Below are 45,966 nucleotides of genomic sequence, written 5' to 3'. Positions count from 1 at the left end.
GTGCGCTGGCGGCGTCCGCCGTGCCCGACGCGGCTGCGGCGCCGCTGGCGGGTTGCGCCGCGTTGGCGGCCGGCGCGGCCGGTTCGGGGAAGTTCGCGCCGTCGTTGTTCGCCATGTAGACGATCGCACGGGCGATTTCATAGTCGCTGACGTCGTCGGGGCTCGTGCCGCCGCGCGGCGGCATCGCGCCCTTGCCGGCCAGCGCCGTCTTCAGCAGCGTGTCGAAGCCTTGCGAGATGCGCGGCGCCCAGTCGTCCTTGTTGCCGAACTTCGGCGCGCCGGCGGCGCCCGTGCCGTGGCAGGTCACGCAGACGGCCTTGTAGACTTCCTCGCCGGTCTTGAACGTGCGGGGCGCGTTGGCGTCCTTCACGTCGACCTTGGCGAGCGGGGCGACACGTGCGGCGACCTGTTCGTCGGATAGCGCGTCCGTGCCGGCGCCGGCACGGAACGCATGGTTCGCATAGTTGGCGAACAGGACGATCAGGATGATCGGAATCGCGAACGACGCGATGATGACGGCAATCAGTTGCCCGGGGGTTTTGACGGGAGATTCGTGGGGTGCTTCGCTCATGCTTGCCTCGTCTCCGTGATTAGGAATTGTGAGCGCGGTGCAACGGCAAATGGCAGTCCAATGAAGCCCGGTCGATTATAGACGGAACGTTTACATCACGGCGAGCGGTGCGATGGCGCGTGTTTACCCGCACGCGGCCCGGCCCGGCGGGGATTCGTCGGGCAAGGTGGACGCGTCATGGGAAACCGGGTATCCTTGCCGTCTTGCCAATCGTGGGCGGCCTGTATATTGGGGTCGCTTCACTGTCACAGGCGCCCGTAGCTCAATGGATAGAGTACTGCCCTCCGAAGGCAGGGGTTGCTGGTTCGATCCCAGCCGGGCGCGCCAAGCCTATCAAGGCTCTCAGCGGTTTTCTCCCTTCGTCGCATTGTCTCGTTGCAGCTGAATTGCAGCGGGCACCGTCACGGGCTCGGGCTCGGCCGTCAGCGGTGTGACCCACTGCGCGAGGTGGTCGGCCGACAGGTGCGCGTACCGCTGCACCATTTCCATCGTCTCCCATCCGCCCAGCTCCTTGAGTACCTGCAGCGGCGTGCCGCGCTGCACGTGCCAACTCGCCCACGTGTGGCGCAGGTCGTGCCAGCGGAAATCGCTCAGGCCGGCACGCTGCAGCGCCTTGGCCCAGGCAGCCGTGGCCGTCTGGTAGACCGGCTTGCCGCGATAGGTAAACACGCTGTCCGCGCATGCCGGCGCCCGCGGGTTCGCGCGCTGGCGGCGCAGCACGGCGATCGCGGTTTCCGAAAGCGGCACCGTGATGGCCTTGCGCGCCTTCGCCTGGTCCGGGTGGATCCACGCGACGCGCCGCGCGAGGTCGACTTGCGACCACCGCAGCCCCGTGACGTTGGCGCGGCGCAGGCCGGTCTCGAGACTGAAGCGCGCCATGTCGGCGAGATGCGCGGGCAGTTCGGCGAGCAGCCGCTCCGCTTCGGCCGGGGTCAGCCAGCGGATGCGTTTCGAGACGATCTTCGCGCGTTTCGTGACCGGCGCGCGCTCCAGCCATTCCCATTCGACCGCCGCATTCAACACCGACTTCAGCACGCCGATCACGCGTCGCACGGTGCCGTCGCTGACGGCCCGGTCGGTCTCGACGATGCCGTGCCGGGTGCGCACCGTGCGCGGTTCCTGGCGCTTCGCGAGCGCGATCGCGTCAATGCGGTTCCGGTCGATGTCGGCGAGCGCGACGCCGGACAGGTGCCGGTCGAGCCAGCGTAGGTGAATCTTCGACGTTTCCAGGCTGGCGAGGCCCGCGCGTTCGCCGATGTAGCGCACGACCGCGTCGTTCCACGAATGGCGCGGCTTCGTGCCGAGCCGCGCCTGGTTCCACAGGTCGACCTTCAGCCGGTCGTGGAATTCCTGGGCCTGCGCTTTGTCGCGGGTGCCAGTGCTTCCCTGTATCGGCGTTCCGCCGCCAGGGGGGTACAGCTTGTATTGCCAGTTGGGGCTGGTCTTGCGCTTGTAGAGCGACATGGGCGGGTTTCCTCTTGCTGATCGAGATGGGCGACTGGCGGGAGCCATTCGCCGGCGAGGTAGCGCTGCAGGGCGGCGACGGAGAAGATCCAGCGCTTGCCGACCTTGCGGCCGGGCAGCGCGCCGGCCCGGGCCTTCAGGCGCACCGTTTCGGGATGGGCGCCGAGCAGCGTCGAGGCGCCGGCCAGGTCGACGGTGGCCGGATGCGCGCTGTCGGCAGGCCGCGCGCCGGGCGGGCACGCAGCGCAACTCGTGGAATGGTGGTTTGCGTGTGAAGAGTGCATAACACTTTGATGTTCAAGCGTTTTGTTGGCCATCGGTTGCCATCACTCAGGCGTGGCGGCCGCGCGGAACCCGTGGCGCGAAATCGCTGCATCGCCGGCGACCGATGGCAATGCGGCCCCGACTCGTGGTGCGCGATGGCGGCGCGTCGCAGCGGCTTCCCGGGTCTCTTTCTTCTTTTTCTTCAATGAGTTGAAGAGAGAGATAAAAGAAGGGGCTGCCGCCGGCGTGCCGGCCGGACTCATGGCAAAAGCGGCATGACACGTGGCGAACCCGGCGCGACGCAAGGCGGCAGTTTCTTCAGGAATCAAGGGCTTGCGTGCCGGCACCCGCGATAACCACGATTCGCGTGCGCTGCCCGCCGGCTCCCGACGGGCGCCGCCGCACGATGACGGGCCGGACAGGGCGCGGCTCATGCGCGGCCTCCTTGCAGCGCATCGGTCGCCAGGTCCTCGCGCACCGACACGTGCAGGCCGAATGCGGCCAGGCGCTCGAGCGAGACCGGCGTCAGGTACGGCACGCGGCGCATGTAGATGCGGCGCTCGACCTCCTTCTCGCCGACCACGACGCCGGCGTGCTTGAGCTGCGCCTTGAACACGCGATCGGACTTCACCGGCAGTCCGTTCCACTTGTCGCGCAGCGCGCTCGTGTGCGCGAGGTGATCCATCACGTGCCCGGTGCGCAGCAGCAGGCAGAATTCGCCGTCGACGGTGTCGAACGTGTACGGATGCTTGTAGTTGCCGCCGTCGATTTCCGACAGCACCGTTTCCATGATCCAGACCCACGGCTCGCGGTCGGCGCTGGTTTCGGCGACGTGGCCGTTCATCTCGGCGATCAGGTCGCGCGGGAACTCGCCTTCGCTCGGGTCCATGCCGGCGAATTCGCACAGGTAGCGCCACGCGAGCCCGATCGCCGCGTAGTTGCCGGCCATGCGCCGCGCGCCGTCGTCCTCGCCGCTCGCGCGGCAGCCGGCGAGCGCCTTGTCGCGCAGCGTCGCGTACTGGTCGAGCGCGGTGCGCCGGTCGAGGCCGGTCAGGAACTCGAGCCATTGCCGGACCGGGAAGCGCGGCAGGTCGTCGGGCAGCAGCGGCCCGCGCTTGCCGGTCAGCGTCGTGCGCACGAGCTTGCCGAGCAGGCTGCGCACCGGCACGTCCTCGCCGGCGAGCATCACCGGCGCGCACAGCAGGTATTCGGTCATGTCGGTGCCGCGCCGCGTCACCGTGTACTGGTAGTTCTCCTGCAGCAGCCCGACCGCCTTGTCGATCACGTCCTGCCGCCGTGCCGACAGTTCTTCCCAGCCGACCGGGTGGCTCGTGTGACTGATGCTGGTCAGCAAGCGGAATTCGGTCTGCAGCGATTGCCCCGAGAACATCGTGAACGCGAGCGAGCGTTCGAGCCGCTTGATGAGCGTCGACTTGCCCGCGCCCTTGTTCGCCTGGATCGTCAGATGCGGCCAGAAGCCGAGCAGCGCCTTCAGGTGGCCGCCGAGCGCCCACACGAGCGGGATCGTCGCGGCGTTCTGGCGGAACGTCGTCTGGTAGGCGGCGATCACGCGGCACGCGTCGCTCACCGGGCCGCCCGGGAACGTGAGGTTGTGATACGGGCACTGCTTGTCCGCTTCGGTGAAGTAGCAGTCGGGGCCTTCGTTGACGATCAGCCGCCCGTCGCGCCACGCGAGCCCGACGAAGTTCGCGGCGCGGCGCGCGCCGAGGTCGGCGCCGCGCTCGAGGATGTTCACCATCCGCTTGAACGGCGCCGGCGCCCAGATCGGGCCGAACTTGCTCCACTGGTCGACGTTGTGCAGCTGATCGTCGAGCATCACGCGGCGGATCAGTTGCGCACCGTGCCGCGGCGCCTGCACCGACACGGCGAAGTAGACGGTGGGCGCCTGGTCGGCGTCACCCGTCATCGTCGACGTCGCGCTCGCGACGGCCACGCGGCTGATGCCGGCGATGCGGAAGCCGCACAGGTCGGTCATCACGGGCGTGTCGACGCCGGATTCCTCGTTGCGATCCATCTTGGTGATGTAGCTCGTGAAGTCGGGCCGCACGCGAAACCGCCAGTACTGCGCGAAATCGTGCGCCGGCAGGAAGATGCGCGGCCGGCCGCGGCGCGATGCGTCGCCGGGCAGGCCGGCGACGAGCCACGGCTCGAGCTGGTCGAGCGCGCGCGCCAGGTCGGCCGGGCCGCGCAGCTGCAGGTAGTCGTTCACGTCGTTGATCGGCGTGCGCGCGGCGTCGCCGTCCGCCAGATCCGCCAGCCAGTCCGACTGGTCGACCAGCACGGCGCTGATGTCGAGCGCGGTCAGCCGTTCATGGAGTGCCCACGCGGCCTCGGGGCCGGGGCGTTGCCCGGCGCGCGGGTGGCCTTCCGCGAACGGCTCGTCGTTGTCCAGGCAGATCGTGACCTGCTTGCCGCGCAGGAACGTGAAGTCGATGCGCTCGACGTTCGCGAGGCCGCGCAGCGCGAGCGCGGCCGTGCCGGGCAGCGCGCACGTGTCGATCGACAGCGCGTTGATCGCGCTTTCGACGATGATCACGCGTTTCGCGCGGTCGAGCCGGCGTGCGTCGGCGGTCCAGCCGTAGCCGGCCTTGTCGCCCTGGGTCTGCGTCTTGACGCCGCCGTTGAGCGCGGGGTCGACGTAGCGCATGTCGACCGCGACGACGCGCGCATCGCCCGGCGCGCGCACCACGAACGCGGCGGCGGGGCCGCCGTGGCCGACGTCGCCGGCAGCGATCTTCGGGCTCGTCCACGTATTGAAGCCGAGCGTGCGCGCCGCGAACGCCGCGTCGAGCGCCGCGGCGGAAATGCCGCGGCCGCCGAGATAGTCGCGCACGCGATCGCGCTCGGCCGTGCAGCGGTCGGCGATGTACTCGATGGTGGATTTCTCGCGGCGCTCGGCGGGGGCCGGGCGCTCGGACGGGAGACCGTAAGCGTCGTGGAGATAGCGGACGGCGTCGGCCACCGTGCCGCCGCGCGCGTGGATCACGAGGTCGATGCACGAGCCGCCGGCGTCGGCGCTGTGATCGCGCCAGCCGGTGCCGTACTTCGGGTGATTCGCATAGATCGACAGCGACGGGCTGCGGTCCGCGTGCTGCGGCGAGTGATAGAGCGCGCGGTCGCCGCCGCGGCCCCGTTTCAGGCCGAGGCGGCCGGCGAGGTCATGCAGGTCGATGTGTCGTTTCAGTTCGTCGATCGAGGCCATGTCTGGGTCATTGCTGCCGTTCGGGTTGCGGTGGTGCGGGCGGTGCGGGATGGCCCATCGCGGCTGGGGAACCGGCGAGCGCGCGCAGCGCGGCGGCGGATTGCGGGAAACCGAGCGCGAGGCGATCGGCGAGCGCCGACACGAAGCGGCCGAGCGTGCGTTGCCGCTCGGGGCTGTCCGGCGGGGCGTCGAAGCTCAGCGTGTCGGCGGCTGCAGCGATCGCGGCGCGCAGTGCGACGTCATGCGGCGCGGGTTCGGTGGCGTAGCGGTTCATGGGCGCGCCTCCTGGTAATAGACCCGTACGCATTGCGCAGGGTGGCGGACAATCGCCGGGCTGGCGGAGCATCGGACGGCGCGGCCCGCTTGGATCGGGATCATGAGGTGTCCTTTTCAATGGCAAAGACGATCCCTCGCGCCGTTCAGGCACGATGCGAGGGAAACGCGGGAACGAGGGGTTAGGGCGTCAGACCGGCAGCTCGAGCTGCGCGGCCAGGCGTTCGCGGACGTGCGGCGAGAGCGGCAGCTGCAACGCGAGGTTCGGGACGGCGGACGGCGACAGCGTGCGGGCGAATTCCATGTTGACGACGTACGTGTGGCCGCACTCCGGATTCGCGCACTGGAACGTGATTTCGCGGAACGTCAGCGACATTTCGCGGCTGCTGCGCGCGGTGGCGCGGGTGCGGCAGTGCGGGCAACGGTTCAGGATTCGCATGGGGGCGTGCTCCGGGCGAGAGTCTGCGCAGGGCCGGACGGGCAGCGGGCTGCGCGGGCGATCCGGCTGCATCGCTGGCCGATCGGCGGATTGGTGCGGGCGTGCGCGCGGCTCACAATCGACGCTGCGGGCACGGACGGTCGGGCGCGTTCGACGGTGCGGAACATGAGGGCGCCCGGTTCAACGGCCGGCGGTGCGCGAGCGCGGTGTCGCGATCGCGCGCAGGTGGCTCGCGCCGATGCGGATCAGTTCGCGCGCCATGCTCGAGATCGAGCGGTTGCGCTGCGCCGCGAGTTGCTCGAGCTCACCGCGCTCGACCGGCGTCAGCCCCACATAGACGGGTTTGTCCGACATCGTGCCGCGCGGCGAACGGCGCGGGCCTTTGGGAGTAGTCATGGTCGGTATACTTTGTCGAGATAGTCTTGCGTTACGGTAAGGCCAGTGTAATGAGCAAAAAACAGCGCGTCAATTGTTAATGGGTAATTTATGACACAAATCGGGAGTCGCTTGCGGGACGAGCGCTTGCGGATCGGGCTCAGCCAGGACGAGTTTGCGACCGTGGGCGGAGTCGCGAGGCGCTCGCAGTCGGCGTACGAGTCGGATGAGCGCTCTCCCGACGCGTCCTATCTGCTGGCCGTTCGAGAGATCGGTGTCGATATCGGCTACGTGCTGACCGGCGAACGGTCCGCCGCAGGCGAACCGGCGTCGGAGGCCGGCGGCCGCGACGCGGACGAAGCCGACGTGCTGGCGATGTACCGGCAGCTCAACGACGCCGGCAAGGCATCGCTGCACGCGTTTCTCGCCAGCTGCATCAGCACGGGCGCGATGGTGCAGGCGGCGCCGGCGCGGCGCGCGAAGCGCCTGCCGGAGAATCGCCGTGCGGCACTCGATCAGCGCACGGCGGAAAACGTCGAACGCGCGATGGCCGAGGTCGAACGGCTGAAGTCCGAACGCGCGGCGAAGCAACCGAAGAAATAAGCGGCCGCGCGACCCGACGCACGCGCCGCTGCGCATGCCGGCAGCGCGCTACATGCGGTCGCAGGCTGCACGATTCGAGCGGCGGCGCGTCCGGTGGCGCGGGCGGCCTGCCCCCTTTCCGTTTTCCGATTCCACAGCGGTGCGCCGAGCGCGCCGCGCCGTGCCATCGGATAAAATCGGACGAATCACTGTATATCCATACAGTATTGGTTTAGCATTCTGAAAGCCGGTGAGCTGGCGGCGGGGCGTTCCGAGGCGACCCGTCGTGTCAGGCGGCCCCCGGTGGATGACTGAGTTTGCGGAGACCGGAAAATGGACACCAACAGGAAGCACGACATCGGGACGATCGGCGCGTCGGCGCACGCCGACCACCGCGCGGACACGCGCGGATTGACGATGGGCCCGCCGCGATATCGTCAGGACCTGACCGACGACGAACGGGCCGACGCACACGCCGCGATCGACAGCGCGATGCAGTCGGTCGGGCAGGTGCTCGAGGCCGCGCTGCAGGCGATGGCCAATTTGCGCAATGCGCGTGCCACGTTGCAGCAATGCGGCGACGCGCGGGACACGCGCATGACGCTCGGCGGGCGTCAGCAATCGAGCTGAAGCACCACCTCTCATCCCCGCCGGCCGGCATTCGCTCCGGCCGCTGCGTCGAACCCGAGCCGCGCATCCCGCGCACTGCCTCGCCCCGCCCACCGAGATCCTGAATTCGCCACCGCGATCGCGTGCCTGCGATCGCGGCCCTGGCCGTTACTTCACCCGTCAGCGCTTGCCGGTTCGCCCCGACTTCTTTGGCGCGTCGCGTACCTCGAGCTCGAGCGCGGTCGTGAACCCGCCGTCGCCGATCGTATGCGTCGCCTTCTTCACGAGCCACGGCGTCTCGTCGATTTCCGGCTTGAACCCCGTCACGGTGACGGGCATTTCGGGAAACAGCTCGGGCCGGCCGAGCGCGAGCGTGTAGCTCAGCGTCGACTGGCCGCGCTGCGTGCGCGCATAGTCGGCCTGCGCGGCCGCCCGGGCCTCGGCTTCCGTCGCGTAATCCTCGGGCAGCACCTTGACGTTCTTGCCTTTCGCGTCGCCGACGACCACCGACAGCCGCCGCGCGCTGCCGTTCGAGTGATAGTGCGCGCGCACCGACGTGTAATCGTCGCGCTGCGCGATGTGGTAGCGATGCTGGTCGCCGCTCGCGCGGGTGATGGCCAGCACGTCGAGCGGCTTGCCGCTGACGGTCTTGCCGCTGCCGATCGGCGTGAACAGCAGGCGCTTGTCCTTCACGGTCATCACCGCGTCGTAGCGCCTGGCGAGGCGCGTCAGGAACGACATGTCGGATTCCTGCGTCTGGTCGACATGGTCGATCCGCGTCGCGGCGAGCGTGGCGTCGACGGCGGCCGTGAGCCCGTGGCGCGTCGCGATGGTGCGCACGATCGCGCCGATCGTCTGCCGGTGCCAGCTTTTCTCGCGGCGCTCGTGCATGCCCTTCGTCATCGATGCCGAGCGCGCGCGGATCGTGATGACGTCCGGTGCGCCGCCGTGCTCGACTTCGTCGACCGTGAACGCGCCCTTGTCGACGAGCGGCTCGCCGACCCAGCCGATCGACAGCTTGATGCTCGCGCCGCGCTTCGGAATCGCGAACGTGCCGCGCGCGTCGTCGAGCACCAGGTCGAGCATGTCGGCCTCGTCCGCACGCGATTCCGACAGCGACAGGCTGATGAGGTTGGGCGCGATCAGGCGCGACAGGTCGCGGCCGTCGAGCGTGATCCGATAGTCGGCCTGCGGCTGCACGCGACCCGCGCGGGCCTGCGCATCGCCCGGCTTGCGTTCCAGCGTGCTCATTGCTCGTCCGCTCCGCTTTCGTCGTCCTGCTGCGGCTCGGCCAGCACGCCGTCGTCCACGCGCTTGAGCGTCAGCGTGAACGCGATCTTGCGGGCGATGCCTTCCTTCGTGTGATACGTGGCCGTCTCGTTGAGGCTGTCGATCACGTACGCGCCGTACACGTTGCCGTTCCCGTCGACGAGCACGTAGGCGTCGCCGGCGTCGCCCATCCGGGCGAGCGCCTCGATCGACGCGATCTCGCCGATGCCGTTGTCGGGGGCGACGATGCCGGACAGGGTGATCGTGTCGTCGCCGGCGCCGGTGAACTGGCTCGCATCGCGCACGCCGATGCGCGAGCTGGTGCGGTGCTTCCAGTTGCGCTGGCGCTGGAGCTCCTGGTACGGCGTGGTCGCCAGGCTGAAAACGAACTGGTCGAGCGACATCATCATGGGCGGGTTTCCTTCAACGAACGATCAATCGGACAGGCGCGAGCCGGCGCGCGACGCCTTCGCGCGTTCGGCGCGTTCGAGCTCGGCGCGCACCATGCGCGCGATCTCGGCCGCATCGGCGCCGGGCGGCGGCGCGATGTTGATGGTGACGGGGCCGCTCGCGGGTGCGGCGCTGGCGGCAGCGGCGGCCGGCGCCGTGAGCGGTGCACGGTAGTCGAGCGACAGGTTGTAGCGCTCGAGCGGGGCGGCAGCGGCGATCGCGGGGCTCGCGGCGAATGCGGGCGGGCCGACCAGCGCGGCGGTGGTCGTGAGCGCGGCGGCGGTGCGGGCCATGAGTGACGGGGCGCCGGCCGTGGCGTCGTCGGGCGTGGTCGAAGCCTTTATGCCGAGTTTTTCCTTGGCCCAGTCGCGCATCGAACTGCCCAGGCCGCCGACCGTCTCCTTCACCGCGACGAAGCGGCTCTTGATGCCGTCGACGAGCCCCGACACCAGGCTGGCGCCGATTTCCTGGAAGCGCGTGCCGATGTCGCCGAACCAGTCGCCGATGCCGCCGATCGCGGTCTTCACCCACTCGACGGTGGCGTCCCATTTCGCGGTGATCCAGTCGCCGGCCGCGCCGAACGCGCCCTTGATGGTTTCCCACAGCGCGAGGAACTTCGGGCCGAGCGTGTCCCAGTTCTGCCAGACGTAGATGGCGGCCCCCGCGATCACGGTGATCACGGCCATCAGCGGATTCGCCAGCGCCAGCCGGCCGAGCACCATGAATGCCTGCCCGACGAGCCTGAACGCGCTGACCATCGACGTCGCGAAGCGGAGCACGTTCACTGTCCCGAGCACGTTGCCGAAGACGCTTGCCAGCGTGCCCACGACGGTGAGTACGCCGCCCAGCCCGGCGAACGCCGTGGCGAGGATGCGGGTGGCCGTGCCGTGTTCGCGCACGAACTTCACGATCTTCTCGAGCACGGTGGCCGTGACGTCCAGTGCCGCGTTGTACATCGGCGTGATCTTCTCGCCGATCTCGAGCTTCAGGTCGCGCAACTGCGCGAGGACGATGAGCTCGCGGCCCGCGGTTGAATCCGCGGCTTTCGCCCGCATGCCGGTGATGCCGTCGGCGGCGGCGCTCTGCCGCTCGGTGTCGTGGATCTGCTCGCGCTGGTCGTACATCGTGGTGAGCAGGTTCCCCGCGGCCTTGTCGGGAAACAGTTTCGCCAGCTCGGCCTTGATCTTGTCGGGACTCGTGATGCCCTTGGCGGCGAGCTTCGGCAGCAGCACCTTTTCAAGCCATTCGAACGGCGACGCCTGCAGCATGTCGCTGCCCGCCAGCGCGCCCGGCTTGAGCCCGGCGATCGCACCGTTCTTCCGGTGCGTGAGCCCTTTCGGATCGACGAGGCCCAGCGCCGCCAGCCGTTGCACGGCGAGTGCGGACGCCTTGCCCTCGAGCGCGCTGCCGGACAGGGCGGCCAGGCCTGCGCCGGCCGACTTGCCGCCCAGCTTTTCGATGAGCGGCTGCATCTGGTAATAAAACGCGTCCGTGCGCAACTTCTTGGCCGCGTTGCCACCCGATTCGGCGAAGTTGTTCCACTCGTCGCCGCTGACCTTGCCGCCGGTCGCCGTCTGCATCTTCTGCACGATGTTTGCTTCGGCGGGGAACGCCGCGTCATCCTTCGTGCCGCCGCGCAGGTCGATCACCTTCACCATGCTCATGAACTGGTCGACGTTCTTCTTCGCGTCTTCCTTGCCGAACAGCGCCTCGTTCGCGAATTTCATGGTCTCGAGCAGAGGCATGACGACCCGTGCGCGTTGCTCGTCGCCGCCCACCGCCGACAGCGACTCGCGCATCAGGCTCAGGTTGTCGATGGTCGACAGCCCCGGGGCCTGCTGCGCGCGCGCGAACTTCACCGCGTCGGCCGACGCACCCGCCGCACGCATGCGCAGCGTTTCGCTTTCGGCCTGCTTCGCGGCGTCGAGTGGATCGGACAGCATGCCGAGCATGTTCTTGCCGACACCCTTGACCGTCTCGCCGCGCTTCGCCCACTTCTCGCCGACGCCGCGCAGTGCGTCGATCCTGGCGCGCCGGGCATCGGCCTGCTGCTGGCGCCGGGTGTCGTACCCGCGCACCCCCGCGTCGATCATCGACGCACGCGACGCCATCGTCGCGCGGAGGTTGCGCTCGTCCCGCGACAGGTTGCGCGTGTCGATGCCCGCGCCGGCGAGCTGGGTGCGCATGGCTTGCACACGGCCGGCCTGGTAGTGGTGCGCGGACGCCAGGTTCTCGGCCGCGCGTTGCGCCTTGTTGAAGTCACTGATCATCTGTTGCGACGGCGAGCGGGTCGCGCGCAGCGACTGGGCGAGCGTGTCGACGCGTGCGCGTGCCGCCGAGAGGTCCGATGCCGTCGTGGCGAGGCCCTTGCGCATCTCGCGAAACTCGCCGATGCGCTTCTGCGTCTTCGCCATGTCATCCAGCTCGCGGCGGGTGGCCCGCAGCGAATCGGCCAGCCCCTTGTTGCCGGTCAGCATCATTTGCAGGGGCTTCGTCATGTTGTCGACCATGTCGACCATGACGCGCAGTTTCGTGGTGTTGTCCATCGTCGATCGTTTCGCTCATTGGGCGCCGGCGCGTACTCGGGCGCGCTCGCGCCAGTCCATCAGCTCGGCCAGGCTGAAGGCATCCATCACGGACGGTGTCCAGCCGAACACCGTCGCGATGTCTGCCATCGGGTCTTCTACGCGGTCTGGGAGGCCAGTCGGGATTTCACGGCCTTCGGCATCAAAAAACCGGCGAAGATGCCTCCCAGCTGCACGAGGTCGGCGGGGTCGATGCCGGCGACGTCGGCTTCGGTCAGCATCGGCGAGCTGATGCGCGGCAGCACTTTCGACAGCGCGACGACGTCGAGGCTGACGAGGTCGGACAGCGATACGCCGCGCAGTTCGCCCGATTTCGGCTTGCGCAGCGTGATCGACGTGATGGTCTGGTTGCCGCGCACGAGCGGCGTGTCGAGCGTGTGGGTGGCCGGATCGTCCTGGTCGGGCGCGGCGACGGCGGTGACGGCGGACGCGTCGGCCTGCGAGTCGTTCGCGGCCGGGTCGGGTTGCATCGGATTCATGGTGGTCCTGTCGGTGATCAAGCGGAGGAAAGGGCGAGAAAGGGCCCGGCCGGCGTGACCGGCCGGGCGGCGGATTACAGGCCGATCGCGTTGCGCAGCGCCGCGAACAGGTCGTTGCCGTTGACCTTCTCGATCATGTTGACGAAGTCGATCTCGATCACGTCCTGGCCGTTCACGGACAGCTTGTAGTAGCTGGCGACGGTCGTGACCTTGAACGCGGTGTCTTCCTTCGACTTCGCGGTGCCCGGGTCGATTTCGCTGTGGCGGCCGCGGATCACGATCTCGATCGCGTCGACGTTGGTCGAATCCTCGGACTGGTAGCCGCCGGCGAAGCGCAGCAGCACGCCGTCGTGCTTCGTGATCGCGTATTGCCCGAGCACGGAGCGCATGAAGCCGCCGCAGGTCCATTCGAGCTGGATCCCTTCCTGCCCGAAGTCGACCTTGATCGGGCCGCTCATGCCGCCGCCCTGGTAGTCCTCCATCTTGCGCGTGAGCTTCGGCAGCGTGACTTCGACAACCTGGCCGACGAAGTTCTCGCCGTTCTGGAACAGGTTGAATCCCTTGAGTTTGCGAGGCATACCCATCGTGTTTGACTCCTGGTGAGGCCGGTCGTTACGCGCTGACGCGCGCGGCGAAATCGGCGAGGTAACGGTCGGTGATGCGCTGGCGCAGCATCAGGTTTTCGAGCGGCGGAACCGGCGTGTATTCGTAGTCGAGATACGCCTTGCCGGACTTCAGCACGTCGGTCGTGTTCGGCTCCGGGTCGTACCAGGCCGAGCCGCCGATCAGGTAGCCCTGCGAGATCCATTCGCGGAACTTGGCGTTGATCGTTTCGATGATGTCGCGCGGCAGCGACGGGTTGAGCGGGCCGTCGATGATGGCCATCTGCGCTTCGGCGATCGAATCGGCGATGACCTGCGCGGTGCGCGTGTAGTTCTCGAACGCGAACAGCGGATCGTCCGAGCACGTGCGCGAACCCCAGAAGCGGAAGCCGTTGCGGTTCACGAGCGTCGTCACGTCCTGCTCGTTGAGGAAGCCCGCGTCCGTCGCCGGATCCTGCAGGTCCCACGACACGTCGGCGCTGATGCCGGTGACGCCGTTCACTCCGACGTTCGACAGCGTCTTGTGCCAGCCCGTGTCGTTGTCGATCTTCGCGCGCAGGCCGGCCGCATACGCGGTGGCCGGCACGACGACGGTCTTGTTGGTCGTGTCGTCCCACGCGAGGAAGTCCGGCCAGACGACCATCAGTTCGCGCTGGCTGAACTGCTTGCGATAGGTGACGGCTTCTTCCTTCGTCTTGCAGCCGTTGGCCGAGACATACGCGAACGCGCGCAGCGACTGCGCGATCGACGCGAGCGCCGCGGCGACGGGTTGCGTGTCGAGGCCCGGCGTCGCGAGGATGCGCGGCTTCACGCCGAAGCGCGCCTGCGCGCCGAGCAGCGCCTTCATGCCGGTGTACTTGCCGTCGGCGGTGACCGTGCCGATCACGTTGGTCGCCGTCTCGGCGGCGTCCTTGCCTTCGGCGACGCGCACGACGATCGTGACGGGCTTGGTCTGCCGGCCGATCGCGTCGAGCGTGCGGCGCAGCGTGCCTTTGGTGCCGGCCTTGCCGAGTGCGGCAACGACGTTGGTCAGCAGGACGGGCGTGTCGAGCGGGAAGGCGGTGGCATCGGCGTCGGACGCGGTGCAGACGATGCCGACGACGGCCGTCGACACGGTGCGGATCGGGCGCGAGCCCTCGTTGATTTCGATGACGCGTACGCCGTGGTGGTAATCCTGCGGCATGGTGTGTGGCTCCTGTGTGTGCAGATCAGATGAAAGAGAACGGGAGAAATCCCGTGCGGATCAGGCCGCGGGGTCCGCGACCGGAGCTGCAGGTGCGCTTGGCTCGTCGGGCTGGGGTTGGGGGGCCGGCTGTGGCTCGGGCTGCGGCTGCGGTTCCGGCTGCGAAGGCGGAGGCGGTACGTACGGCGCCGGCGTAGTCGGCCACGTCACCGCATCGGGGAACGTGTCTGCCTGGACGACCGAAACGAGTGCCATCTGATAGGCCGACCAGGCCTTGAAGTAATAGACGCCTTCGTCGTCGAGCAGGCCCGCGGCGTAGGCATCGGCCTTGCCGGCGTTCGCCTTGCGCGCGGCTTCGAGTCGTCGCTCGAACTCGGCCATCGCGGCGTCGCGTTTTTCGCGCTCGAGCAGCGCAGCTGGAACGGCCCACGCGCCGTTGATCCATGCGTGGCGCGGCGACGGTTGCGGTTCGGTCGTGAGGCCGAGTTCGTCGGGCGTCTTGCCGGCAGTCGCGATCTCGACCGGTTCGCCCGTGTCGGTGCGATAGCAGAGGCGGCCGCGGAAGTCCGGCAACAGTGTCCACGCGTTGTCGCGATAGAACGGCCAGGTCGTCGGCGTGCGCGCCGGCGGCTCGTCGAACGTCGCCCATGACGGCACGAGCCAGCGTTCGGGGTTTCGCGGATCGGCGTCGGGCTGGCCGCTGCTCAGGTATTCGCCGGTCTGCGAGCTGTAGTGGTGAATCAACATAGATTGGAGTCCGAGAGTTAGTAAGCGCGGATCATCGCGAGCAGCGCAATATTGCGCGGCCGTGCTTCGTTCCCGCCGTCCGCGTTGACGGTGATGGCGTGGCTGTGATTGCCGGCGCCGCCGATGCCGACGTTGTGGCCGTGAGTGCCGGCGCCTTCGGTGTTGAATTCGTGGTTGTGCCCCCCGGCCGGACTCGTCATCCCCCACACGTTGTCGCCGTCGCTGCTGCCGGAGCCCGTGTTGCCGGACCCCCAGGTTCCCCATGGCGGGCGGTAGACGGACGGGTTCTCGCCCCACGGCGACACGTGCTGGTGATCGCCTACGCCGGCGGTCCAGCCATGGTGGCCGTGCCAGCCCTGTGAGTCGGTCCACGCGGAGTGCACGTGGTCGCCGACTGCGGCCACGCTTGCGCCGTGTGTGTGCGATCGGTTCTGGGCGCCTTGATACGAGCCGATGCCGCGTTGCGCATCGATGTCGTCGCGACCGTCTGCCCAGCAGCGAATGAACTCGCCGCGCAGCTCCGGGAGGCGGAACGTCGTCGTGCCGTCGCCGGTGGAGAAGCAGCCCCAGCGTTCGTTGCGCCATTCATCGTCCGAGACGAGCGTGCCACTGGCCTGCGCATAGGCCCAAAGAGCGGGGTAGTCGGCACGATTGACGAGCACGCCGTTCGCTTTCAGGAACCCGGCGCGCGGCAGCGTGCGCGGCTCGAATACGATCTGGCCGACCGTCGCCGTCGAGAGTGCTGCCAGTACCCATTCGGTCGTGGCGAGCGCCTTCGAGCGATCGCCCGTTGCGGGTGTCGGGCCCTGCACGGGTGTCTGGAAGACGGTGCCGCCCGGCGTGAACGAAACCTGCGGGATCGAGTTGCAGGTCACGCCGAACGAGCCGTCGTTGATGTGGTACAGGCCCGTATCTGGTTTGCCGTCGTTGATGAACGTAATGCCGGGCGCGGATGGCGTGCCTTCGGCTGCGAGAATCTGTGCGCCGGCCGACATCGCGAAGCCGGTCGACTGGATCGGATTCGGGAGGTTGCCGGTGTGCCATACCGGTTTGCCGTCTACCCGGAAAGTTCGGTCCTCCGAGAAATACTGGAATGCGCCAGCATTACCTCCCCACCAGCCAACCGATCCGGCGTTGCCATAGATATATCCGGCGGCGGAGCCGAGCCTGATATGCGCTTCGGCATTGCTCATCCCGACGGAAAGTTCGCCGCCGATATAGGTCATTGCCCCGCTGCCATTGATCCGGACCGTCCCGTCGGCGAGCGACCAGGCGAACGGGCGGAAATCATTCCACTGGCCGTCCAGATCGCCTTTCTTGGTCGACAACAAGTAAACGTTTGTACCGTCGTTGCGCAAAAAGGCGCCGTAGTCGCCGTAGACCATTCGGAAATGCGCACCGTTGGCGTCCATGTCGCGCGAGGTTACCGCGCCCTTGAACGAGGCACTTCCGGCGGCCTGGATTACGTTGCGGCCGTCATCAACAGACGTCCCAACCAACATGCGACCAGACGGCAGCACGCGAACGCGCGCTGCATTGCCCGCGACGATGTCACAGGAGCCGTTGGCGTTTTCCGAACCGATGGTTGCGTTGCCTGCGGTGCGGAAGTAGCCATTGGCGTCGTCGGCAGAAACCCAGGCTTTGACGGTGCCTTGGCCTCCGGAGACGCTCGTGCCATACGTGCGAGAGTTGCCGTCGACCTGCAGCCGCGAGCTCCCGTCGTCATTCTTGACGTCGCCGACGAGCATCCGGCCGCCGTACGCGATGCGCAGGGCGCGCGCCTGGTTCGCGTCTATCTCGGCGTCGTTGCCGGTCTTGTTGACCCACAGATCGACGTACTCGCGTCCCCACGCCCCGTTGTCGAAGCCCGCCCGAACCGTCGCGATCAGGCGCGTCCCGATATCGGCGTGGTTGCCTCCAAACGTGCCATGCAGGCGTACGCGGCTTTCCCGGCCGTTCTTGCCGGTCGGCGGACGAATCGTGACGTGTGCGGTATCCGGACCCGCGTCGAACTCGGTGACGACCGGCCCGGTGAATCTCGCCCCGGTCAACGCCGCGTAGCGCGACGCCGCGGTTTTCGGCGTCACTGCACGCGTATCATCCGCACCCGCGTTCACTTCCGCCTGCGTCGCCAGCTCGACCACGCCTTGCCGCTCCGTGGTCGCCGGCGGATTGAGGAACGACGCGTCGCCGAATACGAGTTTCGTCGCATCGATCGCCGTGAACTGCATATCGGACGACAGCAGCAGCAACGCGGCCGGCGACTTCTCCATGATCGGCGTCGTCTGGCCATACGCGGCCAGCAGCACACCGTTGTCGAGGTAGAGGCCGAACCCATAGAGCGAGTACTGGTCCGTCGAGTCGTCCTTGAGCGTCGTATGAATCGTGTCCGGCGCGACGTTGGCGCCGCCGAAGGACTGGATCCGCTTCAGCTCGTTCGGCAGCTTCGTGAGCCCCTTGTCGGCGACGAACGGCGCGTTCGCCAGGCCGATTTCCACGACCTGGTGGGCATTCGTGCCGCCGTTGCCGGCGGCGACGAGCGCGGCACGGCCGGCGTCGGTGATGATGATCTGGGTTGCCATGTGCGATCAGTAGTCGGTGAGGTTCAGGCGGCGATAGGCCGCCACGCGCGCGGCGGCGCCGACCGGTTGTCGGCCCCGCATCTCGAAGCCCTGCGTGAACGTGTAGTGCGCCCGTACGGGCTTGGTCCGGTCGATTTCCGCGAGGATGTCGGCGACGTATTCGGCGGTCGGCGGGTTGCCTTCCTGGCCGCTGACGGTCATCACGAGGTCGAACGTGCCGGGCCGGCCCGGCGGGCGCTGCTCGAACCATTCACGCAGGACGATGTTTCCGCCGAAGGCCGCGACGACTTCGCGCACCGCGGCGGCGGTGCCCTTGCGGCGGGCGATCGGAATCGCCTGGCCGACCCGGGCGCGTTTCACGTACTCGGGCCAGTAGTCCTTCCACGCATCGACGCCGAGGTGCCACGCGAGCCACGGCAGCAGGTCGGACCGGATCGCGTCCGGATTCATCAGCGTCGCGAGCGGCGTCGGCACGTCGTCGATGCGCGCATTCGTCGCGGCGAGCCGGCGTTCGAGCCGCGTCGCATTCGGCGGGAGGACGTCACTCATTGCTGTACACCCCGCCGTCGATCAGCTCGATCCCGGTGCAGTACGGCGCCTGCTGCTTGGTCGCCGGCAGGCCGGCGGACGGGCTTTCGAGGATCACCTTCTGCACGCCGGCCGCGCGGGCGGCCGCGTAGATCCCGTCGAGCGTGACCTCCATCCCGAGGCGGTGCATGGATTCGGTGTATTTCTTCATCGCGCGGTTGGCTTCCGCGAGCGCCACCGCGCGATCCGGGCCGGCGAAGAACACGAGCCGCGCGCGCACCTGGTAGCGCAGGATTTCCGCGCCGCGCACCGTGACCTTGTCGGTCAGCGGCCGCACGTCGTCGGCCTGCAGCGCGGCCGCCACCGCGGCGATCAGCGCCGGGTCCGCCGTGCCGTCGCCATCGCGCGCCAGCACCGAGACGAGGACTTCGCACGGGGCCGGGCTCACGGCCGATGCGTCGAGCACGCGGCCGTCCGCGTTGCGTGCGTGCGAAACGTACGCGCCTTCGGGGCCGGCGACGGACAGGCTCTGCGGCGCGAGCTGCGTGCGGGCGCGCAGGTCGGTATCGCTCTCCATGACTGCCGCGAGGTTGTGTTCCGGATCGGCGGGCGTGATCGTCAGGCGCCGGATGCCGAACAGCGCCGCGAGATGATCGAGGTCCGTGCCGACCGCGTAGGCGAGCATCACGGCGCGTGCGGCGTCGTTCACGCGTTGCCGCAGCACGATCTCGCGGTACGCGTTCTCCTGCAGCAGCTTCACGACCGGCTCCGATTCGAGCGCGAGCGTCGCGGCGATCTCGGCCTGTTCGTCGGCCGGGTAGAGCGACACGAACCGTGCCTTGCGCGCAGCAAGCAGGGCTTCGTAGTCGATCGTTTCGACGACGTCGGGTGACGGCAGCTGCGAGAGGTCGATCGGCGTCACGCTCATGCCGGGCTCCCGTTCGTCATCGGCACGCGGGTCGATACGGCCGTGCCGTTCTCGCCGGTCCAGCCTTCGATGTCGAGATAGACCGACCCGGCGGCCGCATTCGCGTCGTCGGCGGCGAGCACGACGCGGGTGAGCGTCAGGCGCGGCTCCCAGCGCATGAGCGCCGTCGCGACGGCCGCGTACAGCCGGGTGCGCACGGTGCCGTTGCCGGGTGCGTCGATCAGATCGGGCAGCTCGGAGCCGAACGTGCGGCGTTTCACGCACGACGCGAGCGGCGTCGTCACGATCCTGCCGATCGACTGGTAGAAGTGGTCCAGGCCCGAGATCGAGCGGCCGGTGTTCGCGTTCATGCCTTTCATTGCGGTGCGCTCACGAGTTGTCCATCGCCTTGTTCGCGATGCGTGTGATGCGGGAGGCTGATGCCCTGGGATTTCACTTCGCGGGTGAAGGTGGCCGCGCCGTCGATCTGCATCGTGGCGCCGCCGCCGGTGCCGCCGGTGCCGGTCATGCCGGATTCGAACGCGAACGGGCCCTTGACCGTCATCGCCCCGGTGCAGGTCGTCTGCGGCGCGTCGAACGTGATGCGCTCGGCCTTCACGGTGGCGTCGCGGGTCTGCACGACGACCGATCCCGGCGCGACGATGCGCACGGTCGCACCGGCGGGCAGCTCGGCCGTGAGCGCATGCGCGGCGTGGTCGTACGTGATGCTCGCGCCGTCGGGATAGACACATGCGTGGGTGTCCGGGCTCGAGGCAGGGGCCGGTGCGGCATTCGAATAGACGCCGCGCAGCGCGACGCCTTGCGCCGGATCGCCCATCGGGCAGAGCAGCACGACCTGTTCGCCCGGTGTCGGCGGCAGCCAGTCGCGCGTGCTGCCGGCGGTGCCGGCAACCCACGGAATCCAGTTGGTCTGCAGGCCGCTGCCGTCGGAGTCGGCGTCGCCAACCGAGACGCGGCACAACGCGGCCGCATGGTCGACCGCGAGGATCGTTCCTTTGCGCACCGCGTTGCGTGCCTGCCGTTGAATTTCATTTGCGTCCATGCAGCCATGGTGACGGTCCGGCAGCCAGGGTGCGAGCGATGGCCTGTGTCGTCGCAACGAGGACAGCGCGCACCGGATGCCGGCATGAACGCGCGCGTCGAGAATCGCATCACCGGTCAGCGTGAGGATGGCGTCGTGCGCCCTGGCGATGGGGTTGCGAGGCTGGAATGCGGGAGCGGATCGACGTCGCAGCGGCGACTTGGCGGAGATGCGACGGGTTGCGTGGCGACGAAATGCAGATGGGGGTGTCGCGGCGGAGAGCCGCATAGACGGGACGTTGGTGCAAGGGGCACATGGAAGTGCCGCCATGGGTGATGCTGTCAATGCAGCTCGCATCGCCTGCACCGGCTGATTCGACGGCAATGCGCGAGCGGGGAAGCGGGCGATCGGCGTTGCGATCGTGGCGCGAGGATTCGTTACGGTGGGCGAAACGAGGCGGCCGAAACGAGATGGCCGGCTGCCGCGCGCAGCCGTTGCCGGGGCGAATGCATGCGGAAGAACACCGCGCACTCACGGCGCACGGCGTTCTCTCGACCGCACGCGACTCCGATGCCGTGTGCGTGAAGGTGGGCTTACCGGGCTTACCTGATCTGCGGCAGCGCGACCCAGGTGAGCGTGTTGGCCGGATCGACCAGCGTGTCGTCGACGTGGGTGATCACGTGCCGACCGTCAGGACCGGTTGCGACGTTGACGCTTTCCGTCAGCGCCAGCCGGATCGACAGGTCGACTGCTGCCGGGTCGCGAACGCCGACCTCGAAGGTGATGCCGCTCGTGCGTGCGGCGGGATTCGTCACGAGATCCGGCTGGTTCTTGCGGACCCATTCGACGATTGCGACGAACACCGGATCCGTGTCGCCGGAGAAATTCGTCGCGAGCACGTGGGCCGTGTACCGGTATTCGAACGACGGCGTCAGCGTGCCGGTGGTCGCAATCGATCCTTGCTCGACGAGCACGGTCAGCGCGCCCGGTTCGGTCCCGAGTGACGGGATGGCGGCGACGAGCGCCCGCCGCAGGCTGTCTGGCTTAATCATGCGGATGCGCTCCGTGGCGGGTTGCGGGTGTGCCGGCCTGGCATGCCGCGATCATGTCGACTTGCGCCGCGCAGGTCGCCCACGCGGCCTTCGCGAGCGTGAGCGCGGCATCGAGCTCACCGTTGGTGCGGGGCGCGAGCATCGGCAGCGTGCAGGGACTCACCGCCTGGCACGTATTCGACGTAAGCGTCGGCGCCGGTGAGAGCGGGATTGGCTTGCAGGCGGACAACGTCGTCAGGCAGACGAGTACCAGCCCAGGCGCGAAGCGCGGCGTTTTCATCGGTCAATCTCCGGTTTTCAAGTCGGGTGGCGTCGAGCTTCGATGCGATCGCGGCCTGCGAGCGGTCGAGCCGGGCCTGCTGTCGTGCGCGCTCGGCGGTGTCCTGCCGCATGCGCGAGATGACGTCGTCGCGCCCGGCAAGCGCCTGTCGTGCGTCGACGAGTTGCTGCCGTGTGGCGCCCAGGTCGGCGCGCAGCGCATGCACGACCAGCGCCGCGGCGGCGCATGCGGCAAGCGCGGCGATGCAGGCGGCGAATTTCGCGACGAGCCCGTTCATGCGGCGGACGGGGCGCCGGCCGATGCGGATCCGCCCGGCGTCGACGCGGCCGGTTGCGACGCATAGCGGTCATAGGCGCGCGCGAGCTTCACGTCGTAGAGGTTCGCCGCGTAGTCGGGGCCGTTGTACGCGCGTGCGAATGCGGCCCACTGGCGGGCGGCGAGCGCGCGGCGCAGCGCGTCGTCGGCCGCGATGTAACGGACGAAGGCGTCGAGATGCCGGGCTTCGCCGCTTTCCATGCACGCGACGAATTCGTCGATGCCGGCATAGCCGAGGCGCGCCCAGTGATAGCCCATCACCTGGAACGCGCCCCAGCTCGCGGATTCCCACGCGGCGCCGGCATCGATCGACTCGGCCGTCGCGAGACGCGTGTATTCCGCGGCGCCGCCGCGATAGCCGCCGCGTGTGCGCGACACGATGTCCGGCTGCCGCGCCGCGAACGGTGCAGGATCGATGCCGCGTGCCTGCAGCCGCTTCCAGAACACGTGGCGTTCGAACAGGATCACGGGCCGGCCGTCGGGCAGGAACCCGGCGCCGCGCGACTCGACTTCGTTGACCGCGCGAATGCACGCGAGCGGCACGTCGAGCGTGCGTGCGGCGCGTTCGAGATCGGCGAGCGCGAGGTGGGTCGGATCGCGCCGGCCGGTGGCCAGCGCGGCGCAGGTCTTCGGGCCGGCGATGCCGTCGTCGACGAGGCCGGTGTTCCGTTGCAGCGCGATCACGGCGGCTTCGGTCGCCGCGTCGTAGAGGTGCGTGACCTGCACCGGATAGCCGGCGCGGATCAGCCGGCGTTGCAGCAGGCCGACGTCGTCGCCGTGGTCGCCGAGGCGGCGGGTCTTCATGATTCATTCACTCCTGAGCAGGCGGGCGACGTTGCCGCGCGTGCCGCAGACGGACATCGCCAGCAGGACGGCGGTAGCCGCTTCGAAGAAGCCGACGGAGCCGGCATGCAGCAGCAATTCGATCGATGCGCCGCCGGCGACCGCCACGACGATCCAGGCGAACCAGGACGCGCGATGCCGGTGCCGCGCGCCGTTGCGCCGGTAGGTGAGCACGCGCACGAGCACGGCGACGTAAGCGCAGAGCGCGATCAGCACGAGCGGGAGCGGCATGTCATCCCCCCTTGCGGAACAGCGCGAGCAGGTCCAGCGTCTTGACCCGTTCGATGAGTTGCAGCGTGACGGCGATGACGAGCGCGGCCGCGAAGAACGCGGCGACGCCCGTCGAATGGATCGGGGTGGCGCCGACGATTTCCGGCGCGGCGAGATAGCCCATCACGAGCGAGATCAGCAGGTACGCGGCGCGCCGTGCGACGCCGATTTCCTTCGACGTGACGACCACGAGCGCGGCGCCCGTGAACGCGCCGATCAGCGCGTTGCCGTCGATGCCGGGCGCGAGCCCGGCGACGCCGATCGCGGCGGACAGCATCGCGGCGGTGGTGAGGTTCGGTTCGGCCATGCGGGCGATTCCAGGGTCAGTCAAACAGTTGCAGCAACGGCCGGGCGCGCATGGCGGTGTCGAGCGGCGGCAAATGGACGGGCGTGCCGGCCGGCAGCACGACGCCGAGGCTGGCGAGCCCGGTGTTGGCTTCGAGCACGGTTTCGACGGTGCCGTCCGTGCGGCCGTAGTGGCGCCAGCACAGCGCGTCGACGGTGTCGCCCTGCAAGGTGCGCACGATCATGGCCGGCGCTCCCGATGCGGGAACGCGACGCAGTCGCCGGCCGGCGCGTGGTGGAGGCTTGTCGATGTCGTGCTGCTTGCCATGGCGAGGTCCCGGGCAGTGAGGCAGTGGAGAGGGTTCCCATGGTCGAGCTTCGCCGGGCGGCGTTCAACGACACGCATGCGTGGCCTGTGCGGAGACGCAGCGCGGCGCGTGTCGCGACGTGCATCGGGCCTTACGCTTTCCGTGGGGAGTGCTTGATGGGCGCTTGGCGGGCACGTCACGGGCGGATGCGGTGTGAGCCGTGCAGCCGGATTGCAGCTGGCGTGAGCCGGGGCGGCCTTGATTGACCTTGTGCAGCCTTGGTTTTGCGCCGTGCGACGCGTGTCGAGCCCTTGCCGGGCAAGGGCGGGGGGAACGTCGGTAAAACTCCGAAGGCAGGGGTTGCGCAGCGGATTGGCATCAGTCGCTCGGATTACGCGAAACGCGAAAAACGCGAAAAACGCGAGAAGCTGCGCAAGTCGGTGCGCAGGAAGATCGCGGCCGCGCTCGGCATCCCGCTGGCGCAGCTCGATTTCTGACGCGGGGGCCGGCGAACGCGCCGGCCGCCCGGACAGCCGGCGTGCCGATGTCGGGTTGCCTCGCCGTTGTGCGAGAATCGCCCGCAACGACACTCCAAGCGACGATCGCGGCGGCCGTCCGCGCATCGCGCCGACTCCCGATGGCTGCCATCCTGTCTACCTCGACCGCAGTCGATGCCCGCGCGCTGACCGATGCGCAGCAGGCGCTGCTCGCGCGTCTGCACGCCTATTCCCCCGACGACCCGACCGCGCCGCTGCCGTACAGCCTCTGCCTTGCCGAAGCCGAAGGCTGGTCGCATGCGCACGCGCTGGCCGTGATCGACGAATACAAGCGCTTCGCGTTTCTCGCGCAGGCGGCCGGACATCCGGTCACGCCGTCGGTCGCGGTCGATGCCGCGTGGCATTTCCACCTGCAGTACACGCTCGAATACTGGGACGTCTTCTGCGCCGGCGTGCTGCGCGCGCGGCTGCATCACATGCCCGGCACGGGCGCGCCGGACGAGGCCGCCGTGTACGCGCAGCGCTATCGCGACACGCTCGACAGCTATCGCCGGCTGTTCGGCTGCGAGCCGCCCGAAGCGATCTGGCCGCGCCCCGTGGCCGAGCCGGCCGTGCTCGCCGACGCCCCGGTGCAGCGCGCAGAACTGCGCGACGGCCCGTCGAGCGAGCCCGCCGCGCGCCCGCGACGCTGGCGGCGCTTCGCGAAGTTCGCGTGGCCGACGGCGGCGATCAGCGTCGCGGCGACCTGCGCGAGCGCGAGCGATTTCAATGTGCTGGACTTCTCGGGGCCGGACTTTCTCGGGTTGTTCTACGTGCCGCTTTGCGTTGCCGCGCTGCTGCTGATCGCCGGCCTGCAGTGGATCGAATACCGCCACCGTGCGTGGGGACCGCGCGCCCCCGAATCGTCACCCGACCTGAGCGCGGAGGAAGCGGCGTATCTCGCGGGCGGCGGCGCGCGAATGGCGCAGGTCGCGATGCTGTCGCTCGCGCATGCCGGTGCGATCGAGCTGCGGATGAGCAAGGTCCACGGCGCGCGGGTGCGGATCGACGATCCGCGACACGCAGGCGCGTATGGCGCCGACTGGGAATGGCTGAGGCGGCAACCCGGTGGCGAGACGAGCTGCCACGCGTTTCGTCAGCGTCTCGCGTGGCGCGAAGCCGACTGCGCCGCAGCGTTGCAGCGCAAAGGCTGGCTCTGGGCGCCGGGCGAGATGCGGGCGACGCGGATGGCCGCGCGCGCGATCCTGCTGCTCGTGTTCGGCGCGGGCGCGGCGAAGCTCGCGGTCGGCCTGAGCCGCGGCCGGCCCGTGCTGCTGCTGATGATTGTCATGGCGGCGTTCATGGTCGCGTACCACTTCATGGTCGGACGCCTGCCCGGCTTCGGGTGCGGCGGCATGACGCGCAGCGGCGAGGCGGCGCTCGACGCGCACCGCGACCAACGCCGGGGTGACCGCGCGACGCCGGACGGGCTCTTGTGGACGGCCGCGCTGTTCGGCGCCGGCGCGCTCGCCGGCACCGGGTGGGCCGCGCATTCGAAAGTGCTGATGGCACCGCCGCCCGTTGCCGTGCAAACCGGCGGGTCGAGCGGTTCGTTCGACTCGGACGCCGGGGACAGCAGCAGTTCGAGTTCGTGCAGTTCGTCGAGCTCATGCAGCTCGAGCAGTTGCGGCGGCTGTTCGAGCAACTGAGCGCAGGCCGCGCTGCCGGGATAGCCCGCCGGGCCGCCAGCGTCAGGCAGGCGGCACGGCGCGCGCCGAACTACGCGATCGCGGCATCGGCGGGCGTGCGTGCCTGCGCGGCACGCCCGTCGCCCGCCTCGACGATCAGCGTCCAGTCGAACGCCGGCAGTGCGCAGAGCTGCTCGACGGTAGCCGTGTACTCGTGCGCGGGCGCGTGCAGGTAGCGTACCTTGTCGGTCCATTCGGGCAGCGGCGCCTGTGACGAGGTCACCACGACCGCCAGCAGATCCTGTTCCGGCCGCCTTGCGATTTCCTGCAGGCTCAGCCGGACCTTGTCGAGGTCACCCTCGGCGTCCAGGATCAGCGCGCCGGGGATCGGCGCATCCGGCCGGCCGGGCGGGGTGTCGACAGCGCCTTTGTCGATGCACTGCTGATACACATGGCGATAGCGCGGCAGCGCCTGCTGCAGCGCGTGATGCTTGCGGACCTTCGCCTGCGCCGTGCGCGCGAGCCCGCGGCGCAGCGCCGGGTTCGTGATCAGCCGGTCGAGCGCGTCGACCCAGGCCTGCGGCGCATCCGGGACCAGCAGGCCGTCGCAGCCGTCGTGCAGCGCGAAGCGATAGGCTGGCCGGTCGCTGACGATCGAGGCGATGCCGGCCGCCGCGTATTCCTGCCACTGGATCGTGCTCGTGCCGGCGTTGTAGTCGTGGTCGGCGAGCGGCAGCAGCGCGATGTCCCAGCGCCGTTCCGGCAGGCGTTGTGCGTGCGCGTCGTAGTCGTGAAGCTCGGGCTCGCACCCGGCGGCCGGGTGGCCGGCCCAGCCCGGCGGGACGTCCGCGCCGACGAAACTCACCCTGACCTTGCCGGGATGGCGCGCGCAGATCGCCTGCAGCGCCGCGTCGACGAGCGCGAAGTTGTCGGCGCGCAGCGACGCGCCGGCGATGCCGATCGTCACGCAGTCGTCGCCGCGCGCCGCCACGGGGCGGTAGAACCGGTCGAAGTCGACGCTGTCGGGCAGCACGTGAACGCGCGGGTGCGACAGCCGGTAGCGGCTGGCGATGTACGGCGTGGATACGATCACGGCGTCCGCGTTGCGCAGCACGAGCTCGATCCCCGCGCGGGCCATCCCGCCTTGCGCGGCGAGCGGATGCGCGGCCGGCAGGTCGGTCAGCAGGTCGTCGGTCTCGTAGATCACCGGTTTTTCATGCCTGAAGATCGTATACAGGTCGTTGCCCGTCAGCATGCCGGGCGTCAGCCGGTGCAGCAGGATGGCGTCGGCCGTGGCCAGCGCGCTGCTGTCGATCTGGCCGTCCCGGATGCCCGGGACGAGTTCCCATTCGTCGTTCAGCAGACCGAACGGCAGCGTGAGGCGAATTCGCGACGACGCGCATGCGTCCGGATCGATCGAATACACGATCAGACGCTTGCGGCGCGGTGCGGCGTCCGCAGTCGCGGCGACGGGCGCCAGCGTCCGGTTCTCCGCCAGCAGCCGCGCGTACAGCGCACCGTGGCGCGCGGCGTTGCGGCCGATGTCGTGCTGCGCGCGGATCGCATCCTGCGCGGCCGCGGCGAGTTGCGCGCGGGTTTGCGGATGCTCGATCAGGTGCGCGATCGCGTCGATCCACGCGTCGGTGGTGTCGGCGACGAGCCAGCCCGTGCGGCCGTGGACAACCGGGCAGCCTTGCGCCGGCGTGGCGACGAGCACGGTGGCCGCGCCGGCCGCCGAGGATTCGAGCCATGCACGCGGCGGCGCATCGTCGCGCAACGTGACCGGCGCCGCGACCAGCGCGATGTCGAGGTCCGCGCGCTTCAGCGCGTCGGCGTAGCTGTCGTAAGGGGCAGGCTCCGCGATCAGCGTGACATCCGGTTCGCGGTCCCAGCCGGCCGGCAGCGCCGCGCCGACGAACGACACCCGGAGCTTCCCCGGAAACCGGCGGCGGAGTTCGGCCAGCGCCTGGCGGACTTGCTCGAGACGCACGCCGTCGAGACCGGTGCCGGAAACCGCGAGGTTCACGTGGTCGCGCACGCCGGGCGCCGCGCGGTGCAGACGCTCGAGATCGACGCCGGTCGGCAGCGCGTGGACCGATGCGTTGACATGACGGTACTGCCGCACCAGCGCTTCCGACGGCACGACGAGCGCATGCGCGCGCTGCACGGCGCTGCGGATGCCCGCCTTGCGGCGCGCGTTGTCGGTCGCGCCGGGAATGTCGGCGAGCAGCGTGTCGAGCGGCGCGTCGATCTCGAGGACGACCGGCTTGCCGAGCGAGAACAGGTGTTCCAGCGTGGCGGCGGACAGCAGGCCCGGCGTGTCGCCCTGCAGCACGATCAGGTCCGCGCGCTGCAGCGCGTCGGGATCGACGCCGGCTTGCGTGACAGGGAAAGTCAGCGCCCATTCGCGGTCCAGCCGCGCGAACGGCTGCACGAAGCGCAGGCTGGTGCGCGCGTGGTCGGCCGGTTCGGCGGTGACGACCGCGATGCACGAGCGCGGCGCTGACGCGGGCTGTCCCTGGGCGGCGGCGCCCGTCGCGACGGCCTGCGCATCCAGTTTGTCCGCGTGGGCCTGGGTCCGCTCGACGAAGTTCCGCAACTGCTGCCAGAAGGTTTCCTCTTCCTTCAGGTAGACGCTGCGCGCTTCGTGAACGGTGGCCTTCGCGTGGGCGATCTCGTGTTCGTCGAGCCCCCACGCGATGCCCTTGCCGTCCATCACCCACCGGGTCGGCTCCGACAGCGACGCGTCATTCATGATGCACACGACCGGGCAGCCGCACAGCAGCGCTTCGAACACGGCGGTGGACCATTCGTACATGTACACGCACTCAACCTGTCGGAACAGCGCCGCGAGTTCGTGCGCCGAACGTTCCGGCACGCGGGTCGAGATTTCGATCGACTCGGCGGTGACCGGATGCAGCGTGCCGCCGCGCCGCAGGTGGCGATTGATGAAGACGGCCGTGCCGTTGCGGCGGGCATCGTCGACACCGTCGCTGTTGAAGATGCGCGTGTCGACCAGCGGCATGCGCAGCAGGTCCGCTTTCCAATCTTCGGGTACCAGCGACGGCCCGAACGTGAAGATGAGGTCGTTCGGTTGCAGGCTGATCGGTTCGCCGTTGATGCGTCCGGGCTCGGCCAGCAGGTAGCGCACGACGCAGCGCGCGTTGAACGGATTGCCGGCGACGACGTCCGGATAGACGACGATCGGGCTGCGATTCGCGCGGGCGTGCGCCTGCACGATGTCGTGGGTCAGCGGCGGCGTGCGCAGCTCAGGATGCACGACCGGCGTGCAGACGTACGCTTCGTGGCCGAGCAGGTTCAGCACGTGGCACAGGTAGTGCATCGCGCGAATTCCGCCGGAGGTCTGCCGGAAATTCGGCGCGTGTATGTAGTACGGGTGGTCGAGTCGCGTAAAGATGCGCGAACCGCCGTGCGCCGAGCCAGGTTGGGGAGTCGTCATCGTTATCGGGTGCGGTAGAAATTGAAGACCACGTCGAGGATGCGATCCTGTTCGGCTTCGGTCATGTCGTGGTACAGCGGCAGCCGGACGAGCCGGTCGGCGACGAGGTCCGTCACCGCCATGCCGGACCCGCAGCGCCCGTAGCGCTGGCCGGCCGGCGAACTGTGCAGCGGCACGTAGTGGAACACCGCGTTCACGCCCACCGCGCGGATCTGCTGCAGCAGTTCGGTGCGTTCGGCGAGGTCGCGTGCGAGGAAATAGAACATGTGGCCGTTGCCGCGCTCGGCGAGCGAAATCGCGGGCAGCTCGATCAGCCCGTCCGCGTGCAGCGGCTGCAGCGCGTCCTGGTAGCGCTGCACGGTCGCGCGCCGCTGCGCGGTGATCACGTCCGCGTGCTCGAACTGCGCGTACAGGAACGCCGCGATCAGCTCGCCCGGCAGGAACGACGAGCCGACGTCGACCCAGGTGTACTTGTCCACCTGCCCGCGGAAGAACTGACTGCGGTTGGTGCCCTTCTCGCGGATGATCTCCGCGCGCTCGACGAGGCGCGGGTCGTTGACCAGCAGCGCGCCGCCTTCGCCCGAGATCACGTTCTTGGTCTCGTGGAAGCTGAGGCACGCGAGGTGGCCGAGGCTGCCGAGCGGTTTGCCGTTCCACGTCGACTGCAGCGCCTGCGCGGCGTCCTCGATCACCCACAGGTCGTGGTCCGCCGCGAGCTGCCCGATCACGTCCATGTCGCATGCGACGCCCGCGTAGTGCACCGGCACGATCGCGCGCGTGCGCTGGGTGATCGCGGCGGCGATCTGCGTCTCGTCAAGGTTCAGCGTGTCGCGGCGGATGTCGACGAACACCGGCGTCGCGCCGCGCAGCACGAACGCGTTGGCGGTCGACACGAACGTGTAGGACGGCATGATCACTTCGTCGCCGGGCTGCACGTCGGCGAGGATCGCGGCCATCTCGAGCGCGGCCGTGCACGAGTGCGTGAGCAGCGCGCGCTGGCAGCCGACGCGCGCTTCCAGCCAGCGGTGGCAGAGCTTCGTGAACGCCTGGTCGCCGGCGAGGCCGCCCTGCTCGACCGCTTTCGCGATGTAGTAGAGCTCCTTGCCGACCACGAACGGGCGGCCGAACGGAATGCAGTCGAGATTGGGTGGGCCGAACATGGTCAGGCTCCGCGGTAAGGGGGACGTTTGGCCGCGCGGCTCGCGCGCGGCGCCGCTCAGTTGTCCTTGCGGACGAGAATCGTGAATTCGTACAGGCCGTAGTCGTGCAGCAGCGCGACGTGGCGCGAATAGCGGCGCTTGCAGCGATCGAACAGCGCGCACGGGTCCGCGTAGTACAGGAGGTCCGGGCGCATGAACGGCGGATCGGAATACGACGTCAGGCAGTTGAACGCGAAGCCCAGCCGGCTCGTCGCGTGCAGCGTGTCGAGCGTCGCGTGGATGTAGTCGAGCCACGCGTCGTCGCCGTGACCGCGCCTGACGTTGAAGATGCCGGATGCGATCCCGTAGTCCGACGCGGCCTGCGGCACCGCGCCGACATGAAACGCGACGTTCGCGTCGTCACGGTAGCGCTGCCGCGCGGCGTCGACCATGTCGGACGAGATGTCGTAGCCCGCATACGCGAAGCCGTCCGGCAGCGCGCGCGCCTTCAGGAAATCGACCAGCGCGCCGTAGCCGCAGCCGATGTCGTTCACCGAGTGGCCGCCGGACGCGGGCAGGATCTTCGTCAGTTGTTCGAAGCGCAGGAACTGGCCGGTTTCGCCGTTCCAGTCGACGCCGCGCGCGGTCGCGCCGTGCTCCGCCAGCCGCGCGCTGTAGTACGCGGCCACTTCTTCCAGCAGGCTCGCATGCCGGGATTCGCTCATGGACATCACCTCAGTCTTTCGAGGTCAGCGCGTACCGGCGCGCTTCGGGACCGCAGTTGAACAGCACGTCGAGCACCGTCACGCCGTGGACGAAGTCGCCCCATTGCTGCGGATACTCGGGATAGGTCGGATAGTCGAACCAGCGCACCGCGACGCCGGCATCGGCGAACAGGTTCTCGTCGAGGTAGCTGCGCGCGGCCGGGCCGGACAGGTACTCGGTCGCGCCCGCCTGCACGCACAGGTTCAGCAGCTTCTCGGTGCGGTCGCCGTGCAGCGCATAGTCCGACGTCGACGACACGCGCGTGCCGATCTCCAGTTGCCGGAGGACCCACGTCAGCATCGCGAAATTCAGCTCGCTCAGCATCCCGTAGGTGCGACCGGTGTAGAGCGTTTCGAGCTCGTCCGCATAGCGCGCGAAGTGCGGCGCGCGCGCGTAGTTCTGCTGCAGGGCCTTCCAGTGCAGCGGCGCCCAGTCGGCGCCGTCGATCTCGGTTTCGCGGATCGACTGGTGATACTTGCCCTTCACCTTCACCGGCACGCTCAGCCATTGCACGCCCTGCGGCGTCTTGATCTGGTTGCGGTTGCGCCAGTCGCGGCGCGTGTACTGCGCGTCATCGTAGAGGATGAACTCGTCGCTGGCGGCGATCAGGTCGAAGTAGCCCTTCCACGGAATGTAGTTGGACTGGACGATCGCCACCCGCTTCGCGTCGCGGTTCATGGTCGCACCGCTCATGCCGGAATGTGGCCGTACCGGTACATGTCGACGAGCTCGGGCGGAATGCCCCAGTCCGTTGCGCCCAGCTTGTCGTGCAGCGCCTCCAGGTCCGCGCGGATCGCGTTCTGGAGCTGTTCGACCATGCGGTTGCGCGCCGGCACGAAGTCGTGCTGGTACGCGGCATTGATCTGATGGCGTACCGTCTTCGCGATCGCGGCCTCGCGCGTCATGTTGCGGATCAGCGGGCGTTCGGGCGCGAGTTCCGCGTAGCGCGGATCGATCGGCTCGCCGCGCATCGCCGCGACGAGATCGCGGCTCAGCACCGGCGACAGGTGGAAGCCGTCGCGCTTGGTGCCGCCGAGAATCCACAGGTCGCGCACGCTGGTTTCGCCGAACAGCGGATACAGGTCGGACGTCGTCGGCCGCCAGCCGACGTTGACGTTGACCAGGCTCGCGCGCGAGAAGCGGGTGTTGATCTGGTCCATCGCGGACTTGAGCAGCGTGTACGCGCTGCCGGCGTGGCCGTGCTCGTGCGGCACCGGGCTGATGTAGTTGCTGGCGCCGACGAGGGTCCGGTCAGGCCCGTGCGGCGCCGAATATACACCGCACGCGAGGCCGCGGTTGGTCGTGCGCACGCAGTGCGTGTGCACGTTCTCCGCGCTCTGCAGTTCGACCGACATGCCGACGCCGTAGAACATCCGCTGCACCGGCAGCTCGGGCAGGCTCGCCTGCAGTACGCGCGTCACGTTGGCGCCGTTGCAGAGGATGAAGCGGTCCGCGCCGAGCATGCTGCCATCGGACAGGCGCGCCCCGGTGACGCGTCCGGCCGCGGTGTCGAGCCGCTCGACCTCGGCGTCGATGAAGCGCACATTGCCGGCTTGCGCGACCGACTCGGTCAGCGCATCGAGAAACTGTTTCGGATTGACCCAGCCTTCGCGCTTCAGGAAGACCGCCTTCAGCGCGCGATAGCGCGGGTCCGGATGATAGTTCGGGATCCCTGACGGATCGACCGCCTCGCAGGGCTCCTCGAATTCGCGGCAGAACCGCTGCATGGCCGCGAAGTTCTCGTCGTCGAGCGCGTCGGTCGCCGCGTTGTTCAGCACGAAGGTGCCGAAGCCGTGCGCGATCGCGCGCTCCGGCGTGCAGATTTCAGCGAATACGGCGGGCCAGGCCGCCGTCGCGCCGCGGCTCAGCTCGAACTTGAAGCGGTCGATCGGCGTGCCGAGCGAATCGCCTTCCAGCTCGGTAAACGAATTGAGCATCGCCGCCGCAGCGCGCGTGGCCGAGCCGGGCCGATGCGCGTGGCCGACGATCACGAGCTCGACGCCCGGGTCGGCCCGCTGCCATGCGCGGGCCGTCATCAGGCCGAGAATGCCGTTGCCGAGGATGGCGATTTTCATTTGCGTGCGCCTCCACCCTCGGGGAATGACAGGTAGCACAGCGACGGATAGGCCGCCGCCTTGTGGATCTGGTGCGGACGGTTGCCGAGCAGGTCGCGCAGGTAATGGACGCCTTCCGCGGGCAGCTGGCCGCCGCGGGTGAGCTGCCAGAACGCGACGACGCCGCCGGGCACCAGCCGCTCCATCACCGCGTCGAACGCGTGCCGGGTCGGCTCGATCACGTTCAGGTCGAACCACGCGAGCGCGACCATCTCGCCGGGATGCGCTTCGTCGAACGCCGCCAGCGTGTCGCGGCAGTCGCCTTCCCATACGTGGTGCTTGTCATGCACGTGCCCCATCGCGTTGCTGCGCTCGTGCAGGTTCAGCAGCTTGCGCAGCAGGTCGGCGTACTCGCCGGACAGCGAGTACGTGCCGTCGGAGAACAGCTTGCGGTCGCGCGTGTCGTGCTCGGCGAAGCCCGTGTAGCCCGTGAACGTATCGAATGCATGGATGCGGCGCTGGAAGTTCAGCGGCTCGAGAATCGCGCGGAAGTTCTCGCACAGCACGGCGGTCTGCCCGCGCCACGTGCCGAGATCGAGGATCGCGCCCGGCAGCGGCACGATTTTTTGATAGATCTCAAAGGTCGCGAGAATGCGTGCGAGGAGCGAGCCGCGCACGAACAGGCCGAGCGACCGTTCCAGTTCCTCGCGCGTCGCGGGGTAGGTCTGCATCAGGTCGAACAGTTCGCGGCGCGCCGCGAGCTGATCGCCATCTGCGTTGGTGATGATCGCTGATTCGTGCATACACAGGGCTCCAGGCACAAAGGGTGTGACCGGACGAGCGCGTGTCGGCGCGGTGGCATCGGAATGCGCAACCGTCCGAGCGTCGCAAGTCGGACATCTTTCTGCGATCAAGTCTAGCGAGCGCCGCCAGGATCGAATGTCGGATTAGCGGGTGGTTTCACCCCGCATTTCGACGGATACGCGGGTGCCCGGTGCGCATTCGGGGGCGCCCGCGGGTGCGGCTTGCAGTCGCGGGAATAACGACCAATTCCAGCACCTGCTCGCCAAATTGGAACGCGGCGTGCGCGAGGAGAATTCGGACACGTCGGAGACCGTCGGTGCGTGCGTCCGCGGGCGAAGGCGTGCGCCGACGCAGCGGTGCCGGCCGCGATTCGAATCCCGTATTGGCTACCAGGACGACATAGCATCATGATGCCCACCTCCCCCGCCGCCGCCACGATCGAACAGGCGCTGGCGCACCATCAGGCCGACCGGCTGGAAGAGGCCGAGACGCTGTACCGGCGGATCCTCGACACCGATCCCCGGCACGCGGACGCGCTTCACCTCCTCGGCCTGATCGGCCATCAGTACGGGCGCTATCAGGAGGCATCCGACCTGATCATGGCGGCGATCGAGGTCAAGCCGGACGCGATGTACTACTACAACCTCGGCAACGTGATGCAGGCGGACAACCGTCACGCCGCCGCCGCCGAGTGCTTCCGTCTCGCCATCGAGCTGCGACCCGACTACGTCGATGCGTACAACAACCTCGGCAACGCGCTGCGGCTCGCCGGCGACGCCCGCGCGGCCGTCGATGCGTTCTGCCAGGCCATCGCGCTGAAGCCGGACAACGGCCAGGCCTACAACAACCTTGCGAATGCGCTGTTCGACCTGAACGAGATTCCGGCCGCGCTCGAGGCTTACCGGCACGCGGTCGCGCTGCGCCCCGAATTGCCGGAGCCGCGCAGCAACCTGCTGTTCGCGAGCCACTGCAGCGAAGCGTTCGACCACGACGCCTATCTCGCCGAGGCCGCGCGCTATGACGAAGTCGTCACGCGGTGCGCGACGCCGTGGACGGACTGGCTCGTCGACCTGACCGCCCGCGCCGGGCGGCCGCTCAAGGTCGGCATCGTGTCGGGCGACCTGAAGGCGCATCCGGTCGGCTATTTCATCGAGAGCATGCTGAAGCATCTCGACGCGAACCGGATCGAGATGCATGCGTACCCGACGCGCGACATCGAGGACGACGTGACCGCCCGCATCAAGCCGGCCTTCGCGACGTGGACCTGCATTGCCGGCCTGAGCGACGAAGCGGCGGCCGCGCGTGTCCGCGCGGACCGCATCGACGTGCTGCTCGACGCGGCGGGCCACACGGTCTACAACCGCCTGCCGCTGTTCGCGTGGAAGCCGGCGCCGCTGCAGGCGAGCTGGCCCGGTTATTTCGCGAGCACCGGCGTGCGCGCGATCGACTACGTGATCGGCGACCGTCACGTGCTGCCGCCCGCCGAGGCCGCACATTTCACCGAGCGGCCGTGGCATCTGCCGGACAGCTATCTGTGCTTCACGCCGCCGGCCGAGCCTGTCGACGTCGGGGCGCTGCCGATGCTCGCGAACGGCCATCCGACCTTCGGCTATTTCGGCAAGCTCGCGAAGATCACCGATCACGTCGTCGCGGTCTGGTCGCGCGTGCTGCAATCGGTCGCGGGCGCGAAGCTGTTCGTGAAGGCGGAGCATCTCGACGATCCGCGCGAGCAGCAGGCGCTTGCCGCGCGCTTCGCGGCGCACGGCATCGACGCGCAGCGCCTGATCCTCGAAGGCCGCTCGCCGCGCGCCGAATACCTGGCCGCGTACCGGCGCGTCGACCTGATGCTGAGCCCGTTCCCGTATCCGGGCGGCACGACGACCGCCGAAGCGCTGTGGATGGGCGTGCCCGTTCTGTGCCGGCGCGGCGAGCGCTTCCTGTCGCACATTGCCGAGAGCCTGCTGCATTCGGCGCGGCTGCCCGAGTGGATCGCGGACGACGACGACGCGTATGTCGCGAAGGCCGTCGCGCAGGTCGGCCAGCCCGCCGAGCTGGCGGCGCTGCGCACGATGCTGCGCGCGCAGGTGCTCGCGTCGCCGCTGTGCGACGCGCCCCGCTTCGCGCGCCACTTCGAGGACGCACTGCACGGCATGTGGGCGCAGCACGTCGAAGCCGCGCCGGGCGCATCTGTGTGAGGCCGCTCACGACGTGACATGCGTGGGCATTTCCACGCCGGCGGCAGGCGGAACATGGCGCCCCGCGCGCTGAACACCGCGCCGGCCGACGTGATCGTCATTCCGACCGGTGGCGCGTGCGCGACACCGTCGTCGGGATGGCACGCGATGGGATGGCGGCGTCGGCCGTGATGATCGGACACGGCGGCAGGCGGATCGACTTCGGACACGATCCGCATTCCTAATGAGCAAAGCAGACGAGATGGACGGAACAGGACAGGCATTGCAGGCGGCGCTGGCGCATCATCAGGCGGGGCGTCTCGCGGAAGCGAAGACGCTGTACGACGCGATCCTCACCGCGCAGCCGGGCCAGCCGGATGCGTTGCATTTCCTCGGGCTGCTGGCGTGCCAGCTGAAGCAGTACGGCGCGGGGCTTGCGCTGATGGAGCAATCGCTCGTCGCGCGGCCGGACGCGTCGTACTTCAACAACCTGGGCAACATGCTGCGCGAAAGCGGCCGGCTCGACGACGCGATCGCGCACTACCGGCGCGCGGTGGGGCTGCGGCCGGACTATCCGGAGGCGCACAACAACCTCGGCAACGCACTGCGCGACGCGCGCGAGCCGGCGGCCGCGATGAAGAGCTGCACGCGCGCGATCGAGCTGCGCCCCGGCTATGCGGAGGCGTACAACAACCTTGGCAACGCGTTGCAAGACCTGGACGACCTCGATGGCGCCGCCACGCACTATGGCCGCGCGATCGAGCTGGACCCGTCGATGGCGATGGCCCACGCGAACCTGAGCGCGGTGCGTCACCGGCAACTGCGCTGCGCGGAAGCGCTCGTGCATGCGCAGGACGCGATCCGGCTCGCGCCGAACCTCGCCGAAGCGCACAACCACGCGGGCAACGCGTATCACGGACTGGACCGGCTCGACGAGGCGCAAGCGAGCCATCGCACGGCCGTCACGCTGAATCCGGCGGACGCCGGCGCGTGCCACAACCTGTCCGTCGTGCTGCTGAAGCTGCAGCGGCTCGACGAGGCGCTCGTGTATTGCCGGCAGGCGTTGCAGGCCGGCCCGCCGGCCGTGTTGATGCACGTCAATCTCGGCGACATCCTGCGCGCGCAGGGCAACGTCGATGCCGCGGTCCACGCGTATCGCGATGCGCTTGCGCTGGTGCGCGACGACGCCGACGATGTCGCGGCGACCGTGCTGAACCGGCTGCTGTTCAGCGCTGCGGCGTCCGCTTGCGTGAACCCCACCGACTACCTGGCCGACGCGCGGCGCTACGGCCGGCACCTGGCCGCGCGTTCGACGCGCCATGCGCACGATCCGCGCGAGCGGGCGGCGCGCGCGCAGGGGCGGCCACTGCGTGTCGGCTTCGTGTCCGGCGACCTGCGCCTGCATCCGGTCGGCATCTTCCTGGAAAGCGTACTTGCGCACCTCGACCGCACGCGCATCGACCTGCGCGTGTATGTGACCACGGACGTGGAGGACGCGATCACCGCGAAACTGAAGCCGCACTCGAGCGCCTGGCGCTCGATCGCCGCGCTGGGTCCGGAGGCGGCTGCGCGGATGATTCACGAAGACGAAATCGACGTCCTCGTCGACCTCGCGGGCCATACGCAGTCGAGCGGGTTGGCCCTGTTCGGCTGGAAACCCGCGCCGGTGCAGGCGAGCTGGCTCGGCTTCTTCGCGTCGACCGGCTGCGACGCGATCGACTACTTCATCGGCGACCGCTACACGCTGCCGGACGCCGAAGCGCATCACTTCGTCGAGCAGCCGTGGCGGCTGCCGGACAGCTTCCTGTGCTTCACGCCGCCGGCCTGCGACGTCGAGGTCGGCCCGCTGCCGATGGCAGCGCGCGGCCATCCGACGTTCGGTTGCTTCGGCCAGCTCGTGAAGATCGGCGACGACGTCGTGCGCGCATGGTCGCGCATCCTGCACACGCTGCCTGACGCGCGGCTGCTGCTCAAGGCGCACGAGCTCGGCCGCGAGGGCGTGCGCGACGCGACCGTCGCGCGCTTCACGCGACATGGCATCGATGCGGACCGGCTGATCCTCGAGGGCGGTTCGCCGCGCGCGGAATACTTCGACGCATATAACCGCATCGACGTCGCGCTGAGCCCGTTCCCGTACCCGGGCGGCACGACCACCGCCGAAGCGCTGTGGATGGGCGTGCCGGTGCTCGGGATGAAGGGCAGCCGGTTCGTCACGCACATCTGCGAAAGCGTGCTGCACGCAGCGGGCATGGGCGAATGGGTCGCTGACGGCGAGGACACCTACGTCGCGAAGGCGATCGCGGCGGTGCGCGACCGCGAGCCGCTCGCGACGCTGCGCGCCGGGCTGCGCGCGCAGCTGCTCGCGTCGCCGTTGTGCGACGCGCGCCGGTTCGCGGCGCATCTCGAAGCGGCGTTCATCGGCATGTGGCAACGCTATACGAACTCGGAACACGAAGCATGAACGATATTCACGACACGCTGCAGTCCGCGCTGGCGCATCATCAGGCGGGGCGTCTCGCGGAAGCGAAGACGCTGTACGACGCGATCCTCACCGCGCAGCCGGGCCAGCCGGATGCGCTGCATTTCCTCGGGCTGCTGGCGTGCCAGCTGAAGCAGTACGACGCGGGGCTTGCGCTGATGGAGCAATCGCTCGTCGCGCGGCCGGACGCGTCGTACTTCAACAACCTGGGCAACATGCTGCGCGAAAGCGGCCGGCTCGACGACGCGATCGCGCACTACCGTCGCGCGGTGGGGCTGCGGCCGGACTATCCGGAGGCGCACAACAATCTCGGCAACGCGTTGCGCGACGCGCGCGAGCCGACGGCTGCGATGGAGAGCTGCGCGCGTGCGATCGAGCTGCGGCCCGGTTACGCGGAGGCGTACAACAATCTCGGCAACGCGCTGCAGGACCTGGGCGAGCACGAAGCGGCGGCGGCGAGCTACGCCAAGGCGGTCGCGCACCAGCCGCAATACGCGGATGCGTACTGCAATCTCGGCAACGCGCTGCATGCGCAGGAGAAATTCGACGATGCCGCGGATGCCTATCGTCGCGCCATCGCGCTGCAACCGGGCTTCCGTGTCGCGCACCAGGGGCTGAGCGAGACGCTGCGCGCGGCAGGTGATCTGCGGGGTGCGGTCGACCATGCGCGCGAGGGACTCGATCCGGGCGACGCGGACGCGCACTGCGTACTGGCCAGGCTGCTGCAGCGCATGAGCGAGTTCGACAAGGCGGTCGAACTGCTCGAGCGGGCGATCGCGATCGATCCCGCGCATGCGCGGGCGTGGGCCTGGCTCGGCGACCTGCGCAACCAGCAGGGCGAATACGGGCAGGCTGTGCAGGCGTGCCGGCACGCGATCGAACTCGATCCCGAACTGGCCGATGCGTACAATTTCCTCGGCTTCGCGTATCACAACCTCAACCTGCTGGCTGCGGCGGAGCTGAGCCACCGGCACGCGATCGACCTGAACCCCGACGATGCCGACGCGCATCACAACCTCGCCGCCGCGCTGTTTCGGCTCGAGAAGTTCGACGAGGCGATGAAGCACACCGAGATCGCGCGGGCGCTCGGCATCGATCCGCTGAAGGTCCAGATGACGCTCGGCGACATCCTGTGGGCGAAAGGAGATCTCGCTGGCGCGCTGGATGCGTTCCGCTCGGCGATCCGGCACGACCTGCATCGCGCGTACTCGCGGATGCTGTTCAACATGTCGAGTTCGCCCGCGTTCGAGCCCCAGGAGTGGGTCGCTGAGGCGCGCCGCTACGGCGAACATCTCGAGCGCGATGCGCTTCCGTTCGAGCACGACCGCGCGCAGCGCGTCGCGCAGGCGCAGGGGCGGCCGCTGCGCGTCGGCTTCGTGTCGGGCGACCTGCGCCAGCACCCGGTCGGCATCTTCCTTGAAAGCGTGCTCGCGCGGATCGACCGGTCGCGCATCGAGCCGCATGCCTATGTGACCTTCGTCGGCGAGGACGACGTGACCGCGCGGCTCAGGCCGAACTTCGCGAGCTGGAAGAAGGTGGTCAGCCTGGGCCGCGAGGAGGCCGCGCAACTGATCCGCGACGACGGCATCGACATCCTGATCGACATGGCAGGCCATACCAACTGGAGCGGCCTGCCGATCTTCGGGCACAAGCCCGCGCCGGTGCAGGCGAGCTGGCTCGGTTTCTTCGCGACGACCGGTTGCCGCGCGATCGACTATTTCATCGGCGATGCGCATACGCTGCCGGCCGACGAGGCGCATCACTTCACCGAACGGCCGTGGCGGCTGCCGGACAGCTACCTGTGCTTCACGCCGCCGCCATACGATGTCGCGGTCGGCCCGCTGCCGATGGCGACTCATGGCGGCGTCACGTTCGGCTGCTTCGGCAAGCTGATCAAGATCAGCGACGAGGTCGTCGCGCTGTGGTCGCGCATCCTGCACGCGCTGCCGGACGCGCGCCTGCTGCTGAAGGCCCATGAGCTCGGCGCCGACGACGTGAACCAGGCGACGCTCAACCGCTTCGCGCGGCATGGCATCGGCGCGGATCGGCTGATCCTCGAAGGCGGTTCGCCGCGTGCGGAATACTTTGCCGCGTATAACCGCATCGACATCGCGCTGAGCCCGTTCCCGTACCCGGGCGGCACGACCACGGCCGAAGCGCTGTGGATGGGCGTGCCGGTGCTCGGGATGAAGGGCAGCCGGTTCGTCACGCACATTTGCGAAAGCCTGCTGCACGCGGCGGGCATGGGCGACTGGATCGCGGAGGACGAGGCGGCGTACCTCGCGAAGGCCGTCGCGTTCGCGCGCGACCGCGACGGGCTGGTGACGCTGCGTGCAACCCTGCGCGAGCGCGCGCTGGCGTCGCCGCTGTGCGACGCGTCGCGCTTCGCACGCAACCTCGAGGACGCGCTGCACGGCATGTGGGCCCGCTACGCGGCCGGCGAGACGGCGCCCCGGGACGCGTGACGAGCGGGATCGCGCCACGGCTGGAGGCCGCGCTCGCGCATCGTCGGGCCGGCCGCCCGAGATGATCGACGCGGCCGTCGAGCGCGCGACGCGGGCGTAGCCGGCGCGATCCGGCTCGCGCTCCCGCCTGCAGGCGAAAAAAAGCCGCATTGAAGCGGCTCGACGGTACGGCGACAACGGACCGCTCGACTGGCGGCGTCTTTTAATTCGACATGCGCGGCGGGCGAGACGCCCGGCCGGTCACAGCATGCCGGCCTTCTGGTACTGGCTCGCGGCCTTGATCCGCTCCTGGGACTGCGCAAATTCCGCAGCCAGGCGGTCACGGTCCGTCTGCGCATGCTCCGTGATCGACGCGTCGATCGCCATGATCTGCCGTACCTGGTCCAGCACGTCCGGGGTCTGCTCGCCGGACAGGTTCATCAGCAGCGGCGAGCGTTCGTCGACGAGAGCCGCGACGCGCACCCAGTCGCGTGCATCGGCCGCCGACTGCATGGCACGGGTCAGGTCGAAGGCGCGGGACAGGGTGTCGTTCGTCATGGTTCGGCTCCGAAGGGGTGCGGCCAAGGCTTACTTGTTGTTGGCCATCGCGCCGGCGCTGTTCTGGCCGCCGAACAGCTGGGTCAGGTAGCGGGTGTTGTTCGACATCGTCGCCATCAGCGTGTTCAGCGCGGTGAACTGCGCATTGTATTGCTTGGTCAGCTGGTCCGAGTAGGTCTGCAGCTGCGTCGCCTGACTCTGCACGCTCTTCAGATCGGCGTTGATCGCGTTGGTGCGCTGGTCGATCAGGCCGGACGTCTGCGTGTACGAGTTAATGTTCGCATTGAGCGCCTGGGCGATGCCGTTCGTCTGGTTGAAGATCGCCGTCACCGCGGAACTGTTCGACTTGAGCGCGGTGGTCAGCGCGGCGGTGTCGACCGACATCGCGCCGGTCGAGTCCACGTTGATGCCGATGCTGCCGAGCGCATAGGTCGTGCCGCCCGTCGTGACGCCGCTGCTGAGCGTCGTCGCGAGTGTGTTCCTGATCGTGTTCATCATCGCGTCGCCGAGCAGCGGGCCGGCGGTCTTCGCCGTCGGGTCGTAGCTCGTCAGCGATTTCGCGGTATTCACGAAGTTGGTATATGCGGTCGCGAAATTGTTGATCGCGGTCGTCGCCGCGGCCGTGTCCTGCGACAGCGTGACGGTTTGCGTCGTGCCGACAGCGGCCTGCGACAGCGCCAGCGTGACGCCCGTCAGCGCGCCCGACACGTTGTTCGACGCGCTCGACACCGGCGTGCCGTCGATCGTCAGCTTCGCGTCGGCGGCCGGCGTGACCGTCGTGTACCCCGACGTCAGTTTCGAGTTGACGCCCGTGCCCGTGATCGAGATCGTGTTGGCCGCACCGGTGGCGTTCGACTGCATCACGAGATGCTGGCCGTCCGAACCGGTGATGACCGACGCGGTGACGCCGGCATTGCCGGACGCGGAGTTGATCGACGACGCGATGTCGGACAGCGACGCGCCGGCCGCCACGTTGACGTTGAACGCGGGGTTGCTGCCGAACGTGATGCTCAGCGAGCCGGCCGAGATCGTGTCCGCCGACGTCACGCCGGCCGACGACAGCTTGTTGGCGGTCGCGAGCTGCGTGACATTGACCGAATACGAACCGGCCACCGCGCCGCTGCCGCTCTTGATCGTCGTCGCGATGCCCGTGCCGCTCGCCGTCGCGGCCAGGCTGCCGAGCGCGGTGCCGTCCGAGAGGCCGGTGAGCGCGGTCTGCAGCGAGGACAGCGCACCCTTCAGTTGGCCGATCGCGGACAGCTGCGTATTGTCGTTCGTCTGGCGGGTCTGCAGGGTCTGCAATTGCCCGGCCGTCTTCGCGTTCACCAGCGTCGTGACGAGCGTATTGACGTCGAGCGACGAATTGGTCGCGCCGCTGATGATCGATTGACCTGCATTCGCCAGGATGGTGCTGATGTCCGTGCTGCTGACGGGGGTCGTGGTGGCCATGCCGTTGCTCCGGTCGTCCGCGCAATCAACGTGCGCGATGCGGCGGGGCGCCGCGGTTCAATGCAAAGAGGGAGGCGTGCCTCCCTGGAGAATTCTGATCCGGGCGGTTTCGGCGGCGTCGCGATGCGTCGCATGGCGACGCCGCCGGGCCCGGAGGCGGGCGGGCGCGTGGCCCGCCGCGGGTGCTGCTCGATTAGCCGAGGAGCTTCAGGACTTGCTGCGGCAGCGAGTTCGCTTGCGCCAGAACCGAGATACCAGCTTGTTGCAGCACTTGCGCCTTGCTCAGGTTCGCCGTTTCCGTCGCGAAGTCCGCGTCGGTGATCTGCGAGCGAGCGGCGGTCATGTTGGTTGCCTGGGTTTGCGTCGTCGAGATCGCAGCCTGGAACGTGTTCTGTGCTGCGCCCAGCGTTGCCTGGAACGTGTTGACTTGCTTCAGTGCCGCGTCGATCGCCGTGATCGCCGATTGCGCGCCCGACTGGGAGGCGACGCTCAGGGTGTTCACGCTCATGCCCGTGCTGTTCCAGTTCGCCGTGCCGAAGTCGACGGTAACGACCTGGTTCGCTGCAGCGCCGATCTGGAACGTGACGCTGCCGGCGCCGCCCAGGATGGTCTGGCTGTTGAACGTCGTTTGCGATGCGACACGGTCGATTTCGCCGAGACGCGTCGACACTTCAGCTTGCAGGTTCGCGCGAGCGCTCGAATCCAGCGAGCCGTCGCCCGCTTGTTGCGCCAGCGTACGGATACGCTGCAGGTTGTCGACCGTCGATTGCAGCGCGCCGTTGGCGGTCTGGATCATCGAGATGCCGTTGTTCGCGTTTGCAACACCTTGCGTCAGCGCATTGATTGCCGCCGTTTGCGACGTCGAGATCGCCAGGCCTGCTGCATCGTCAGCAGCGGTGTTGATGCGCTTGCCCGACGACAGGCGGTTGATTGCTTGCGACAGTGCGCTTTGCGAGCCCGACAGATTCGTCTGCGTCGTCAGCGAAAGGATGTTGGTGTTGATGTTCAGCATTTGCTTCCTCGTTTTAGAAAATGGCTGGGATACAGACAGGTTCTGATTTCGGCGTTGCGCTTTATCGCGACTGGCGCTGCCCCGCCTTTCCTGGTTGACGGCGGCACCCGGAGAAAACTTTAGAGGGATGTTTGGGTAAATTCGGGACGGAAGGAGGGTTGTCGGCCGAAAGGCCCGCCCGGCTTGGCCGGCCGGGCCGCGGGCAGGCGCGGCACCCGGCTCCGTTCGACGGGGCGATCGGCCGCGCCACGCCGAGCGACGCACCGGGAGATGCAAAAGGGTGGTTTTGTCTGTGATTCTCTGCTATGATGGCGGGCTGAATTGAGATTTCTGTCAAGCCTCTGCCGTTTTCGGCATGTCTGCTGGCAGTCAAACGCGGCGCTGCACGCGGTTGTGAAGCGTACTCGCGGTGCTTTCCGCCTCTCTTTTCCGGCCTCCGAGGCCGTATTTCCGCTCGTTTCGCCTGTTTGTGGGGACGCTCGGATGGCCGGTGCGTGGCGCTTGGCCGCTACGTTTTTGACCGTTTAAGCAATTTAGGAACGACATGACGACGATTCTTCTGAAAGAAAACGAGCCGTTCGAAGTGGCGATTCGCCGCTTTCGCCGTGCTATCGAAAAAAATGGCCTGATCGCTGAACTGCGCGAACGCCAGTCCTACGAAAAGCCGACCGCAGTCCGCAAGCGCAAGAAGGCAGCAGCCGTCAAGCGCCTGCACAAGCGCCTGCGCAGCCAGATGCTGCCGAAGAAGCTCCACTAAGAGCGTCTTACGGTTCGCCGCGAAACGGCGGAGCGTGCTTCGAAAGAAGCCGCTCCGCCGTTTTGCTTTTGGGTCCGGGAAAAATCCCGGGGCCGTGGCGGCTCCGGTGCGCCCCGCGCCGTCAGCCCGCCTTGCGGCGGCGTGCGGGCTGCTTGCCGCTAAGCGCCGCGCATTGCGCGTGGCACGGGCAGTCAACTTCGTGATCGTTGACCATGCCGGTGGCCTGCATCAACGCATAGCAGATCGTCGAACCGACGAACTTGCAGCCATACGCCTTCAACGCCTTGCTGAGCGCGTCGGATTGTTCGGTCGACGCGGGCGCGTCGCGGTACGACTGCCACGCGTTCTGGACCGGCGTATCGCCGACGAACGACCACAGGAACGCGGCGAGCGACCCGTGCTCTTCGCGGATGCGCTGCACGGCGCGCGCATTGGTGACCGCCGATTCGACCTTCGCGCGGTTGCGCACGATGCCGGGATTCTCCAGCAGCTTCTCGATGCGCTTCGGCGTGAAGCGCGCGACGGCATCGACGTCGAAATCCGCAAAGGCTTCGCGATAGCCCGCGCGCTTGTTCAGGATCGTCGACCACGACAACCCGGCCTGCGCGCCTTCCAGGATCAGCATTTCGAACAGGTGGCGATCGTCGTGCGACGGCACGCCCCATTCGGTATCGTGATAGTGAGCATCCGCTTCCGTCTTCACCCAGTTGCACCGCTGCGACATCGTCTGCCTCGCTTTCCGTATCGATTCGATCGCGTCAGCATAGCGGAAGCCCTTTTCACGGAACAGCCGGCCGAACGGCAGATGGGCGCGCGGCGCCGATCCGGTTAAGCTTGGCGCCTGTTCGAATCAGCGGGATGAAGGCATGGCGGCATTACTTTTTGCGATCGGCATCGACGGCGGCGGCACGGGCACGCGCGCGGTGCTGGCCGACCGGCACGGGCGCGAGCTCGCGCAGGGGCGCGGCGGCCCGTCGGGGCTCGGGCTCGGCATCGAGCGCGCGTGGGCGTCGATCGGCGCGGCCTGCGCGGATGCGTTCACCCAGGCCGGTTATGCATTCGACTGGTCGCAGTGCGCGCTCGGCTGCGGGCTCGCGGGCGTCAACAATGCGGCGTGGCTGGCCGCGTTCCGCGCGCAGGCACCGCTCGGCGCGCTCGCGGTTGAGAGCGACGCGTATAC

47 protein-coding genes, 1 tRNA gene and 1 pseudogene are annotated in these 45,966 nt (G+C 68.5%); 11 read left to right on the top strand and 38 right to left on the bottom strand.

Annotated features, from left to right (window positions below):
• Positions 1 to 571, bottom strand: a 571-nt coding sequence (locus F3J15_RS26170; RefSeq protein ID WP_166894931.1) for a c-type cytochrome, incomplete at its 3' end; no start/stop codon positions are given.
• 251 nt (positions 572 to 822) lie between these two features.
• On the opposite strand from F3J15_RS26170, the gene F3J15_RS26165 reads away from it, so the two are divergent.
• Positions 823 to 898: transfer RNA gene (locus F3J15_RS26165), tRNA-Arg, on the top strand.
• A 15-nt stretch (positions 899 to 913) separates the two neighbouring features.
• Here the strand turns inward: F3J15_RS26165 and F3J15_RS26160 are convergent.
• Together F3J15_RS26160 and F3J15_RS38240 are read right to left on the bottom strand one after the other, a co-directional pair.
• The gene (locus tag F3J15_RS26160) at positions 914 to 1,990 is read right to left on the bottom strand and encodes a site-specific integrase (RefSeq protein WP_345891598.1); all 1,077 of its coding nucleotides are present in this window, start codon (positions 1,988 to 1,990) and stop codon (positions 914 to 916) included.
• Entirely contained in the window at positions 1,903 to 2,154 is a 252-nt protein-coding gene (locus tag F3J15_RS38240; RefSeq protein ID WP_231937762.1) for a DNA-binding protein, read from the bottom strand. The genes F3J15_RS26160 and F3J15_RS38240 overlap by 88 nt, the downstream gene beginning before the upstream one ends.
• Here F3J15_RS38240 and F3J15_RS26155 point away from each other — a divergent pair.
• On the top strand, positions 2,050 to 2,310 hold the full coding sequence (locus F3J15_RS26155; protein WP_069246817.1) for a hypothetical protein: 261 nt from the start codon (positions 2,050 to 2,052) through the stop codon (positions 2,308 to 2,310). The genes F3J15_RS38240 and F3J15_RS26155 overlap by 105 nt on opposite strands.
• A gap of 51 nt (positions 2,311 to 2,361) precedes the next feature.
• Here F3J15_RS26155 and F3J15_RS26150 read toward each other — a convergent pair whose 3' ends face one another.
• From F3J15_RS26150 to F3J15_RS26130, 5 genes are all read right to left on the bottom strand, one after another.
• Positions 2,362 to 2,733, bottom strand: a complete 372-nt coding sequence (locus F3J15_RS26150) for a hypothetical protein (protein ID WP_166894927.1) — start codon at positions 2,731 to 2,733, stop codon at positions 2,362 to 2,364.
• Positions 2,730 to 5,522 carry a toprim domain-containing protein gene (locus F3J15_RS26145; RefSeq protein ID WP_166894925.1) on the bottom strand — a complete coding sequence of 931 codons (2,793 nt, stop codon included), beginning with the start codon at positions 5,520 to 5,522 and terminating at the stop codon, positions 2,730 to 2,732. The genes F3J15_RS26150 and F3J15_RS26145 overlap by 4 nt, the downstream gene beginning before the upstream one ends.
• A gap of 7 nt (positions 5,523 to 5,529) precedes the next feature.
• Complete coding sequence (locus F3J15_RS26140; RefSeq protein WP_069246819.1) at positions 5,530 to 5,796, bottom strand: hypothetical protein; 267 nt, start codon at positions 5,794 to 5,796, stop codon at positions 5,530 to 5,532.
• Between the two features lie 189 nt (positions 5,797 to 5,985).
• Positions 5,986 to 6,234, bottom strand: a complete 249-nt coding sequence (locus F3J15_RS26135) for an ogr/Delta-like zinc finger family protein (RefSeq protein WP_048251455.1) — start codon at positions 6,232 to 6,234, stop codon at positions 5,986 to 5,988.
• A gap of 180 nt (positions 6,235 to 6,414) precedes the next feature.
• Positions 6,415 to 6,630: a hypothetical protein gene (locus tag F3J15_RS26130; RefSeq protein WP_069246820.1), complete on the bottom strand. Its 216-nt coding sequence runs from the start codon at positions 6,628 to 6,630 to the stop codon at positions 6,415 to 6,417.
• A gap of 162 nt (positions 6,631 to 6,792) precedes the next feature.
• Between F3J15_RS26130 and F3J15_RS26125 the strand changes: the two genes are divergently transcribed.
• Together F3J15_RS26125 and F3J15_RS26120 are read left to right on the top strand one after the other, a co-directional pair.
• Positions 6,793 to 7,212, top strand: coding sequence for an XRE family transcriptional regulator (locus tag F3J15_RS26125; RefSeq protein WP_069249199.1), 420 nt, complete (start codon positions 6,793 to 6,795; stop codon positions 7,210 to 7,212).
• 312 nt (positions 7,213 to 7,524) lie between these two features.
• The gene (locus F3J15_RS26120; RefSeq protein WP_069246821.1) at positions 7,525 to 7,821 is read left to right on the top strand and encodes a hypothetical protein; all 297 of its coding nucleotides are present in this window, start codon (positions 7,525 to 7,527) and stop codon (positions 7,819 to 7,821) included.
• A 159-nt stretch (positions 7,822 to 7,980) separates the two neighbouring features.
• Here F3J15_RS26120 and F3J15_RS26115 read toward each other — a convergent pair whose 3' ends face one another.
• The 20 genes from F3J15_RS26115 to F3J15_RS26025 all read right to left on the bottom strand — a co-directional run bounded on the left by F3J15_RS26115 (position 7,981) and on the right by F3J15_RS26025 (position 23,464).
• Positions 7,981 to 9,051, bottom strand: a complete 1,071-nt coding sequence (locus tag F3J15_RS26115; RefSeq protein WP_069246822.1) for a phage late control D family protein — start codon at positions 9,049 to 9,051, stop codon at positions 7,981 to 7,983.
• Positions 9,048 to 9,479, bottom strand: coding sequence for a phage tail protein (locus F3J15_RS26110; protein ID WP_069246823.1), 432 nt, complete (start codon positions 9,477 to 9,479; stop codon positions 9,048 to 9,050). The genes F3J15_RS26115 and F3J15_RS26110 overlap by 4 nt, the downstream gene beginning before the upstream one ends.
• A 24-nt stretch (positions 9,480 to 9,503) precedes the next feature.
• Positions 9,504 to 12,065, bottom strand: coding sequence for a hypothetical protein (locus F3J15_RS26105; protein ID WP_166894922.1), 2,562 nt, complete (start codon positions 12,063 to 12,065; stop codon positions 9,504 to 9,506).
• A gap of 15 nt (positions 12,066 to 12,080) precedes the next feature.
• Positions 12,081 to 12,194: a GpE family phage tail protein gene (locus F3J15_RS26100; RefSeq protein ID WP_166894920.1), complete on the bottom strand. Its 114-nt coding sequence runs from the start codon at positions 12,192 to 12,194 to the stop codon at positions 12,081 to 12,083.
• 8 nt (positions 12,195 to 12,202) lie between these two features.
• The gene (locus F3J15_RS26095; RefSeq protein WP_179254140.1) at positions 12,203 to 12,574 is read right to left on the bottom strand and encodes a phage tail assembly protein; all 372 of its coding nucleotides are present in this window, start codon (positions 12,572 to 12,574) and stop codon (positions 12,203 to 12,205) included.
• A gap of 83 nt (positions 12,575 to 12,657) precedes the next feature.
• Positions 12,658 to 13,167 carry a phage major tail tube protein gene (locus tag F3J15_RS26090; RefSeq protein WP_048251463.1) on the bottom strand — a complete coding sequence of 170 codons (510 nt, stop codon included), beginning with the start codon at positions 13,165 to 13,167 and terminating at the stop codon, positions 12,658 to 12,660.
• Positions 13,168 to 13,195: 28 nt separating this feature from the next.
• Positions 13,196 to 14,368, bottom strand: coding sequence for a phage tail sheath protein (locus F3J15_RS26085; protein ID WP_069246826.1), 1,173 nt, complete (start codon positions 14,366 to 14,368; stop codon positions 13,196 to 13,198).
• Positions 14,369 to 14,428: 60 nt separating this feature from the next.
• Positions 14,429 to 15,115, bottom strand: a complete 687-nt coding sequence (locus F3J15_RS26080; protein ID WP_166894918.1) for a tail fiber assembly protein — start codon at positions 15,113 to 15,115, stop codon at positions 14,429 to 14,431.
• A 17-nt stretch (positions 15,116 to 15,132) separates the two neighbouring features.
• Complete coding sequence (locus F3J15_RS26075; protein ID WP_166894916.1) at positions 15,133 to 17,697, bottom strand: phage tail protein; 2,565 nt, start codon at positions 17,695 to 17,697, stop codon at positions 15,133 to 15,135.
• Between the two features lie 6 nt (positions 17,698 to 17,703).
• Complete coding sequence (locus F3J15_RS26070) at positions 17,704 to 18,246, bottom strand: phage tail protein I (RefSeq protein ID WP_166894914.1); 543 nt, start codon at positions 18,244 to 18,246, stop codon at positions 17,704 to 17,706.
• Positions 18,239 to 19,153, bottom strand: coding sequence for a baseplate J/gp47 family protein (locus F3J15_RS26065; RefSeq protein ID WP_166894912.1), 915 nt, complete (start codon positions 19,151 to 19,153; stop codon positions 18,239 to 18,241). Before F3J15_RS26065 ends, F3J15_RS26070 begins: the two co-directional genes overlap by 8 nt.
• Positions 19,150 to 19,512 (bottom strand): GPW/gp25 family protein, encoded by a 363-nt coding sequence (locus F3J15_RS26060; RefSeq protein WP_089471921.1) that lies wholly within the window; start codon positions 19,510 to 19,512, stop codon positions 19,150 to 19,152. Before F3J15_RS26060 ends, F3J15_RS26065 begins: the two co-directional genes overlap by 4 nt.
• On the bottom strand, positions 19,509 to 20,195 hold the full coding sequence (locus tag F3J15_RS26055) for a phage baseplate assembly protein V (protein WP_166894910.1): 687 nt from the start codon (positions 20,193 to 20,195) through the stop codon (positions 19,509 to 19,511). The genes F3J15_RS26060 and F3J15_RS26055 overlap by 4 nt, the downstream gene beginning before the upstream one ends.
• Before the next feature lie 581 nt (positions 20,196 to 20,776).
• Positions 20,777 to 21,226 (bottom strand): phage tail protein, encoded by a 450-nt coding sequence (locus F3J15_RS26050; protein ID WP_166894908.1) that lies wholly within the window; start codon positions 21,224 to 21,226, stop codon positions 20,777 to 20,779.
• The gene (gene lysC / locus F3J15_RS37870) at positions 21,219 to 21,455 is read right to left on the bottom strand and encodes an Rz1-like lysis system protein LysC (protein WP_226207559.1); all 237 of its coding nucleotides are present in this window, start codon (positions 21,453 to 21,455) and stop codon (positions 21,219 to 21,221) included. Before lysC ends, F3J15_RS26050 begins: the two co-directional genes overlap by 8 nt.
• On the bottom strand, positions 21,343 to 21,783 hold the full coding sequence (locus F3J15_RS26045) for a protein lysB (protein ID WP_166894906.1): 441 nt from the start codon (positions 21,781 to 21,783) through the stop codon (positions 21,343 to 21,345). The genes lysC and F3J15_RS26045 overlap by 113 nt, the downstream gene beginning before the upstream one ends.
• Positions 21,780 to 22,625, bottom strand: coding sequence for an N-acetylmuramidase family protein (locus F3J15_RS26040; RefSeq protein WP_166894903.1), 846 nt, complete (start codon positions 22,623 to 22,625; stop codon positions 21,780 to 21,782). Before F3J15_RS26040 ends, F3J15_RS26045 begins: the two co-directional genes overlap by 4 nt.
• 3 nt (positions 22,626 to 22,628) lie before the next feature.
• Positions 22,629 to 22,895: a phage holin family protein gene (locus F3J15_RS26035; RefSeq protein ID WP_166894901.1), complete on the bottom strand. Its 267-nt coding sequence runs from the start codon at positions 22,893 to 22,895 to the stop codon at positions 22,629 to 22,631.
• A 1-nt stretch (position 22,896) separates the two neighbouring features.
• Positions 22,897 to 23,241, bottom strand: coding sequence for a putative holin (locus tag F3J15_RS26030; RefSeq protein ID WP_069246837.1), 345 nt, complete (start codon positions 23,239 to 23,241; stop codon positions 22,897 to 22,899).
• A 16-nt stretch (positions 23,242 to 23,257) separates the two neighbouring features.
• On the bottom strand, positions 23,258 to 23,464 hold the full coding sequence (locus F3J15_RS26025) for a tail protein X (RefSeq protein ID WP_166894899.1): 207 nt from the start codon (positions 23,462 to 23,464) through the stop codon (positions 23,258 to 23,260).
• Between the two features lie 374 nt (positions 23,465 to 23,838).
• On the opposite strand from F3J15_RS26025, the gene F3J15_RS26020 reads away from it, so the two are divergent.
• Positions 23,839 to 24,024 carry a hypothetical protein gene (locus F3J15_RS26020; protein WP_240159160.1) on the top strand — a complete coding sequence of 62 codons (186 nt, stop codon included), beginning with the start codon at positions 23,839 to 23,841 and terminating at the stop codon, positions 24,022 to 24,024.
• A gap of 140 nt (positions 24,025 to 24,164) precedes the next feature.
• Positions 24,165 to 25,712, top strand: a complete 1,548-nt coding sequence (locus F3J15_RS26015; protein ID WP_166894897.1) for a TIGR04222 domain-containing membrane protein — start codon at positions 24,165 to 24,167, stop codon at positions 25,710 to 25,712.
• A gap of 70 nt (positions 25,713 to 25,782) precedes the next feature.
• Here the strand turns inward: F3J15_RS26015 and F3J15_RS26010 are convergent, their stop codons facing one another.
• The 6 genes from F3J15_RS26010 to F3J15_RS25985 are packed head-to-tail and all read right to left on the bottom strand — an operon-like array spanning position 25,783 to position 33,912.
• A complete protein-coding gene (locus F3J15_RS26010; RefSeq protein WP_166894895.1) occupies positions 25,783 to 29,151 on the bottom strand; it encodes a glycosyltransferase in 3,369 nt (1,122 codons plus the stop codon).
• 2 nt (positions 29,152 to 29,153) lie between these two features.
• Positions 29,154 to 30,311: a dTDP-4-amino-4,6-dideoxygalactose transaminase gene (gene rffA / locus F3J15_RS26005; protein WP_069246841.1), complete on the bottom strand. Its 1,158-nt coding sequence runs from the start codon at positions 30,309 to 30,311 to the stop codon at positions 29,154 to 29,156.
• A 56-nt stretch (positions 30,312 to 30,367) separates the two neighbouring features.
• Positions 30,368 to 31,015, bottom strand: coding sequence for a class I SAM-dependent methyltransferase (locus F3J15_RS26000; protein ID WP_166894893.1), 648 nt, complete (start codon positions 31,013 to 31,015; stop codon positions 30,368 to 30,370).
• A gap of 10 nt (positions 31,016 to 31,025) precedes the next feature.
• Positions 31,026 to 31,748: a WbqC family protein gene (locus F3J15_RS25995; RefSeq protein ID WP_089444747.1), complete on the bottom strand. Its 723-nt coding sequence runs from the start codon at positions 31,746 to 31,748 to the stop codon at positions 31,026 to 31,028.
• Positions 31,745 to 33,130 (bottom strand): FAD-binding oxidoreductase, encoded by a 1,386-nt coding sequence (locus F3J15_RS25990; RefSeq protein WP_069246844.1) that lies wholly within the window; start codon positions 33,128 to 33,130, stop codon positions 31,745 to 31,747. Before F3J15_RS25990 ends, F3J15_RS25995 begins: the two co-directional genes overlap by 4 nt.
• Positions 33,127 to 33,912 carry a class I SAM-dependent methyltransferase gene (locus tag F3J15_RS25985; RefSeq protein ID WP_069246845.1) on the bottom strand — a complete coding sequence of 262 codons (786 nt, stop codon included), beginning with the start codon at positions 33,910 to 33,912 and terminating at the stop codon, positions 33,127 to 33,129. Before F3J15_RS25985 ends, F3J15_RS25990 begins: the two co-directional genes overlap by 4 nt.
• 408 nt (positions 33,913 to 34,320) lie before the next feature.
• Here F3J15_RS25985 and F3J15_RS25980 point away from each other — a divergent pair, with 408 nt between their 5' ends.
• From F3J15_RS25980 to F3J15_RS25970, 3 genes are all read left to right on the top strand, one after another.
• Entirely contained in the window at positions 34,321 to 36,108 is a 1,788-nt protein-coding gene (locus F3J15_RS25980) for a tetratricopeptide repeat protein (protein ID WP_166894891.1), read from the top strand.
• A 241-nt stretch (positions 36,109 to 36,349) separates the two neighbouring features.
• On the top strand, positions 36,350 to 38,548 hold the full coding sequence (locus F3J15_RS25975; RefSeq protein ID WP_166894933.1) for a glycosyltransferase family 41 protein: 2,199 nt from the start codon (positions 36,350 to 36,352) through the stop codon (positions 38,546 to 38,548).
• On the top strand, positions 38,545 to 41,031 hold the full coding sequence (locus F3J15_RS25970; RefSeq protein ID WP_166894889.1) for a tetratricopeptide repeat protein: 2,487 nt from the start codon (positions 38,545 to 38,547) through the stop codon (positions 41,029 to 41,031). Before F3J15_RS25975 ends, F3J15_RS25970 begins: the two co-directional genes overlap by 4 nt.
• A gap of 240 nt (positions 41,032 to 41,271) precedes the next feature.
• Here F3J15_RS25970 and F3J15_RS25965 read toward each other — a convergent pair whose 3' ends face one another.
• The 3 genes from F3J15_RS25965 to F3J15_RS25955 all read right to left on the bottom strand — a co-directional run bounded on the left by F3J15_RS25965 (position 41,272) and on the right by F3J15_RS25955 (position 44,029).
• A complete protein-coding gene (locus tag F3J15_RS25965; protein ID WP_069246849.1) occupies positions 41,272 to 41,568 on the bottom strand; it encodes a flagellar protein FliT in 297 nt (98 codons plus the stop codon).
• A 30-nt stretch (positions 41,569 to 41,598) separates the two neighbouring features.
• Positions 41,599 to 43,017 carry a flagellar filament capping protein FliD gene (gene fliD, locus F3J15_RS25960; protein WP_166894887.1) on the bottom strand — a complete coding sequence of 473 codons (1,419 nt, stop codon included), beginning with the start codon at positions 43,015 to 43,017 and terminating at the stop codon, positions 41,599 to 41,601.
• Between the two features lie 193 nt (positions 43,018 to 43,210).
• Entirely contained in the window at positions 43,211 to 44,029 is an 819-nt protein-coding gene (locus F3J15_RS25955) for a flagellin domain-containing protein (protein WP_069246851.1), read from the bottom strand.
• Between the two features lie 544 nt (positions 44,030 to 44,573).
• Between F3J15_RS25955 and rpsU the strand changes: the two genes are divergently transcribed.
• Positions 44,574 to 44,786, top strand: coding sequence for a 30S ribosomal protein S21 (rpsU, locus tag F3J15_RS25950; RefSeq protein WP_006401410.1), 213 nt, complete (start codon positions 44,574 to 44,576; stop codon positions 44,784 to 44,786).
• Positions 44,787 to 44,907: 121 nt separating this feature from the next.
• Here rpsU and F3J15_RS25945 read toward each other — a convergent pair whose 3' ends face one another.
• Positions 44,908 to 45,510 (bottom strand): DNA-3-methyladenine glycosylase I, encoded by a 603-nt coding sequence (locus F3J15_RS25945; RefSeq protein ID WP_166894885.1) that lies wholly within the window; start codon positions 45,508 to 45,510, stop codon positions 44,908 to 44,910.
• A 142-nt stretch (positions 45,511 to 45,652) separates the two neighbouring features.
• Here F3J15_RS25945 and F3J15_RS25940 point away from each other — a divergent pair.
• A pseudogene (locus tag F3J15_RS25940) lies at positions 45,653 to 45,966 on the top strand (ATPase); the annotation flags it as partial.

Source organism: Burkholderia sp. Ap-955 (assembly GCF_011753045.1).
In the GTDB taxonomy this organism is placed as follows: Bacteria; Pseudomonadota; Gammaproteobacteria; order Burkholderiales; family Burkholderiaceae; genus Burkholderia; species Burkholderia lata_D.
The sequence above is the reverse complement of the archived record's forward strand: the minus strand, read 5'-3'. Positions and strand labels throughout refer to the sequence as shown.

What these genes read in the sequence shown, in the direction of transcription:
- F3J15_RS26150 (WP_166894927.1), bottom strand. Translation starts at nt 2,733, where the DNA reads ATGAGCCGCGCCCTGTCCGGCCCGTCATCGTGCGGCGGCGCCCGTCGG.
- F3J15_RS26145 (WP_166894925.1), bottom strand. Translation starts at nt 5,522, where the DNA reads ATGGCCTCGATCGACGAACTGAAACGACACATCGACCTGCATGACCTC.
- F3J15_RS26140 (WP_069246819.1), bottom strand. Translation starts at nt 5,796, where the DNA reads ATGAACCGCTACGCCACCGAACCCGCGCCGCATGACGTCGCACTGCGC.
- F3J15_RS26135 (WP_048251455.1), bottom strand. Translation starts at nt 6,234, where the DNA reads ATGCGAATCCTGAACCGTTGCCCGCACTGCCGCACCCGCGCCACCGCG.
- F3J15_RS26130 (WP_069246820.1), bottom strand. Translation starts at nt 6,630, where the DNA reads ATGACTACTCCCAAAGGCCCGCGCCGTTCGCCGCGCGGCACGATGTCG.
- F3J15_RS26120 (WP_069246821.1), top strand. Translation starts at nt 7,525, where the DNA reads ATGGACACCAACAGGAAGCACGACATCGGGACGATCGGCGCGTCGGCG.
- F3J15_RS26115 (WP_069246822.1), bottom strand. Translation starts at nt 9,051, where the DNA reads ATGAGCACGCTGGAACGCAAGCCGGGCGATGCGCAGGCCCGCGCGGGT.
- F3J15_RS26110 (WP_069246823.1), bottom strand. Translation starts at nt 9,479, where the DNA reads ATGATGATGTCGCTCGACCAGTTCGTTTTCAGCCTGGCGACCACGCCG.
- F3J15_RS26105 (WP_166894922.1), bottom strand. Translation starts at nt 12,065, where the DNA reads ATGGACAACACCACGAAACTGCGCGTCATGGTCGACATGGTCGACAAC.
- F3J15_RS26100 (WP_166894920.1), bottom strand. Translation starts at nt 12,194, where the DNA reads ATGGCAGACATCGCGACGGTGTTCGGCTGGACACCGTCCGTGATGGAT.
- F3J15_RS26095 (WP_179254140.1), bottom strand. Translation starts at nt 12,574, where the DNA reads ATGCAACCCGACCCGGCCGCGAACGACTCGCAGGCCGACGCGTCCGCC.
- F3J15_RS26090 (WP_048251463.1), bottom strand. Translation starts at nt 13,167, where the DNA reads ATGGGTATGCCTCGCAAACTCAAGGGATTCAACCTGTTCCAGAACGGC.
- F3J15_RS26085 (WP_069246826.1), bottom strand. Translation starts at nt 14,368, where the DNA reads ATGCCGCAGGATTACCACCACGGCGTACGCGTCATCGAAATCAACGAG.
- F3J15_RS26080 (WP_166894918.1), bottom strand. Translation starts at nt 15,115, where the DNA reads ATGTTGATTCACCACTACAGCTCGCAGACCGGCGAATACCTGAGCAGC.
- F3J15_RS26075 (WP_166894916.1), bottom strand. Translation starts at nt 17,697, where the DNA reads ATGGCAACCCAGATCATCATCACCGACGCCGGCCGTGCCGCGCTCGTC.
- F3J15_RS26070 (WP_166894914.1), bottom strand. Translation starts at nt 18,246, where the DNA reads ATGAGTGACGTCCTCCCGCCGAATGCGACGCGGCTCGAACGCCGGCTC.
- F3J15_RS26065 (WP_166894912.1), bottom strand. Translation starts at nt 19,153, where the DNA reads ATGAGCGTGACGCCGATCGACCTCTCGCAGCTGCCGTCACCCGACGTC.
- F3J15_RS26060 (WP_089471921.1), bottom strand. Translation starts at nt 19,512, where the DNA reads ATGAAAGGCATGAACGCGAACACCGGCCGCTCGATCTCGGGCCTGGAC.
- F3J15_RS26055 (WP_166894910.1), bottom strand. Translation starts at nt 20,195, where the DNA reads ATGGACGCAAATGAAATTCAACGGCAGGCACGCAACGCGGTGCGCAAA.
- F3J15_RS26050 (WP_166894908.1), bottom strand. Translation starts at nt 21,226, where the DNA reads ATGATTAAGCCAGACAGCCTGCGGCGGGCGCTCGTCGCCGCCATCCCG.
- F3J15_RS26045 (WP_166894906.1), bottom strand. Translation starts at nt 21,783, where the DNA reads ATGAACGGGCTCGTCGCGAAATTCGCCGCCTGCATCGCCGCGCTTGCC.
- F3J15_RS26040 (WP_166894903.1), bottom strand. Translation starts at nt 22,625, where the DNA reads ATGAAGACCCGCCGCCTCGGCGACCACGGCGACGACGTCGGCCTGCTG.
- F3J15_RS26035 (WP_166894901.1), bottom strand. Translation starts at nt 22,895, where the DNA reads ATGCCGCTCCCGCTCGTGCTGATCGCGCTCTGCGCTTACGTCGCCGTG.
- F3J15_RS26030 (WP_069246837.1), bottom strand. Translation starts at nt 23,241, where the DNA reads ATGGCCGAACCGAACCTCACCACCGCCGCGATGCTGTCCGCCGCGATC.
- F3J15_RS26025 (WP_166894899.1), bottom strand. Translation starts at nt 23,464, where the DNA reads ATGATCGTGCGCACCTTGCAGGGCGACACCGTCGACGCGCTGTGCTGG.
- F3J15_RS26015 (WP_166894897.1), top strand. Translation starts at nt 24,165, where the DNA reads ATGGCTGCCATCCTGTCTACCTCGACCGCAGTCGATGCCCGCGCGCTG.
- F3J15_RS26010 (WP_166894895.1), bottom strand. Translation starts at nt 29,151, where the DNA reads ATGACGACTCCCCAACCTGGCTCGGCGCACGGCGGTTCGCGCATCTTT.
- rffA (WP_069246841.1), bottom strand. Translation starts at nt 30,311, where the DNA reads ATGTTCGGCCCACCCAATCTCGACTGCATTCCGTTCGGCCGCCCGTTC.
- F3J15_RS26000 (WP_166894893.1), bottom strand. Translation starts at nt 31,015, where the DNA reads ATGAGCGAATCCCGGCATGCGAGCCTGCTGGAAGAAGTGGCCGCGTAC.
- F3J15_RS25995 (WP_089444747.1), bottom strand. Translation starts at nt 31,748, where the DNA reads ATGAGCGGTGCGACCATGAACCGCGACGCGAAGCGGGTGGCGATCGTC.
- F3J15_RS25990 (WP_069246844.1), bottom strand. Translation starts at nt 33,130, where the DNA reads ATGAAAATCGCCATCCTCGGCAACGGCATTCTCGGCCTGATGACGGCC.
- F3J15_RS25985 (WP_069246845.1), bottom strand. Translation starts at nt 33,912, where the DNA reads ATGCACGAATCAGCGATCATCACCAACGCAGATGGCGATCAGCTCGCG.
- F3J15_RS25980 (WP_166894891.1), top strand. Translation starts at nt 34,321, where the DNA reads ATGATGCCCACCTCCCCCGCCGCCGCCACGATCGAACAGGCGCTGGCG.
- F3J15_RS25975 (WP_166894933.1), top strand. Translation starts at nt 36,350, where the DNA reads ATGGACGGAACAGGACAGGCATTGCAGGCGGCGCTGGCGCATCATCAG.
- F3J15_RS25970 (WP_166894889.1), top strand. Translation starts at nt 38,545, where the DNA reads ATGAACGATATTCACGACACGCTGCAGTCCGCGCTGGCGCATCATCAG.
- F3J15_RS25965 (WP_069246849.1), bottom strand. Translation starts at nt 41,568, where the DNA reads ATGACGAACGACACCCTGTCCCGCGCCTTCGACCTGACCCGTGCCATG.
- fliD (WP_166894887.1), bottom strand. Translation starts at nt 43,017, where the DNA reads ATGGCCACCACGACCCCCGTCAGCAGCACGGACATCAGCACCATCCTG.
- F3J15_RS25955 (WP_069246851.1), bottom strand. Translation starts at nt 44,029, where the DNA reads ATGCTGAACATCAACACCAACATCCTTTCGCTGACGACGCAGACGAAT.
- rpsU (WP_006401410.1), top strand. Translation starts at nt 44,574, where the DNA reads ATGACGACGATTCTTCTGAAAGAAAACGAGCCGTTCGAAGTGGCGATT.
- F3J15_RS25945 (WP_166894885.1), bottom strand. Translation starts at nt 45,510, where the DNA reads ATGTCGCAGCGGTGCAACTGGGTGAAGACGGAAGCGGATGCTCACTAT.